At 75.7% G+C, this 56,234-nt stretch carries 52 protein-coding genes and 1 pseudogene (2 of these 53 cut by a window edge); 23 read left to right on the top strand and 30 right to left on the bottom strand.

Annotation, left to right across the window (positions count from 1 at the left end; translation table 11 throughout):
- The 3 genes in view from ABZ881_RS11905 to ABZ881_RS11895 are tightly spaced (each overlapping or abutting the next) and all read right to left on the bottom strand, a layout consistent with a single transcriptional unit that may run on beyond the window.
- Positions 1-485, bottom strand: partial view of an LUD domain-containing protein gene (locus ABZ881_RS11905; RefSeq protein WP_358483953.1) — the 5' portion only. It extends 163 nt beyond the left edge of the window; the window shows 485 of its 648 coding nt (coding positions 1-485); the start codon lies at positions 483-485; the stop codon falls past the left edge of the window.
- Positions 482-2,071, bottom strand: a complete 1,590-nt coding sequence (locus ABZ881_RS11900) for a lactate utilization protein B (protein ID WP_358483952.1) — start codon at positions 2,069-2,071, stop codon at positions 482-484. The genes ABZ881_RS11905 and ABZ881_RS11900 overlap by 4 nt, the downstream gene beginning before the upstream one ends.
- On the bottom strand, positions 2,068-2,862 hold the full coding sequence (locus ABZ881_RS11895; RefSeq protein ID WP_358483950.1) for a (Fe-S)-binding protein: 795 nt from the start codon (positions 2,860-2,862) through the stop codon (positions 2,068-2,070). Before ABZ881_RS11895 ends, ABZ881_RS11900 begins: the two co-directional genes overlap by 4 nt.
- A 97-nt stretch (positions 2,863-2,959) precedes the next feature.
- Between ABZ881_RS11895 and ABZ881_RS11890 the strand changes: the two genes are divergently transcribed.
- Together ABZ881_RS11890 and ABZ881_RS11885 are read left to right on the top strand one after the other, a co-directional pair.
- Positions 2,960-3,667, top strand: coding sequence for an FCD domain-containing protein (locus tag ABZ881_RS11890; protein WP_344025379.1), 708 nt, complete (start codon positions 2,960-2,962; stop codon positions 3,665-3,667).
- A gap of 256 nt (positions 3,668-3,923) precedes the next feature.
- On the top strand, positions 3,924-4,559 hold the full coding sequence (locus ABZ881_RS11885) for a maleylpyruvate isomerase family mycothiol-dependent enzyme (RefSeq protein ID WP_358483948.1): 636 nt from the start codon (positions 3,924-3,926) through the stop codon (positions 4,557-4,559).
- A gap of 109 nt (positions 4,560-4,668) precedes the next feature.
- Here ABZ881_RS11885 and ABZ881_RS11880 read toward each other — a convergent pair whose 3' ends face one another.
- Positions 4,669-5,697, bottom strand: a complete 1,029-nt coding sequence (locus ABZ881_RS11880) for a phosphotransferase family protein (protein WP_358483946.1) — start codon at positions 5,695-5,697, stop codon at positions 4,669-4,671.
- A 124-nt stretch (positions 5,698-5,821) separates the two neighbouring features.
- Here ABZ881_RS11880 and ABZ881_RS11875 point away from each other — a divergent pair, with 124 nt between their 5' ends.
- The 3 genes from ABZ881_RS11875 to ABZ881_RS11865 all read left to right on the top strand — a co-directional run bounded on the left by ABZ881_RS11875 (position 5,822) and on the right by ABZ881_RS11865 (position 8,488).
- On the top strand, positions 5,822-6,859 hold the full coding sequence (locus ABZ881_RS11875) for an LLM class flavin-dependent oxidoreductase (protein ID WP_358483945.1): 1,038 nt from the start codon (positions 5,822-5,824) through the stop codon (positions 6,857-6,859).
- 79 nt (positions 6,860-6,938) lie between these two features.
- A complete protein-coding gene (locus ABZ881_RS11870) occupies positions 6,939-7,748 on the top strand; it encodes an alpha/beta hydrolase (RefSeq protein WP_344025371.1) in 810 nt (269 codons plus the stop codon).
- A gap of 2 nt (positions 7,749-7,750) precedes the next feature.
- Complete coding sequence (locus ABZ881_RS11865; protein ID WP_358483943.1) at positions 7,751-8,488, top strand: SDR family NAD(P)-dependent oxidoreductase; 738 nt, start codon at positions 7,751-7,753, stop codon at positions 8,486-8,488.
- 77 nt (positions 8,489-8,565) lie between these two features.
- Here ABZ881_RS11865 and ABZ881_RS11860 read toward each other — a convergent pair whose 3' ends face one another.
- The 3 genes from ABZ881_RS11860 to ABZ881_RS11850 are packed head-to-tail and all read right to left on the bottom strand — an operon-like array spanning position 8,566 to position 10,760.
- Positions 8,566-8,967, bottom strand: a complete 402-nt coding sequence (locus ABZ881_RS11860; protein ID WP_358483942.1) for a nuclear transport factor 2 family protein — start codon at positions 8,965-8,967, stop codon at positions 8,566-8,568.
- A complete protein-coding gene (locus ABZ881_RS11855) occupies positions 8,964-9,617 on the bottom strand; it encodes a TetR/AcrR family transcriptional regulator (RefSeq protein WP_358483941.1) in 654 nt (217 codons plus the stop codon). Before ABZ881_RS11855 ends, ABZ881_RS11860 begins: the two co-directional genes overlap by 4 nt.
- A 51-nt stretch (positions 9,618-9,668) precedes the next feature.
- On the bottom strand, positions 9,669-10,760 hold the full coding sequence (locus ABZ881_RS11850) for an LLM class flavin-dependent oxidoreductase (protein WP_358483940.1): 1,092 nt from the start codon (positions 10,758-10,760) through the stop codon (positions 9,669-9,671).
- Between the two features lie 109 nt (positions 10,761-10,869).
- Here ABZ881_RS11850 and ABZ881_RS11845 point away from each other — a divergent pair, with 109 nt between their 5' ends.
- Together ABZ881_RS11845 and ABZ881_RS11840 are read left to right on the top strand one after the other, a co-directional pair.
- Entirely contained in the window at positions 10,870-12,225 is a 1,356-nt protein-coding gene (locus tag ABZ881_RS11845) for a helix-turn-helix domain-containing protein (protein WP_358483939.1), read from the top strand.
- A gap of 97 nt (positions 12,226-12,322) precedes the next feature.
- Positions 12,323-13,618, top strand: a complete 1,296-nt coding sequence (locus tag ABZ881_RS11840) for an acyl-CoA dehydrogenase family protein (RefSeq protein WP_358483938.1) — start codon at positions 12,323-12,325, stop codon at positions 13,616-13,618.
- A 7-nt stretch (positions 13,619-13,625) separates the two neighbouring features.
- Here ABZ881_RS11840 and ABZ881_RS11835 read toward each other — a convergent pair whose 3' ends face one another.
- From ABZ881_RS11835 to ABZ881_RS11805, 7 genes and pseudogenes are all read right to left on the bottom strand, one after another.
- Positions 13,626-14,141 carry a gamma carbonic anhydrase family protein gene (locus ABZ881_RS11835; RefSeq protein WP_358483936.1) on the bottom strand — a complete coding sequence of 172 codons (516 nt, stop codon included), beginning with the start codon at positions 14,139-14,141 and terminating at the stop codon, positions 13,626-13,628.
- 88 nt (positions 14,142-14,229) lie between these two features.
- Positions 14,230-15,105: pseudogene (locus ABZ881_RS11830) on the bottom strand (D-2-hydroxyacid dehydrogenase family protein); the annotation flags it as partial.
- Positions 15,106-15,115: 10 nt separating this feature from the next.
- Positions 15,116-15,643, bottom strand: coding sequence for an O-acetyl-ADP-ribose deacetylase (locus tag ABZ881_RS11825; RefSeq protein WP_358483935.1), 528 nt, complete (start codon positions 15,641-15,643; stop codon positions 15,116-15,118).
- Complete coding sequence (locus ABZ881_RS11820; protein WP_358483933.1) at positions 15,640-16,413, bottom strand: 5-formyltetrahydrofolate cyclo-ligase; 774 nt, start codon at positions 16,411-16,413, stop codon at positions 15,640-15,642. Before ABZ881_RS11820 ends, ABZ881_RS11825 begins: the two co-directional genes overlap by 4 nt.
- Positions 16,414-16,417: 4 nt before the next feature.
- The gene (locus ABZ881_RS11815) at positions 16,418-16,672 is read right to left on the bottom strand and encodes a Rho termination factor N-terminal domain-containing protein (RefSeq protein ID WP_358483932.1); all 255 of its coding nucleotides are present in this window, start codon (positions 16,670-16,672) and stop codon (positions 16,418-16,420) included.
- A 9-nt stretch (positions 16,673-16,681) separates the two neighbouring features.
- Positions 16,682-17,164 (bottom strand): NUDIX domain-containing protein, encoded by a 483-nt coding sequence (locus ABZ881_RS11810; protein WP_358483930.1) that lies wholly within the window; start codon positions 17,162-17,164, stop codon positions 16,682-16,684.
- Entirely contained in the window at positions 17,152-17,847 is a 696-nt protein-coding gene (locus ABZ881_RS11805) for a GNAT family N-acetyltransferase (RefSeq protein ID WP_358483928.1), read from the bottom strand. Before ABZ881_RS11805 ends, ABZ881_RS11810 begins: the two co-directional genes overlap by 13 nt.
- 234 nt (positions 17,848-18,081) lie before the next feature.
- Between ABZ881_RS11805 and ABZ881_RS11800 the strand changes: the two genes are divergently transcribed.
- Complete coding sequence (locus ABZ881_RS11800) at positions 18,082-18,900, top strand: DedA family protein (RefSeq protein WP_358483927.1); 819 nt, start codon at positions 18,082-18,084, stop codon at positions 18,898-18,900.
- Positions 18,901-18,951: 51 nt separating this feature from the next.
- Here ABZ881_RS11800 and ABZ881_RS11795 read toward each other — a convergent pair whose 3' ends face one another.
- The 11 genes from ABZ881_RS11795 to ABZ881_RS11745 form a co-directional block, all read right to left on the bottom strand.
- A complete protein-coding gene (locus tag ABZ881_RS11795) occupies positions 18,952-21,054 on the bottom strand; it encodes an AAA family ATPase (RefSeq protein WP_358483925.1) in 2,103 nt (700 codons plus the stop codon).
- Entirely contained in the window at positions 21,051-24,611 is a 3,561-nt protein-coding gene (locus ABZ881_RS11790) for a UvrD-helicase domain-containing protein (protein ID WP_358483923.1), read from the bottom strand. Before ABZ881_RS11790 ends, ABZ881_RS11795 begins: the two co-directional genes overlap by 4 nt.
- A complete protein-coding gene (gene recC / locus ABZ881_RS11785) occupies positions 24,608-27,979 on the bottom strand; it encodes an exodeoxyribonuclease V subunit gamma (protein WP_358483921.1) in 3,372 nt (1,123 codons plus the stop codon). The genes ABZ881_RS11790 and recC overlap by 4 nt, the downstream gene beginning before the upstream one ends.
- 47 nt (positions 27,980-28,026) lie before the next feature.
- The gene (locus tag ABZ881_RS11780) at positions 28,027-29,442 is read right to left on the bottom strand and encodes an SDR family NAD(P)-dependent oxidoreductase (protein ID WP_344025334.1); all 1,416 of its coding nucleotides are present in this window, start codon (positions 29,440-29,442) and stop codon (positions 28,027-28,029) included.
- 16 nt (positions 29,443-29,458) lie between these two features.
- Positions 29,459-30,133: a biliverdin-producing heme oxygenase gene (locus tag ABZ881_RS11775; RefSeq protein WP_344025332.1), complete on the bottom strand. Its 675-nt coding sequence runs from the start codon at positions 30,131-30,133 to the stop codon at positions 29,459-29,461.
- A gap of 90 nt (positions 30,134-30,223) precedes the next feature.
- Complete coding sequence (locus tag ABZ881_RS11770; protein ID WP_358483919.1) at positions 30,224-30,832, bottom strand: TetR/AcrR family transcriptional regulator; 609 nt, start codon at positions 30,830-30,832, stop codon at positions 30,224-30,226.
- Between the two features lie 51 nt (positions 30,833-30,883).
- A complete protein-coding gene (locus ABZ881_RS11765; RefSeq protein ID WP_344025328.1) occupies positions 30,884-31,369 on the bottom strand; it encodes a peroxiredoxin in 486 nt (161 codons plus the stop codon).
- Positions 31,324-31,740, bottom strand: a complete 417-nt coding sequence (locus ABZ881_RS11760) for a hypothetical protein (RefSeq protein WP_358483918.1) — start codon at positions 31,738-31,740, stop codon at positions 31,324-31,326. Before ABZ881_RS11760 ends, ABZ881_RS11765 begins: the two co-directional genes overlap by 46 nt.
- Positions 31,730-32,953: a helix-turn-helix domain-containing protein gene (locus ABZ881_RS11755; RefSeq protein ID WP_358483916.1), complete on the bottom strand. Its 1,224-nt coding sequence runs from the start codon at positions 32,951-32,953 to the stop codon at positions 31,730-31,732. Before ABZ881_RS11755 ends, ABZ881_RS11760 begins: the two co-directional genes overlap by 11 nt.
- A 12-nt stretch (positions 32,954-32,965) precedes the next feature.
- A complete protein-coding gene (locus tag ABZ881_RS11750; RefSeq protein WP_358483915.1) occupies positions 32,966-33,427 on the bottom strand; it encodes a GreA/GreB family elongation factor in 462 nt (153 codons plus the stop codon).
- A 202-nt stretch (positions 33,428-33,629) separates the two neighbouring features.
- On the bottom strand, positions 33,630-35,522 hold the full coding sequence (locus ABZ881_RS11745) for a primary-amine oxidase (RefSeq protein ID WP_358483914.1): 1,893 nt from the start codon (positions 35,520-35,522) through the stop codon (positions 33,630-33,632).
- A gap of 297 nt (positions 35,523-35,819) precedes the next feature.
- On the opposite strand from ABZ881_RS11745, the gene ABZ881_RS11740 reads away from it, so the two are divergent.
- Entirely contained in the window at positions 35,820-37,229 is a 1,410-nt protein-coding gene (locus tag ABZ881_RS11740) for an APC family permease (RefSeq protein ID WP_358483912.1), read from the top strand.
- Positions 37,226-37,972, top strand: a complete 747-nt coding sequence (locus ABZ881_RS11735; RefSeq protein ID WP_358483910.1) for an IclR family transcriptional regulator C-terminal domain-containing protein — start codon at positions 37,226-37,228, stop codon at positions 37,970-37,972. Before ABZ881_RS11740 ends, ABZ881_RS11735 begins: the two co-directional genes overlap by 4 nt.
- 5 nt (positions 37,973-37,977) lie before the next feature.
- Here the strand turns inward: ABZ881_RS11735 and ABZ881_RS11730 are convergent, their stop codons facing one another.
- A complete protein-coding gene (locus ABZ881_RS11730; protein WP_344025312.1) occupies positions 37,978-38,355 on the bottom strand; it encodes a DUF6319 family protein in 378 nt (125 codons plus the stop codon).
- 181 nt (positions 38,356-38,536) lie between these two features.
- Here ABZ881_RS11730 and ABZ881_RS11725 point away from each other — a divergent pair, with 181 nt between their 5' ends.
- From ABZ881_RS11725 to ABZ881_RS11680, 10 genes are all read left to right on the top strand, one after another.
- On the top strand, positions 38,537-39,580 hold the full coding sequence (locus ABZ881_RS11725; protein ID WP_358483908.1) for an Ldh family oxidoreductase: 1,044 nt from the start codon (positions 38,537-38,539) through the stop codon (positions 39,578-39,580).
- A gap of 41 nt (positions 39,581-39,621) precedes the next feature.
- Complete coding sequence (dctP, locus tag ABZ881_RS11720; RefSeq protein ID WP_358483906.1) at positions 39,622-40,650, top strand: TRAP transporter substrate-binding protein DctP; 1,029 nt, start codon at positions 39,622-39,624, stop codon at positions 40,648-40,650.
- Positions 40,647-41,234 (top strand): TRAP transporter small permease, encoded by a 588-nt coding sequence (locus ABZ881_RS11715; RefSeq protein ID WP_358483904.1) that lies wholly within the window; start codon positions 40,647-40,649, stop codon positions 41,232-41,234. Before dctP ends, ABZ881_RS11715 begins: the two co-directional genes overlap by 4 nt.
- A complete protein-coding gene (locus tag ABZ881_RS11710; RefSeq protein WP_358483902.1) occupies positions 41,231-42,511 on the top strand; it encodes a TRAP transporter large permease in 1,281 nt (426 codons plus the stop codon). Before ABZ881_RS11715 ends, ABZ881_RS11710 begins: the two co-directional genes overlap by 4 nt.
- A 25-nt stretch (positions 42,512-42,536) precedes the next feature.
- A complete protein-coding gene (locus tag ABZ881_RS11705) occupies positions 42,537-43,844 on the top strand; it encodes an enolase C-terminal domain-like protein (RefSeq protein WP_358483901.1) in 1,308 nt (435 codons plus the stop codon).
- On the top strand, positions 43,841-45,001 hold the full coding sequence (locus ABZ881_RS11700; RefSeq protein WP_358483899.1) for a fumarylacetoacetate hydrolase family protein: 1,161 nt from the start codon (positions 43,841-43,843) through the stop codon (positions 44,999-45,001). The genes ABZ881_RS11705 and ABZ881_RS11700 overlap by 4 nt, the downstream gene beginning before the upstream one ends.
- Positions 45,002-45,057: 56 nt before the next feature.
- The gene (locus ABZ881_RS11695; protein WP_358483897.1) at positions 45,058-45,768 is read left to right on the top strand and encodes a GntR family transcriptional regulator; all 711 of its coding nucleotides are present in this window, start codon (positions 45,058-45,060) and stop codon (positions 45,766-45,768) included.
- A gap of 42 nt (positions 45,769-45,810) precedes the next feature.
- Positions 45,811-47,250, top strand: a complete 1,440-nt coding sequence (locus ABZ881_RS11690) for an aldehyde dehydrogenase family protein (protein WP_358483895.1) — start codon at positions 45,811-45,813, stop codon at positions 47,248-47,250.
- A complete protein-coding gene (locus tag ABZ881_RS11685) occupies positions 47,247-48,239 on the top strand; it encodes a zinc-dependent alcohol dehydrogenase family protein (protein WP_358483894.1) in 993 nt (330 codons plus the stop codon). The genes ABZ881_RS11690 and ABZ881_RS11685 overlap by 4 nt, the downstream gene beginning before the upstream one ends.
- 98 nt (positions 48,240-48,337) lie before the next feature.
- Positions 48,338-49,180, top strand: a complete 843-nt coding sequence (locus tag ABZ881_RS11680) for a lysostaphin resistance A-like protein (protein WP_358483892.1) — start codon at positions 48,338-48,340, stop codon at positions 49,178-49,180.
- Between the two features lie 68 nt (positions 49,181-49,248).
- On the opposite strand, the gene ABZ881_RS11675 is transcribed toward ABZ881_RS11680, so the two are convergent.
- The gene (locus tag ABZ881_RS11675) at positions 49,249-50,244 is read right to left on the bottom strand and encodes a threo-3-hydroxy-L-aspartate ammonia-lyase (protein ID WP_358483890.1); all 996 of its coding nucleotides are present in this window, start codon (positions 50,242-50,244) and stop codon (positions 49,249-49,251) included.
- Positions 50,245-50,378: 134 nt separating this feature from the next.
- Between ABZ881_RS11675 and ABZ881_RS11670 the strand changes: the two genes are divergently transcribed.
- Together ABZ881_RS11670 and ABZ881_RS11665 are read left to right on the top strand one after the other, a co-directional pair.
- Entirely contained in the window at positions 50,379-50,771 is a 393-nt protein-coding gene (locus ABZ881_RS11670; protein ID WP_358483888.1) for an excalibur calcium-binding domain-containing protein, read from the top strand.
- An 11-nt stretch (positions 50,772-50,782) separates the two neighbouring features.
- Complete coding sequence (locus tag ABZ881_RS11665; RefSeq protein ID WP_358483887.1) at positions 50,783-51,496, top strand: class F sortase; 714 nt, start codon at positions 50,783-50,785, stop codon at positions 51,494-51,496.
- Positions 51,497-51,500: 4 nt separating this feature from the next.
- On the opposite strand, the gene hrpB is transcribed toward ABZ881_RS11665, so the two are convergent.
- The 3 genes from hrpB to ABZ881_RS11650 all read right to left on the bottom strand — a co-directional run bounded on the left by hrpB (position 51,501) and on the right by ABZ881_RS11650 (position 55,781).
- Entirely contained in the window at positions 51,501-54,023 is a 2,523-nt protein-coding gene (gene hrpB, locus ABZ881_RS11660; RefSeq protein WP_358483885.1) for an ATP-dependent helicase HrpB, read from the bottom strand.
- Positions 54,024-54,067: 44 nt separating this feature from the next.
- The gene (locus tag ABZ881_RS11655; protein ID WP_358483884.1) at positions 54,068-54,205 is read right to left on the bottom strand and encodes a hypothetical protein; all 138 of its coding nucleotides are present in this window, start codon (positions 54,203-54,205) and stop codon (positions 54,068-54,070) included.
- 133 nt (positions 54,206-54,338) lie between these two features.
- Positions 54,339-55,781 carry an alkaline phosphatase D family protein gene (locus ABZ881_RS11650; RefSeq protein ID WP_358483882.1) on the bottom strand — a complete coding sequence of 481 codons (1,443 nt, stop codon included), beginning with the start codon at positions 55,779-55,781 and terminating at the stop codon, positions 54,339-54,341.
- A 349-nt stretch (positions 55,782-56,130) separates the two neighbouring features.
- Between ABZ881_RS11650 and ABZ881_RS11645 the strand changes: the two genes are divergently transcribed.
- Positions 56,131-56,234, top strand: partial view of a hypothetical protein gene (locus ABZ881_RS11645; RefSeq protein ID WP_358483881.1) — the 5' end (the start) only. Its footprint extends 166 nt past the window's final position; the window shows 104 of its 270 coding nt (coding positions 1-104); it begins with the start codon at positions 56,131-56,133; its stop codon lies off the right edge, out of view.

Raw genomic sequence — 56,234 nt, 5'->3', positions numbered from 1 at the left:
CGGACCACGCAGACGTGCAGGTCCGGGACCAGGGTCGCGGCTCGCCTGCCCTGGCCGGGGCCGTGGTCCAGGATGATCGTGCCGGTCTCGGCGATGCCGACCGCGGCCGTCGACAGCACGCCGTCGCAGCGGTCCAGCTCGGGCACAGAGACGTCCGGGCCGTCCACGACCACCTCGATCCTGTCCGGCACCAGCTCCGGCGGGAAACCCGCCGGCACCAGGACCCGCAGCGGCCCGCTCCCGGCGAGCGGCTCCCGGCCGGCCAGCGCACCGGCGACCGCCCCGGCCGCCGACGCCGCCGACGCCCGCTCCACCACGGCCCGGTAGTCCGCGACCCGCTCGCCGAACAGGTCCACCACCTGCTCGTGCGTCAGGTCCCGGGCCGGGGCGGGCCGGACCACCGGGACGTCGAGCACCGGCTCGACGTCCGGCACGTCGGACAGGGCCCGGCGGGCCCTGCCCAGGATCGCCTCGCGCGCGCTCACGACCGGCCTCCCTCGGCGTCGCCGTCGGTGGGTGCGGTGGGGGTGTCGATGGTCCGGCTGCCGCCGTCGGTGTCGATGGTCCGGCTGCCGCCGTCCGTGTCGATGGTCCGGCTGCCGCCGTCCGTCCGCTCCCACCAGGTCCGGAACGACTCCCCGGCCGGCACCGGTACGTCCCGCGAGTCCGACCAGGCACCCGCCGGGCCGGGCACCGCGCCCAGCACCGTCCGCCCGCCCGGGTCGTGCCGCACCATCCGTGCCACGAGCCGGCCACCGAGCCCGGCGGCCTTCTCGGCCCGCTCGGTGCGCGCCGCCGACGACAGCGTCCAGGACGCCGCCTTCATCGCGACGTCCTGCACCGACGGCAGCCGGGACGTCCGCCGGTGCTCGGCGACCACCTCGCCGCGCAGGTGCACCAGCACCTCCGGGATGTCGATCCGCACCGGGCACACCTCGAAGCAGGCCCCGCACAGGCTGGACGCGTAGGGCAGCGAGTCGGTCTGCGGGTCCGAGCCCACCCCGCGCAGCTGCGGCGTCAGGATCGCGCCGATCGGGCCCGGGTACACCGAGCCGTAGGCGTGCCCGCCGGTGCGCTCGTAGACCGGGCAGACGTTCAGGCAGGCCGAGCAGCGGATGCAGCGCAGCGCCTGCCGCCCGGTCGGGTCGGCGAGTACGTCGGTGCGGCCGTTGTCCAGCAGCACCACGTGCACCTCCTGCGGGCCGTCGCCCGGGGTGACACCGGTCCACGTCGAGGTGTAGGGGTTCATCCGCTCGCCGGTGGAGCTGCGCGGCAGCAGCTGGAGCATCACGTCCAGATCGGCGAACGTCGGCAGCACCTTCTCGATGCCGACCACCGACACCAGCACCTCGGGCAGCGTCAGGCACATCCGGCCGTTGCCCTCGGACTCGACGACGGTCAGCGTCCCCGTCTCGGCGACCGCGAAGTTCGCCCCGGACACCGCGACCTTCGCCCGCAGGAACTTCTCCCGCAGGTGCGCCCGGGCCGCCGCGGCGAGCTGCTTCGGCTCGTCGGTCAGGTCGTCCGGCGCGGCCCGCCCGGCCCGGCCCATCTCGCGCAGGAAGATCTCCCGGATCTCCGCCCGGTTGCGGTGGATCGCGGGCACCAGGATATGGCTGGGCAGGTCGTCGCCGAGCTGCACGATCAGCTCGGCGAGATCGGTCTCCCAGGCGTGGATGCCGGCGGCCTCCAGCGTCTCGTTGAGCTCGATCTCCTGGGTCGCCATCGACTTGACCTTGACGACCTCGTCGGTGCCGTGCCGCTGCGCGATCCCGACGACGATCGCGTTCGCCTCCGCCGCGTCCCGCGCCCAGTGCACGGTGGCGCCGGCCGCGGTCAGCGACCGCTCCAGCTGCTCCAGGTAGTCGGGCAGGTGCCGCAGCACCCGCTCCTTGATCGCCGCGCCGGCCAGCCGCAGCTGCTCCCACTCGTCGACCTCGCCGACCACACCGGCCCGCTTCGTACGGATCGTGCCGGTGGCGTGCGCGAGATTGCGGCGCAGCTGCGAGTCGCCCAGCGCGGTGCGGGCCGCCGCCGGGAACGCCGGGGTGCCGAGGAAGGTGCCGCTCACGCCGTCACCCCCGCACTGCCCACCGAACGCCGGTCCGCCGCCCGGCCGGCGTCGGAGATCACCGGCTCGGTCTGCGCGAGCACCTCCGCGAGGTGCATCACCCGGAGCCCGGAGCGCTGCCGGGACAGCAGCCCGCCGATGTGCATCAGGCAGGAATTGTCCCCGGCCACCAGCACCTCGGCGCCGGTCTCCCGGACGTGCCGGGCCTTGTCGTTGCCCATCGCGATCGACGTCTCGGCGTTCTTCACCGCGAACGTCCCGCCGAAGCCGCAGCACTCGGCCGCGCCCGGCAGATCGAGCAGGGTGAGCCCGCGGACGGCGCTCAGCAACTGGGTCGGCCGGTCGCCGACGCCGAGCATCCGCAACGAGTGACACGTCGGGTGGTAGGTGACGCGGTGCGGGAAGTACGCGCCGACGTCGACCGTGCCGAGCACGTCGACCAGGTATTCGGACAGTTCGTGGACCGGCGGGGCGTCCCCGACGGCGCGGACCAGCCCGGGATCGCCGGACCGTTCGGCGACCAGCCCGTGCTGGTGGCGGACCGAACCGGCGCAGGAGCCGGACGGCGCGATCACCGCGTCGTACCCGGCGAACGCGTCGAGGTGGTTGCGCACCAGCGGGACGGCCTCGTCGAAGTAGCCGGTGTTCACCATCGGCTGGCCGCAGCAGGTCTGCGCGGCGGGGAAGCCGACGTCGACCCCCAGCCTGCGCAGCAGGGTGACGACGGCCTTGCCGGTGTCCGGGAACAGGGTGTCGTTCAGGCACGTGACCATCAGGCCGACGCGTGGCATGGCGCCTCCGTGGAAGTGGTGGGCGGAGGATGTCGGTACATGTGGTCGGACCAAGGTAGCGGTATGGTCGGACCACACACAAGTTCTGGGGGACGACGTGACCGACACCCGCAGGGCGCGCCCGGCCACCTACGAGATGGTGCTGGAGCACGTCGTGGGCCGCCTGACGACGGGGGAGTGGCGGCCCGGCGACCGGCTCCCGCCGGAGCGCGAGCTGGCGGCGCAGCTCGGTGCGAGCCGGCAGGCGGTGCGCGAGGCGCTGCGGGTGCTGCAGGCCCAGGGCGTGATCCGGTCCCAGGTGGGGACGGGCGCGGACTCGGGGACGGTGGTCGTCCCGGCCCCGGCGCGCGCGCTCGGGCGGGTGCTGGCGCTGCACCTGGCCGTCGATTCCTTCCCCGTGGACGACGTGACCGAGGCCCGGGTGATGCTGGAGCGGTTCTCCGCCGAGCTGGCCGCCCGCCGCCGCTCCGCCGCCGACCTGCTGACGATGGCCGCCGCGCTGGACGAGATGGACGCCGATCTCGGGCCCGAGGAGTTCAGCGACGCCGACATCGCCTTCCACGTCGCCATCGCGGGCGCCGCCGGGAACCGGCTGGTCAACGAGCTGACGGTGGCGATCCGGGAGTCGGTGCGCGGGTTCCTGCTCGGGGCGATGCGGGAGCAGGGGGACTGGCCGGCGCTGCGGGACCGGCTGCGTGCCGAGCACCGGGAGATCCACGCCGCACTGTCCGGTGCGGACGGGGTGGTCGCGGCGGACCTGATCGAGGCACACATCCGCGCGTTCCACGGGCGGCTGGGTGGGTGAGTCGGCGCTGCCGGCTGGGTGGGTGAGTCGGCGCTGCCGGCTGGGTGGGTGAGTCGGCGCTGCCGGCTGGGTGGGTGGGTCGGCGCTGCCGGCTGGGTGGGTGGGTCGGCGCTGCCGGCTGGGTGGGTGGGTCGGCACGGGCGTGCGGGCCGGGTGGGTGCGCCGCGACCGCGGTTGGTCGGGTCGGCGGGGCGGGTGACGGCCGGTCCGGGCCGCGCGCGCTAGGCTCCCGCCCCGCGGATCGAGGGGGAGCTCCATGTCGCAGGATGCGGTCGTCGCGGTGTCGGCCCGGAACCGGCGCGCGCTCGCCGACCTGGTCGAGTCGCTCGACGCGGACCAGCTCGCGGCCCCGAGCCTCTGCGCGGGCTGGGACGTGCGGACGGTCGCCGGGCACGTCGCCTCGGTGCTGACGATGTCGCTGCCCGGGCTGCTGCTCGCGATGGTGCGGGCCCGCGGTGACGTCGACCGGGCGATCGACCAGGTGGCCCGGCGGGTGGCGGAGCGCCCGGTGCCGGAGATCGTCGCGACCCTGCGGGACCGGGCCGACAGCCGGTTCTCCCCGCCCGGCACCGGCCCGCACGGCCCGATGACCGACTCGCTCGTGCACACCGCCGACATCGCGGTGCCGCTCGGGATCCCGTACGACCCGGATCCGGCGGACGTGCGGCTCGGGCTCGACCACGTCGTCGGGCGGGCGCCGACCGGTTTCACCACCCGGCGCAGGCTGGCGGGCCTGCGCTTCGTCGCCGACGACGCGGGGTTCGCGCACGGCGAGGGCGCCGAGATCCGTGGCCGCGGCATCGACCTGCTCGTCGCGGCCTGCGGCCGGCCCGCCGTGCTGGATCGCCTGGCCGGACCCGGTGTCGAGGTCCTGCGTGAGCGGATCGGCTGAACCGCCGGCCGGATCCGCACGGGTTCGCCGCGTTCGCACGGGATCCGCTCCCGTGCGAACACAGCGATCCCGTGCGAAGGGCGGGGCCGCGCCGGGGCCGGGCGGGTGGTCAGAGTCCGGCCAGCTGTGCCACGTGCTCCAGCCGGTCGACCGCGGCCCGGTGCAGATGCTCCCCGGTCGCCGGATCGGCCTGCCCGGCGTGCGCGCGGGCGTGCGTCCCCTCGATGACGATGGCCAGTTTGAACCCGGCGAGCACGGTGTACCAGTCGATCGCGGACAGGTCCCGGTCGGAGCCGCGGGCGTAGGTCTCGACCAGCTCGGCGGGCTCCGGGAGGCCGCCGCACTCGGCGAGCGCGGCGCCGGCGAGCGGGCCGGGGCGGTCCGGCCAGGTGACGAGCAGCCAGCCGAGGTCGAGCAGCGGATCGCCGACCGTGCACATCTCCCAGTCGACGATCGCGGCGACCCGCGGCTCGACCGGATCGAGCAGCACGTTGTTGAGGTGGTAGTCGCCGTGCACCAGGCCGGGCCGGGACTGTCCGGGGCGGTGCGCCCGCAGCCAGGCGGCGAGCTCGTCGATGTGCGGGAGCCGGTGCCCGGGGTAGCCGGGGACCCCGTCGTAGGACGCGAGATGGTCCAGCCAGCGCTGCACCTGCCGTTCCAGGAACCCGGCCGGCCGGCCGAGGTCGCCGAGCCCGATCGCCTCGTGGTCGACCGCGGCGAGCCGGGCCAGCGCGGTCGCGGTGTCCAGTGCGGCGGTCCGGCGGGCGCTCGGGCCGGTGCGGTAGAGCGAGCCGACGGACGCGCCGGGATTGTCGCCGTCGACGGCGTCCATCAGGTAGAACACGACGCCGAGGACGTCGGTGTCGGTGCAGCCGGCGACGAACGCCGGGTGCGGCACGCCGGTGCCGGCCAGCGCGGACAGCACCCGGATCTCCCGGGCCATGGTGGCGTTGCTGCCGGGCCGGGGATGCTCGGGCGGGCGGCGCAGCACCAGGTCCCGGTCGCCCCAGGTCAGCCGGAGCACGACGTTCTGGGTGCCGCCGCCGACCGGCCGGACGTCGGAGATCGGACCGGTCAGCCCGGTACGGGCGCCCCAGCGGGCCAGTGCGGTGAGATCGACGGTATCGGCGAGGGACACCGGGTGACGTTACGGCCGGTCCGCCCGGCTGTCGCGGGGGCGCGGCCGTCCGGTTTGGCGGAGTCGACAACGCGGCGGCCGGCCGGGGGGTGACAGCGCCCACCCCGGCGACCAGGGTGCCGCCATGACCAGCGTGCGCGAGACCTCCGCCGGTACCGGTCCGGCCTTCGGGCTCTGGTACGACTTCCGCAATCCGGTCCCGGACCGGCCCTTCGGCTCGTTCTACGCCGAGGTGCTCGACCAGATCTCCTGGGCCGAGCAGAAGGGCCTGGACTCGGTGTGGCTGACCGAGCACCACTTCTGCGACGACGGCTACAGCCCGTCGCCGTTCGTGCTCGCGTCGGCGATCGCGCAGCGCACGTCGCGGATGCGGATCGGGACGAATCTGATCGTCTCCCCGCTGCACGACCCGGTGCGGCTCGCCGAGGACTCGGCGACGCTGTCGCTGCTGTCCGGCGGCCGGTTCGATCTCGGCGTCGGGCAGGGCTACTGGGTCCGCGAGTTCGAGGCGTTCGGCCGGAAGGTCACCCAGCGGCCGAGCCTGCTCGAGGAGGGCGTGGAGGTGATTCGGCAGGCGTGGTCCGGCTCCGCGGCCGGTTACCAGGGCCGCCGCTACCGGTTGCCGCCGCTGCCGGTCACCCCGGTCCCGGAGACGCCGCCGCAGCTGCTGGTCGGGGCGATGGCCGACGTCGCGATCGAGCGGGCCGCCCGGATCGGCGACGGCTTCCTGTCCACCCAGAACGCGCACCACCGCAGCTACCTCGACGCCCTGGAGCGGCTCGGCCGCCCGGTCGCGGACGCCCGGATCTACGCCGGCCAGTGGGCGATCGTCGCCGAGGACCCGGAGCGGGTGTGGTCCCGGATCGGGCAGCACGCGCTCTACCAGCTCAACGAGTACATCTCCTGGGGCGCGTTCGGCCCGCCGGACGAGGTGCCGCGGTTCACCGACCCGGCGCAGATCGTCGAGGCGGGCGCCTACCAGCTGATGGACGCCGAGCTGGCGGTGACCCACTTCAGCGGGCTGCTCGCCGCGACACCGCAGATCCGGGACGTGCACTTCTGGGCGATGCTCCCCGGCGAGCCGGTGGACAGCGGCTCCGAGCGGATCGCCTACCTGGCCGACAAGGTCGTCCCGGCGGTGCGCGAACGGCTGCGGGCCTGATCCCTGGCCCGCACCGGACGACGGACGGCGGCGGCCGCACACGCAGCTCGACGCACACGACGAGAAGGAGTGATCGACGATGGCGTTCCTCGAGGTGGAGGACGGCAAGCGGGTGTTCTACGAGCACCACGCCGGGACCGGGCGGCCGGTGGTGCTGGTGCACGGCTGGGCCGCGAACGCGCGCTGCTGGGACACGACGCTGTCCGCGCTGCTCGCCGCCGGGCACTCGGTCACCACGATCGAGCACCGCGCCTGCGGCCGGTCGGACGCCGACTTCGCGGACGCCTCGATCGGCGCGATCGCCGGTGACGTGGTCGCGCTCGTCGAGCACCTCGGGCTGCGCGAACCGGTGCTGAACGGCTGGTCGCTCGGCGGCGCCGTGGTCGTCGAGGCGGCCCGCCGGCTCGGGTCGAACCTGGGCGGCCTGGTGCTGACCGGCGGGGCGACGCCGCGCTACACCTCCGCCGACGGCTGGCCGTACGGCGGCACCCCGGACGACGTCGAGGGCGTACTCGCCGGGCTCGCCGCGGACCGGCCCGGCACCTTCCGCGCCGTCGCCGAGGCGGTCTGCGCGAAGCCGGTCGGGGAGCCCGTCGTGCAGTCGATCTGGCTGGCTTTCCTGGAGTCCGGCCCGCGGTGCGGCGACACCCTGCGCGATCTCGCGCACATCGACCAGCGGGAGATCCTCCCGACGCTGGACGTCCCGGTCCTGCTGCTGGCCGGCCGGGAGGACGGCTTCGTGTCGTTCGACGCGGTCGCCGCCTCCCGCACGCTGTTCCCGGACGCCCGGCTGGTCGAGTTCGGCGGCGTCGGGCACGCGCCGTTCCTGGAGGACGGCGAGACCTACCGGACCGAGCTCCTGGGGTTCCTGGCCCGGTCGGGGAGCTGAGGGTGGGGCGGACCTGGGTGGTGACCGGCGGCTCCCGCGGGATCGGCCGCGCCGTCGTCGACCGGGCGCTCGCCGAGGGGGACACCGTGCACGTGCTGGCCCGGTCGGTGGACCGGGACGGCTGGCCGCCCGCGGTCCGGGACCGGGTGCTCCCGGTGCCGGCCGACATCGGCGACGCGGACTCGGTGCGGCGTGCGCTGGACGCCGTCGAGCGGGCCTCCGGCTCGGTCGACGTGTTGGTCCAGTCGGCCGGCGTGCACCGCGGCGGCCGGCTCGAACGGCTCGGCGACGACGCCTGGGACGAGGTGCTGACCACCAACCTGACCGGCGCGTTCCGGGTCGCGCGGGCGGCCCGGCCGCTGCTCGGCGAGGGCTCGTCGATCGTCAACATCGGGGCCGTCGTCGGGTTGCGGGGCTACCCGGGTGACGCCGCGTACGGCTCGGCGAAGGCCGGCCTGGCCGGCCTCACCCGGACCCTGGCGATGGAGCTCGCACCGGACGGCGTCCGGGTCAACCTGGTGGTGCCGGGCTTCGTCGACACCGAGATGACGGCCGGGCTCTCGGCGGGCTCGCGGGCCGCCGTGGTGGACGGAATCCCGCTGGGCCGCCCCGGCCGGGCCGGGGAGATCGCGGACGTGGTGTGGATGGTGGCCGGGGCGACCTACATGACCGGTTCGACGGTCGCGGTCGACGGCGGGCTGCTCGCGTCCTTCGGCGCCCCCCGGCCACGGCGCGGCTGAGTCAATGCTTTTGAGACACCCCCACCGTGCACGACGCCGCCGGCCCCGCAGCCGTCACGGCTGCGGGGCCGGTCGGCTCACGGCGTCACGAACACCGCGGTGGTGTGCTCGGTGTCCAGGTACTCCTTCACCGACGAGATGCGGCCGTCCCGCACGGTGAACAAGAAATGGTACAGGTTGTTGTAGACGCGGCCGTTCTTCAGCTCGGTGTAGGACTCGGTCTCCACCGCGACCCGGTCGCCCTCGGCGGTGAAGGCCAGCGGGGTCAGCCGGACCGCGCCGCTCGTGGTCGACGAGGCGATCCCGGAGACCATCTCCCGGAAGCCGGCCTTGTCCTTGGTGCCGGAGATCCCGGGGATGGTGCCGGCCACCCACCAGGTCGCGTCGTCGGTCAGCCGGTCCATGATCCCGTCGACGTCGCCGGCCGAGAACACCTCCATGAACTCGGTGACGATCTTCTTGTTCTGCTCGCTGCTCACGTGTCGCCGTCCCTCGTGGTCGGCCCGCCCCCGGCGGTGGGGGCTGGCGGGGCCAGCTGGCGGACGACCATCTCGGCGTAGCGGTCGGCGATCTGCTCGATCGTCAGCCGCCCGCCCGGGTCGAACCACTCGTTGGGCCCGTTGATCAGGTCCAGGATCGCCAGGGTGGCCAGCCGGGGGTCGGGGCAGTCGAACTCGCCCGCGTCGACCCCCTCGGCGAGATGCCGTGCGATCCTGCGCTGGTAGTCGCGCCGGTAGCCCTGCACGGCCTCCAGCCGGTCCGGGGACAGTGCGCGCAGCTCCCGTCCCGCGACGAGCCACGCGTCCCGGTTGGCGCCGATGTGCGTGATGTGCGCGCGCACCAGGCGGGCCAGCCGTTCGGCGTGGCTCTCCGGACCGTCCAGGAGCGGCATCTGCTCGACGACCATGTCGCGGTCCACGACGTAGATCGTGTGCAGGAGCAGCTCCTCCTTGCTGCGGAAGTGGTGGTAGAGCGACGCGGCCTGCATGCCGGCGGCGTCGGCGAGGGCACGCATGCCGACGCCGTGGTAGCCGTGTTCGCGGAACATGCGGCTCGCCAGCGCGACGAGCTCGGCCTTGCGGGTGCCTCCGCGGGAGGGCCGATGCCCGTCGCTCGGATCGACGTTCATGACCCGAGACCCTGTCACTGTCCCCACCTCCGGTGGAGGCCGGGCGCCCGGTCAGGCGGGCACCGGCGCCGTCACGCCCATCTTGTGCAGTTCGGGCACGACCTTCTCGCCGAACAGCTTCAGGCTGGCCCGGACCTTGTCGAACGGCAGGCCCGCGAACGACGGCGCCACGTTCGGCTGGTGGTCGCCGAACAGCTCCAGGCGGTGCCGGTACTTCTCGACGATCTGCTCCGGCGTACCCCAGATCTGGGTGTCCGCGTATCCGGCCGCGGCGGCCTCCATCCCGGCCTCGCGGATCATGTCCGCACCGGCCTGGTACGCCTCGTAGCCCTTCGTCTCGCGCCAGTGCTTCCCGGCGAAGTCGTAGTGCTTGACAACCGAGATGAAGTAGCGCGACAGGTACTCGCGGGCGGTCTGCTCGGCGACGTCGGGGTCCTCGTGGCAGTAGATGAAGTCCTGGGTGAGCACCGGGCCCGGTTCGGTGCCGTGGGTCTCCCGGTACACCTCGCGGTAGCGCTCGATCGCCGGGACGTGCTGCTCGGCCGGGTACTGCATGAAGGTCATCATCCGGGCGCCGATCTTCGCCACCGCGGGCACCGAGTCCGGGGACATCGCGACGCCGTAGAGCCTGCCGTCCCAGTCGTTCCCGGCCTCCGGGGCCGGACGGATGTCCACCCGGGGCTGGTCGTAGTAGGTGCCGTGGTGCTCGACGTAGCCCTTCCGCAGGCCCTCGATGATCAGCGGGGCGGCCTCGTCGAACCGGCCGCGGGACTCGTTCATGTCCTGGCGGAAGCCCTCGTACTCCATCTTCGCCAGGCCGCGGCCCATCCCGAACACGACCCGTCCGCGGGACAGGATGTCGAGCATCGCGACCTTCTCGACCACCCGGAGCGGGTCGTTCCACGGCAGGATCACCGCGCCGGTGCCGAGCTTGATCCGGCTGGTCCGGCCGGCCAGGTAGGTCATCAGCTGCAGGTTGTCCGGGCACATCGAGTAGTCGTCGAAGTGGTGCTCGGCCGCCCAGGCGGAGTCGAAGCCGTACTCCTCGGCGAGCACGCCGAGCTCGGCCTCCTGGCGGAACATCTCCGCGTCGCTCAGATCCTCGTGCCAGTTCTGGAAGACAAGCAGGACACCGACATCCATGGCGGTTCGCCTTTCCTCGGATCAGGGGTTGCCTAACGATCGTTAGGGCTGCGAGGGTAGTGTGACTCGTCACAGCGGGTCAAGGCGCCGACGGAGGTGGCAGCGAGCGATGGCCAGACCCCTCATGGCCGAGCCGGACCCCGGTACGCGGCCCGGGCCGGTACTCGTCCCGGACCCGCCCGATCCGCTGGTCCGGCTGCTGGGCGGGCTGTCCGCCGCGGTGCTCGACGGCGCCGGGCCGGAACGCCTGGTGATCCGCGCCGCCGAGCTGCTCGGCCTGCCGGTGGCGCTGCGGTCGCCCGACCTGGGCCGGGTGCGCTGCTGGTCGGCACCCGCCGCCTTCCGGCTGGACGCACCGCCGCCGCTGCCCGCGACGGCGCTCGCCGTGCCCGGGGTGCGGCGCGCCGTCGCGCGGCTCGGCCCGGCCCGGCCCTCGGTCGTCCTGCCGCCGGACCCGGTGCACGGCCCGGCCCGCCGGCACCTGCTCGCCGTGCTGACGGGGGAGGACGGCGTCGCCGGCTACCTCGACGTCGCCGAGCTCGGGCGTCCGCTGCGCCCGGCGGACACCCCGGCCGCGGAACAGGCGGCGGCGATCCTGTCGGTCCAGCTGCTCGGCGAGACCGTCGCCGAACGGGCGGTCGCCCGGGACCGCGACGACGTCCTCACCGATCTGCTGCACGGCACCCGGGACGAGCCGGACCTACGCCGGCTCGCCGTCCGTGCGGGGCTCGATCCGGCCGCCGCCCACCTGCTGGTGCGGTTCCCGGTGCGCGACGGCCGCTCGGCGTCGGGCTGCCGGGACGCGGTCGCGGATGCGCTCGGCGGGGCGGCCGGTGATGCGGTCGGTGACCTGCCCGGCGCGGTCCCGGCGGTGCTGCCCGGGCCGGACGCCGTGCTGGCGCTGCTGGAGCTGCCCGCCGATCCGGCCCCCGGCGGGCTCCGCGCCGTGCACCGCGCGCTGCGCGGACGGCTGGACCGGATCGCGGCCGTCACCGGGGTGCGGCGCGCGGTCGTCTCCGGCGCGGTCCGCGAGATCAGCGGCCTGCCCGCGGCACTCGCCGAGACCGGCGACGTCGACCGGCTGGCCGCCGCGCTCGGCGGGACCGCCGACGTCGTCGGGGTGCCGGAGCTGCGGACGCTGCGGCTGGTGGTGGACGGCGGCCGGGCCGCGGCCGCCGCCCGGTTCGCCGAGCAGTGCCTCGGGCCGCTGCGCCGCAGCGACGCCGAGACCGGTGGCGACCTGGTCGAGACCCTGCGCCGCTACCTGGCCGCCGGCGCCCAGGTCCGGGCGGCGGCCGCCCGGCTCGGCGTGCACGAGAACACCGTCCGCTACCGGCTCGGCCGGATCGAACACCTGACCGGGCTGGACATGCGCCGGTTCGACGCGCTGCTCACCGCCCAGCTCGCGCTGCAGGTGGACGTCCTCGCCGCCGGCGCGGCACCACTCCAGGAGGGAACACCATGACCGTGCAGGACACCCTGCGGGCCCGGGTCGCGACCGTCGCCGGCGCCGAGGAGACCGCCGCGACGGCCGCCCACCCGGCCCGCGAGGGCGACTTCTGATGTGGGACTTCGAGACCGAGCCGGAGTACCAGGAGAAGCTGGACTGGGTGGACGCGTTCGTCCGGGACGAGATCGAGCCGCTCGACCTGGTGCTCGGCGACCCCTACGACAAGTCCGACGCGACCGCGCGCCGGCTGGTCCGGCCGCTGCAGCAGCAGGTCCGCGACCGCGGGCTGTGGGCCGCGCACCTGCGGCCCGAGCTGGGCGGCCAGGGCTACGGCCAGGTCCGGCTGGCGCTGCTCAACGAGCTGCTCGGCCGGTCCCGGTGGGCGCCGACGGTGTTCGGCTGCCAGGCCCCGGACTCGGGAAACGCCGAGATCCTGGCGCATTTCGGCACCGACACGCAGAAGCAGCGCTACCTGCAGCCGCTGCTCGACGGCGAGATCTCCTCCTGCTACTCGATGACCGAGCCGCAGGCCGGCGCCGATCCGACGCTGTTCAGCACCCGCGCGGTCCCGGACGGCGACGGCTGGGTGATCGACGGCGAGAAGTGGTTCTCGTCGAACGCCCGGCACGCGTCGTTCCTGATCGTGATGGCGGTGACCGATCCGGACGCCGCGCCGCACGACCGGATGTCGATGTTCATCGTGCCCCGGGAGACGCCCGGCCTGACGATCGTCCGCGACGCCGGTGTCGGCACCGAGTCACCCGAGCACTCCAGTCACGCCTACCTGCGCTACGACGGCGTGCGGGTGCCCGGCGACCACCTGCTGGGGGAGCGGGGGCGGGCGTTCGCGATCGCCCAGACCCGGCTCGGCGGCGGCCGGATCCACCACGGGATGCGCACCATCGCCCAGATGCGCCGCGCGTTCGACCTGATGCTGGAGCGGGCCGTGTCGCGCAGCACCCGGACCGGCCGGCTCGCCGACATGCAGTCCACCCAGGACAAGGTCGCGGAGAGCTGGATCGACCTGGAGCAGTTCCGGCTGCTGCTGCTGCGGACGGCCTGGCTGATCGACCGGCACCAGGACTACCGGGCGGTACGCAAGGACATCGCCGCGGTCAAGGTGGTGATGCCGCGGGTCTACCACGACGTGGTGCAGCGGGCGATGCAGCTGCACGGGGCGCTGGGCATCTCCAACGAGATGCCGTTCTCGGCGATGATGGTCGACGCCCAGGTGATGGCGATCGCGGACGGCCCGACCGAGGTGCACCGGCAGACCCTGGCCCGGCAGCTGCTGCGCGACGTCGAGCCGGGCGAGCCGCTGTTCGGGTCCGGGCACCTGCCGGCCCGCGCCGACGCGGCCCGCGCGCACGTCGCGGCCCGGCTGGAGCACCTGGTGGCGAACGCCTGACGCCGGATCAGCCGTCCGCGGTCGCGGCCCGATGCTGCCCGAGCAGGTGCACGTACGCCTCGGCGGAGAGCGGGATGGACTTCCGCTCGTCGTCGGTGAGCTCGCGGCGCACCTTCCCGGGCAGCCCGGCGACCAGCGACCCGGGCGGGACGACGGTGCCCTGGGTGAGCACGGCGCCGGCCGCGATCAGCGAGCCGGAGCCGACCCGGACCCCGTTCATCAGCACCGCACCCATCCCGACCAGCACGTCGTCGTCGATGGTGCAGCCGTGCACGACGGCCCGGTGCCCGATCGTCACCCGCTCGCCGATGGTCACCGGGAAGTCCGGGTCGGCGTGCACGACGGTGCCGTCCTGCACGTTCGACCGGGCGCCGACGGTGATCGACGCGAAGTCGGCGCGGAGCACGCAGGTGTACCAGACACCGGCGTCCGGGCCGATCCGCACGTCGCCGGCCAGCACGGCGCCGGGGGCGATCCAGGCGTCGGCGTGCACGTCGGGCCGGTGGCCGTTGATCTCGATCACGGGGTTCCTTCCGGGCGTCGATGACCCGGACCGGGGTGCCGGCCCGGAACGCGGCGACGTCGTCGGTGACGTCCGCGAAGTACTCGGCGTAGGACTGCCGGGAGGCGTAGCCGGTGTGCGGGGCGAGCACCGTGCGCGGGGCGGTCCGCAGCGGATGGTCGGCGGGCAGCGGCTCGGTGTCGTAGACGTCCAGTGCGGCGCCGCCGAGCCGGTCGGTGTGCAGCGCGTCGAGCAGCGCCTGCTCGTCGACGATCGGGCCGCGCGAGGTGTTCACCAGCAGCGCGGTCGGCTTCATCAGGGCCAGCTCGGCGGCGCCGACGGCGCCCGCCGACCGCGCGGACAGCACCAGGTGCACGCTGAGCACGTCCGCGGTGCGGAAGAACGTGGTGCGGTCCGGCGCATCGACGCCGATCTCGGCGGCCCGCGCCGCGGTCAGGTACGGGCCCCACGCCGTCACGTGCATGCCGAGCGCGCGGGCCACCGGCACCATCGCCGCGCCCAGGGTGCCCAGCCCGAGCAGCGCGAGGGTGGATCCGGCGAGCACCGTGCCCAGGCCGAGCTGCCAGCCGCCGGAGCGGATCGCGGCGTCCTGCGCGGGCAGGTTGCGGGCCAGCGCGAGCATCAGCGCCCAGGTGTGCTCGGTGGTGCTCGCCCGCGCGACGGGGCCGCGGGCACCGCAGACGGTGACGCCCCTGGCGTGCGCGGCGGCCACGTCGATCGCGGCGTTGCGCAGCCCGGTGGTGATCACCAGCCGCAGGTCCGGCAGCCCGTCCAGGACCTCGGCGGTGACCGGGGTGCGCTCGCGCATGCAGACGACGGCGTCGTACCCGCGCAGCCGGGCGACGAGCTGCGCCGGATCGGCGACGTGATCGGCGAAGGCGACCTCCTCGACGTCGCCGGGGAATCCGGTCAGCGACAGCGCGACCTGCTGGTGGTCGTCGAGCAGCGCGACGCGGAGCGGCATGCCGGCGATCCTACGTCCGCACCGCGGCCTCGAAGGCGGCCTGGACGTCGTCGTTGAACAGGACGAACCGGACGAGCGCGACGGACGTGTCCGCGGACCGGACGGTCTCCACGGCGATCCGCGCGGCGTCCGGGATCGGCCAGCCGTAGATGCCGGCGGAGACCGCGGGGAACGCGACGGTGCGCGCCCCCAGCTCGTCGGCCACCCGCAGCGACTGCCGGTAGGCGCTCGCCAGCAGGTGCGAGCGGTCCTCGCGCTTCGCGTACACCGGGCCGACGGTGTGGATCACCCAGCGGGCCGGGAGGTCGCCCGCGGTGGTGGCGACGGCCTGCCCGGTCGGGAGACCGTCCGGGTAGCGACCGGCGCGCAGCTCCCGGCACTCCGCGAGGATCGCCGGGCCGCCGCGGCGGTGGATGGCGCCGTCCACCCCGCCGCCGCCGAGCAGCGACGAGTTGGCGGCGTTCACCACGGCGTCGACCTCGGCCTCGGTGATGTCGCCGCGCTCGGTGCGGATCTCGGTGCGGATCTCGGGGCTCATCGGCGCGCCTCCTCGCGCAGCCGCCCCAGCAGCGGGATGGCCGCGATCTTCTCCTCGGTCAGCGACTCCCACACGATGCCGCCGTCGGGCCGGGTCCGCCGGTGCTCCCGGCAGTCGATCACCCGGTCCGGGGTGACGACGATGTCGACCGGCGCGTCGTGAGAGGCCCACGGGATCACCCCGGCGTCGCGCAGCTGCAGCTCGTGCACGGTGGTGACGACGAGGGTGTCGTCGGAGACCAGGCCGGCCTCGCGGGCCAGCGCGAACTCCAGGTCGGCGAATCCGCCGCCCTTGCCGAGCCGGGCGCCGTCCGCGCCGACCGCGACGCAGCCGGTGACGACAAGGTCGACCGGTTCCAGATCGGCGACGGCGATCCGGCGCGCGGAGCGGGTGGCGTGCGCGATCGAGACGGCTTTGCGCGGCGGATCGGACAGGTGGTCGGGGTCGAGCAGGAAGAACGGATCGTCCTCGGCGAGCCGGGGGACGGCCATGTAGACAGTCTTGCCGTCCTCCAGCGCGTACCGGCGGACCGGCAGCTGCGCGGAGTCCGGGTTCGACTTGACGGTCCGGGCGGACCGCCACGCGTCCAGCTCGCGCAGCCGCCGGGCGGCCCGCTCGGCGCCGACGAAGTTGGAGATCCGGTTGCGGGCCCCCGGGAACCGGGCCGCGTGCTGCTCGGTCAGCGCCGTCCACACCTCGTCGCGCAGCTCCGCCTTGCGGGCGAGGGTCTCCGGGTCGCCCCCGGCGTCGTGGTCGTGGCGGCGGCTCATCCGCTCAGTGTTCCCGCAGCGCCTCGATCAGCTGGTCGCGGGTCATGTCGGAGCGGCCCTCGATGCCGACCCGCTGGGCGCGCTGGTAGAGCTCGTCCCTCGTCATGTCCTCGTAGTCGCCGGACTCGCCGCCGCGGGCACCGACGGTGCCGCGGCCCTCCGCCGCCGCGGCGTTCGCGATCCGCGCGGACTTCTCCTTCGAGTTGCCCTCCTCGCGGAGCCGCTCGTACATCTCCTCGTCCTTGATGCTGCTCGCCATGGCCGGGGACTACCCGGCGACCAACGCCTCCAATCGGTCCAGGAACGGCTGCTGGGCGACGACGATGCGCTCCCGCGCCGTCGCCAGGTCGCACCACTGCGCGCGGTCCAGCTCCGGGAACCGGATCCGCCGCCCGGACCGGGGCGGCCACTCGATCTCGACCCAGCCGCCGTCGTCGGGCCGGTCGGCGACGGCATCGGCGCCGTCGAAGCCGGTGCCGTCGAGGGCGAACACGGTGATCGTCTTGCGGGACTGCCGGACGCTGCCGAGCGCGATCGGCTCGCCGTCCGGGGCGGGACGGCCGATCTCCTCGGCGAACTCGCGGCGGGCGGCGTCGAGCGGGGTCTCGTCCGGGCCGTGCTCGCCCTTCGGGACCGTCCAGGAGTGCTCCTTGCGGGCCCAGAACGGGCCGCCCATGTGCCCGAGCAGCACCTCGCTGCCGTCCGGTCCGGGGCGGTGCAGCAGCAGCCCGGCGCTGGTCACGGGTGGCATCGTGGTTCCTCACGGTCGATCCGGTGCACGTGGTGGCGCGGCGGGTCGACCGGGTTGTCCGGGGCGAGATCGCCGGAGGCGACCCGACGGAACCCGACCTTCTCCAGCGCCCGCCAGGACGCCCGGTTCGCTGCGCACACCGGCACGATGATCGCGGTCGCGTCCGGGTAGCGCTGCCACACCCCCGTGACGGCGGCGGCCAGGATCCGCGGGCCGAGACCGCGCCCGGTGAGCTCCGGCGGGCCGATCAGGTAGTCGATGGTGACGGCGCCGGCCGGGATCGCCATGATCGGGGCGATCTCCTCGACGTACTCGGGAAAGTCGTGCCAGCGGGCCCGCTGCAGCAGTCCGGCCGGGGTGCCGCCGACCGACACGACGAGGTCCTCGCCCGGTTCCTCGCCGCGCATCGTCGGGCCGAAGTCGCGCTGCACCGCCTCGGGGGAGGTCTCGTGGTTCCACCAGCGGCGCACGTGCGGCTCGGCCAGCCAGCCGGCCAGCATCGGGAGGTCGGCGGGGGTGAGCGGGCGGAAGGCGATCGCGCCGTGGGGTGTCGCCCTGCCAGGTGTCGTGGACTCGCCGGGTGTGGTCGCGCCCGGTGTGGCGTCGCCGGATGTCCCGGCGTCGGCGGCTGCCGTGGCGTCGACCGCTGCCGGCGCGTCGGCGGGTGCCGGATGCTCGGCCATGCCCGGACGGTAGCGGCGTGCGGGGAACCGGGCAGCCGGTTATCCGCCGGGGGGGAGTTCTGCCGCTCGCCCCGCCCGCTCGCCCCGCCGAGTGTCAGCGCCCGGCCGCTCGTCCGCGGGGACGAGACCGCCGCGGCGCCGAACTCGTCCCCGCCGACGACGTGCCGGGGCGGCGCACCGTTTAGCGTCGTCACGGACGCGGCGTGCGGGGGTGCGCCGCAGGAGGGGGAGACGGTGACCGACGAGGAGCAGCAGCCGGCCGCGGCGGCCGGGACGACCCGGGCCCGGCGGGGCCGGTGGTCACGGCGCGAGTACACCCCGGAGGAGATCGAGGCCGGCAAGCAGGCGTGGCGGGACGCGGTCCCCTGGGAGACCCCGATGAACCGCGGCGACAAGATCCTGGTCTTCTCGACGCTCGGGATCATGGCCGTGATGTTGCTGTCGCTGCCGCTGCGACCGTTCCTGCTCGCCACCCACCCGGTCGCGCTGAGCGTCGTCACCGGCAGCCTCTCGGCGATCGGCGCCGGGGCGGCGTTCGCCCGGATCGGCGAGATCGAGCTGTGGCTGGTGATCGTCGCCGGGATCTTCGGGATGATCAAGTTCGACTGGCTGTTCTGGCTCGCCGGACGCCGCTGGGGACCCAAGGTCGTGACCTTCTTCGCGCCCGGTGACGTCGCCCAGCGGTTCGTCGCCCGGGTCCGGGCCTGGCCGCGCTGGGCGATGCCGCTGGTCGTCGTCGCAGCCGCGCTGCCGGGCATCCCGGCGGTCGCGGTGTTCGCGCTGGCCGGGCTCGGCCGGATGCGGCTCGGCACGTTCCTGCTGTTCGACGCGATCGGCGCGGCCATGATCACCGGCCTGGTCGCCGGGCTGGGCTACGGCCTGGGCCAGCAGGCGGTCGACGTGGTGCTGGCGATCGACCGGTACGCGCTGTGGATCAGCCTCGCGCTGGTCGTGTTCGTCGCCTGGAGTTCCGGTCGCAGGCAGAAGGCTGCGCCCCCGGCGACCTCCGCGCCCCCGGCCGGCCCGGCCACCCCCACCGACGGTCCCGGCTGACCGGCCCACTGACCACCGGCGCCCGGCCGCACAGCCCTCCGCCACGGTGCGTCAGCTGCCGGCGAGGCGCAGCCGCAGGCCGCTGGCCCGGCCGGCGGGACGGGCGATCGCGGCCCGGACAGCGGCCTCGGTGCCGATGATCCGCACCTGCTCCTTGGCGCGGGTGACCGCTGTGTAGAGCAGCTCGCGGGTCATCAGCGGGGAGTCGGCCGGCGGCAGGACCACGGTCACCCGCCGGAACTGGCTGCCCTGGCTGCGGTGCACGGTCATCGCGTAGACGGTGCCGACGCCACCGAGGCGGGCCGGTTCGAACGCGGCCGGTGAGCCCTCGCGCACGAACACCGTCCGGCGCCCCTCACCGGTCCGGACGACGACGCCGGTGTCACCGTTGAACAGGCCCAGGTCGTAGTCGTTCGCGGTGACCAGCAGCGGCCGGCCGGGGAACCACGGTGCCTCCGCGTCGTACCCGGGGCGGGCGGCCGACAGCCACCGTTCGACCTCCGCGGTCCAGCGCGCGACTCCGTACGGGCCGCGGCGGTGCCCGCAGAGCAACCGGTGGTCGTCGAGCACCCGCAGCGCCGACGTGACGTCGCCCGACTCGGCGGCGCCGATCAGGTCGACGGCCGCCTGGACGACCTGCGAGCGCAGCGGGGCCAGCCGCTCGGGGGCGATCTCGGCCGGGTCCGCCGCGACGAACGACAGCTCCGCCGGTGTCCCGGCGAGCAGTGCCATCGCCCGGTCGCCGTCGCCGGCCTGGACGGCGGCCGCGAACGCGGCGATCGCGCCGCTGAACCGCCAGTTCCGCTGCAGCCGGACGACGCCGTTGCGCACCACGACGGGCTCGCCGGCCACACCGGAATCGGGCCCACCGGTGCCGGCGGGCGCGCGGGTGCCGGGCTCGCCGGGTGCGCCAGCGGCCGGCCGGCCGGGGGCATCGGGCTCGCCGGAGCCGGGCCTGCTCGCGGCGCCCGCGCCGGTGCCGGCTGTGGTGTCGGCGTCCGTGCGGCGGACCGGGCGCTCGGCCCGGAACGCGCCGCAGCGTTCCAGCGCCTCCTGCAGCTCCGGCTCGACCCGGCCGGGTGCCTCGGCGAGATCCCCGAGCACGGCGCCGGCCTCCACCGACGCGAGCTGCTCGGGATCGCCCACCAGCACCAGCCGGGCGTCCGGGCGGACCGCCTCCAGCAGCCGCGCCATCATCGTCAGCGACACCATCGACGTCTCGTCGACGACCACCACGTCGTGCGGGAGCCGGTTGCCGCGATGGTGCCGGAACCGGCCGGACGCGCCCCGCGAGCCGAGCAGCCGGTGCAGCGTGGAGGCCGTCGTGCCCTCGACCGCGATCCGGTCGCCGGGCGGCATCCGGACGACCGCGTCGGCGACCGACTGGGTGAGCCGGGCCGCGGCCTTCCCGGTGGGGGCGGCCAGCGCGACCCGCAGCGGCGGCCGGCCGGGCCGGTCGGCGTGCAGGTCGTGCAGGACGGCGAGCAGCCGGGCGACGGTCGTCGTCTTGCCGGTGCCCGGACCACCGGCGATGACGCTGACCGGGCGCAGTGCGGCGACGGCGGCGGCGAGCCGCTGGCGTTCGGCGCCGGGATCGTCGAGCAGCCGCTCCAGCGCGACGCGCAGCCGCTGCGGGGGCACGTCGGCGACCGGGCCGGAGCGGGCGGCGAACTCGCGGCGCACCAGCTCCTCCTCCTGCCAGTACCGCTCCAGGTAGAGCAGGTCGCCGAGCAGCCGCAGCGGCCGCCCGGCCGGGCCGGCCTCGCCGTCGGCGACCAGCGGGCTGGCCGCGCAGGCCGCCCGCCACGCGCCCGGCTCGGGCCACGGCAGCCCGGACACGTCGACCGCGATCTCGCCCTCGCCGGCGGTGGTCGTCGCGACCTTCCCGAGATCGACGCAGACCGAACCGTTGCGGATCGCGCGCACCGCCAGCGCGGCGGCGAGCACCACCGGCTCGGGTTCCGCGGTCGCCGGGTCGGGGGCGCCGACCGGGTCGCCGCGGCCGCCGAGCCGGGCCAGCCGGCGTGCGACGTGCACGTCGCCGGGGGCGAGCACGTCGGCCTCGTTGAACGTGGCGAGCACCCCGGCCGCGGTCCGCGCGGCCCGCGGGCCGTACGGGTCGCGCTCGGGGGCCGCGGTCGCCCCGGTCGTCATGCGCCGCCTCCGTCCAGCAGCTCGGACAGGTCCTCGACCAGCGCGGCCGGTGGCCGCCAGGCGAACACCCCGCACGGCGCGGCCAGCGGGCCGTCGCCGCTGACCGGGGTCGCCGGCCCGCACATGCCGCGCAGGAACAGGTAGCCGACGCCGCCCAGGTGGGTCTCCGGGGCGTAGCCGGGCAGCCGCCAGCGCAGGAACCGGTGCAGCGCGACCGCGTAGAGCAGCGCCTGCAGCGGGTAGTGCGCGTCGCTCATCGCCTCGGCCAGCCGGCCCGCGGTGTAGTGCGCCGCGGTGAGCGGCTCCCGGCCGGCCGCGCCGATCGGGCCGAGCCAGTTCGTCTTGTAGTCGACGACCAGGTAGCGGCCGTCGACCCGCAGCACCGAGTCGATGCTGCCGGTCAGGTAGCCGCGCAGCGCCTGCCCGGCCAGGTCGGGGCCGTCCAGCCGGTCGGCGTAGCCGTGCAACGGGTCGCCCGCCCCGATCCGGCGCCGGATCGCCGACGCCAGTCCGGCCAGGGTCAGCCGGCCGGTCGGGGTGTCGCCACCGCACAGCGGAAGCTCGAAGTCGAGCTCGGAGAGCCGGTCGGCCGGCGCGACGTCGGCGAGTGCCCGGCCGGGCGCGAGCGGGCCGAGCGGGGTGCGCAGCACCGGGACCAGGGCGTCGGCCAGCGCCTCGGGATCGACGTCGGCGGGCTGGCGGGCCAGCTCGGCGGTGACGTGCGCGACCAGCTCGGCGCGCAGTGCCTCGTCGCCGTCCGCGGCGACGGTCGTGTCCAGGTGCTCCAGGACGGCGTGCACCAGGGTGCCGAAGCCGGCACCCATCGGGAGGTCCGCCATCGGCGACGGCACGCCGGCCGGATCGGGCCCGGACGACGGCGTCGCGACGGCCGCGCCGGCCGCCGGCGCAGCGGCATCGGGCCCGGCGGCGCCCCCCGGCACCGTGGCATCGGGCACGGCGCCGATCCCCGGTGCGGCGGCGTCGGGCACGGCTGCCGGGCGGCCCACCGGCGACCCGGTCGGGTCCGGCTCGTCGCGGATCCCCTCGGTCTCGGGCTCGCTGAGCACCCCGGGCGTGACCGCGGACTCCTCGTCCGGCTCGTCGTCGAGCGGGATCCGGTGCGCGGCGTGCGCGGCCGCGGTGAGCGCGGTGTAGGAGGTGCGCCGCCACGCGGTGTCCAGGCCGCGGCGGAACTCGGCGGCCGCGGGCCGCTCGTCGTCCGGATCGGCGGGCCGGCGCACCGGCTCGCGGTCGTGCAGGGTCTCCACGGCCGCGCCGCCGCCGTCGAGCCGCTCCCGCAGGTACTGCAGCGCCACCGCGTCGCCGGGGACCTTCGCGGTGCCGGCCGGTTCGGCGCCGGGCCCGCCGTGCCCGAACAGGATCCGGTGCAGCGACGATGCGGCGGTGGTGGTCGCGGGCACCCACCAGGCGACGACCTGGCTGCACGCCCGGGTCAGCGCGACGTAGAGCAGCCGCAGGTCCTCGCCGGCCTCCTCGGCCTGGTGCAGCGCGGTGCGGCCGGGCCGGTCCGGGCCGGTCGATCCGCCGACGTCGAGCAGCCGGCGCGGCCTGCCGCCGGGGCCGGTGTCGTGATAGAGCAGCGGATCGGGGCTGTCGTTGACCCACCGGTCCCAGGCGAACGGCAGGTAGACGACCGGGAACTCGAGCCCCTTCGACCGGTGCACGGTGACGATCTGGACGGCGTCGGCGTCGGACTCGAGGCGCCGGCTGCGCTCGGCGGAGGTGTCCCGGGCGGCCTCGCCGATCCGGTGCCGGAGCCACTCGGTGAGCGCGGTCGGGCCGAGATGGCGCTCCAGCGCGGCCGAGTGCAGCACCTGGCCGACGTGCCGCAGGTCGGTGAGGTCGCGCTCGCCGTCCGGCCGGGACAGCAGCCTGCGGGCCGGGGCGTACCGGGCGAACACCGCCTCGGCCAGCGCGGCGACCCCGCGCTCGGCGAGCACCGCGTGCCAGCTGCGCAGGTCGGCGCCGAGCGCGTCGACCAGCCGATCGGCGTCGGCCCCGCACAGGTCGGCGACGGTGTGCCCGACGAACCGGGTGAGGGCAGCCGCCCGCAGCCGCAGCGTGCGCTGCGGCTGCTCGACGGCCTCCAGCAGGGTCAGCCAGTCGGCGGCCGCCGGGGTGGTGAACACGCTGGTGCTGCCGGTGAGCACGGCGGGGACGCCGGCCTCGGCGCAGGCGTCGCGGACCAGGACGCCCTGCGCGTTCGTCCGGACCAGGACGGCGACCTGGCCGGGCCGCAACGGCGCGCCGTCGTAGGCCGCGGGGCCGGCCAGCAGCTCCGACAGGTCGACGGCGACGTCCCGGGCGACGACCTTCCGGGCGCCCGGCGCCCGGCCCAGTTGCCGCCCGGTCAGGTCGAGCCGGTCCCGGTCGACCAGCCGCAGCCGCAGCGGCGCGTCCCGCGGCGCGCTCAGCCTGCCTGCGGTGTGGTGCGCGTCGACCGGGTGCACGACGATCTCCGGGTTGCCCAGCGTCGCCTCCCCGAACACCTTCTCCAGCGCGCCGAGCAGGGCGCGGTCGCTGCGCCGGTTCGTGGCCAGCGTGCGCCGGTCGGTGGCGGCGGCCGCGGCCTGCAGGTAGCTGTGCACGTCGGCCCCGCGGAACGCGTAGATCGCCTGCTTGGGGTCGCCGATCAGGACCAGCGTGGTGCCGGGTGCGGAGTGGAAGGCCAGCGACAGGATCTCCCACTGCAGCGGGTCGGTGTCCTGGAACTCGTCGACCAGCACCACCGAGAACCGGGACCGCAGCCGCTCCCGGGCGGCCGGGCCGCGCAGCGGGTCGCGCAGCGCCTGGGCCAGCCGGGTCAGCATGTCGTCGTAGCTGTAGATCCGCAGCCGCCGCTTGCGGGCGTCGACCTCGCGCCGGACGGCGGTGGCGAACCCGTGCCGGACGGCCGCGTCCGAGCGCGGATCGGCGTCCCGCGGTTCCAGCTCGGCCTGCGGGTCGGCGACGGCGCGGCGGGCCAGGGTGAGCGCCTCGGCGCGGGTGAAGGCGGGCCGCCCGGCGTCGGGGTTCGCGTACTTGCGGACGTAGAAGTCGTCGACGACCTCGGTGACGACGTCGTCGACGTGCTCGACGAACTCGGCCTCCGGGTCGTTGTCGCCGGCCACCCCGAGCCCGGCCAGCATCTGCATGCAGAACTGGTGGGTGGTGGCGATGGTGGCCGCGTCGAACGACGCCGACGCCTCCGCCAGCCGGGCCCGCCGCCGCTCGACGACGGCCGGGTCGCCCGCGGCGAGCAGCGCGACCACCGGGTCCCCGGCGGGTGCGGCCCCGCCGTCGAGCACCGCGGCCAGTGCCCGCTCGGTGCCGACCAGCCGCTCCCGGACCCGCTCGCGCAGCTCCTGGGTGGCGTCCCGGCCGAAGGTGACGAGCATCAGCCGGTCCAGCCCGGCGATGCCCTCGGCCACGTAGCGGGTGGCGAGCGCGGCGATCGTGTACGTCTTGCCGGTGCCGGCGCTGGCCTCCAGCACGACGGTGCCCTCGGGCAGCGGCCCGTCGACGGCGAAGGTCTGGTGGGAGAGAACCGCGGTCACGGCGCGTCCTGCCTCTCGTGGTCGAGCAGCGGGGCCCACACCCGGGTCGCGAGCGCGCCGAACCGGGTGGGCTCGGCACCGGCACCGGGCTCGTCGCGCAGCAGCAGCGGGGCGGCCGGTCCGCGGACGAAGGTGTGTGCGGCCTCGTCGCGCTCGAACCGGGACCACTCGGCGTCCGCCGCGGCCAGCGCGTTCGCCGGGGTGACCCCGCGGGACCGGTTGCGGGCGTAGACGGCGGCCGCGTCGGTCGGCAGCGGCAGCGGTTCGCGCAGCCCCTCCCGGCGCAGCGCCACCAGATCGGCCAGCACCCGGCGGGCCAGCTCCGGATCGACCGGCCCGAGCGTGGACCGGGCCGGGCCGCCGCCACCCCGGCCGATGGTCACGGCCGTCCAGCGGCGGTCCGGGTGCGCGGCGGTCAGCGCCAGCAGCTGCACCCAGGCGCGGAGCCGCTGCCTGGCCTTGAGCCGCGAGTACCCGACCCGCACGACGACGTCGCCGTGCAGCCCGGGGACGGTGCCGGTCACCGTGAACCCCTCCAGCACGGCCACCAGGTCCTGGGAGGTCGCCTCCCCGGTGCGGACCGCGGCGGCCAGCGCGACCAGCGGCTCCACCCGGCCGCCGACGTCGGTCAGCACCCGCCGCCCGATGCCGCCCGGCGGCAGGTCGCCGCGCAGCGTCTCGGCCCGGGCGACGGCCTGCGGCGGCGCCCCGGCGAGCCGGTCGGCGAGCAGCCGGTCCCCGATCCGCCAGCTGCCGAGACCGTCGAGCTCGACCGGCAGCGCGTCGTCGGGCTCGGCGTTCTCCTGCGGTGGCAGCACCCGCACCCGCTGCCGCAGGAACGCCCGCACCGGGTGCTCGACGAACGCGACCAGGTCGTCGAGCTCCACCGGGTCCCCGGCGTCCTCCGGGGCGGGCAGCGGTCCGGGCGGGAACAGCGGCACCGCGGCCCGCGGACCGGCGGCCATCTCGGCGCCACCCAGCGCGGCCCGGTCGAAGCTGAACGGCCCGTCGGCGAGCAGCGCGCCGGGCCGGAAGTTCCGCCGGTCGAACGGCTGCAGCGGATGCCGGGCACGCAGCGCGTCGGACGCGGCCACCGGCCGGTCGCCGGGGACCTGCACGCAGGCGTCGATCGCGTCGCACAGCTCGCCGACCGGCACCGACGGCGGCCGCTCCGCGCCGGTCCGCTCGTCGGCCCCGGAGCTCACCACGACCAGGGCGGAGGTGGCCGAGCAGATCGCGTCGAGCAGCAGCTGGCGGTCCTCGCCACGCGGGTCCCGCTCGCCGACGATCGGATCGCGGGCGAGCACGTCGTCGCCGTCCGGAGCGCCGGCCCGGGGGAACACGCCGTCGTCGCAGCCGAGCAGGCAGACCACCTTGTGCGGGACGGCGCGCATCGGGACCAGGGTGGCGACGGTGAGCGTGCCGGTGCGGAAGTTCGCCCGGCTCGGCCTGCCGCGCAACCGCTCCGCGAGCAGACCGCGCACGTCGGGCAGGTCGAGGTCGACGGTGTCGGCCTGCGGCCCGGCCGAGTGCAGCACGTCGGCCAGCTCCGCGCGGGCCTGGCCTGCCTGCCAGGCGTCGGCCGGTGCGGTGTCGGTGAGCGCGTACAGGGCCTCGGTGAGTGCGGCGACCCAGGCCGACAGCGGCTGCGGCCCGCGCAGCGCGGCGAGCGCGGTCGCCAACCGGTCCACGATCTCGGCCAGCCTGCCGACCAGGTCGACGTCGGAGGAGTCGACCTCGTCGAGCGGGAGCGCGCTGCCCAGCCAGGCCGGCGCGCCCGGCGTCTCGGCCATCGCGACGCCGACCAGCAGCCGGTCCAGCCCGGCCCGCCAGGTGTTCTGCTCGATCCCGTCGAGCCGGTAGGGGGCGCGGTGCGCGGCGTCCAGGCCCCAGCGCACCCCGGCGGCGGTGACCAGCTCGGAGATCCGCTCCAGCGCGTCGTCGTCGAGCCGGAACCGGCGGCGGACCGGGCCGGACGCGATCAGGTCGAGCACCTGGGACGCGGTCAGCCGGGACCCGGCGAGCTCCAGCAGGGTGGACACCGTGCCCAGCAGCGGATTGGCCTGGCGCAGCGCCCGGTCGGCCAGCCGGACCCGCAGCAGGTGCCCGGGATGCAGCTCGTCGTGCGACGGCCCGGCCCCTTCGCCCGCGGTGCCGGGCTCCGGGGCCAGCCCGAACGACGCCGTGATCAGCGGCGCGAACGCCTCGATGTCCGGGCACATCACGATGATGTCGCGCGGTTCCAGCCCCGGATCGGCGGCCAGCAGCCCCAGCAGCACCTCGCGCAGCACCTCGACCTGCCGGTCCGGGCCGTGGCAGGAGTGCAGCACGATGCTGCGGTCAGCGGGATCGAGCGGCGGGCGGTCGGCGGGCCGCGGCGGCGGCGTGTCGTCGCGCAGCGCGCGCTGCACCCGCTGCAGCAGGGTCGGCGGCCCGGCCGGTCCGGCCGCCGGATGGTGGGTGTCGGTGACGCCCGGCCCGGCCGCGGGCAGCCGCAGCGCCAGCTCCCGGACGTCGCGGCCCAGCGAGCGCAGCAGCGGGTTACGGACCAGCGCGGCGCTGCCGTCGGCGGCGCGGGCGGGCGGATCGGCCGGGCGGGCGGCGCGGACCGCCTCCCACATCGCCGGGGACGGGTGCGGCAGCCACAGGTGCACGTCGCGGTGCGCGGACAGCGCCTCCAGCACGGCGAGGTGCTCGGCGGCGAGCCGGGTCGGCCCGAACAGCGAGATCCGCCCCGGCAGCTCGCCGGGATCGGCCCCGGCGCGCAGCGCGGCGACCGCGTCGGCGAGCCGCTCGGCCGGGCCGGGCGCATCGAGGCCGGCCCGCAGCCGCCGCCACAGCTCGGGCTGCCAGGCCAGGTCGGGCGGCACCGCGTCCTCGCCGAGGGCCCACGAGCGCAGCAGCGCGGGCCGGTGCGTGGCGTAGGAGCCGAACAGCCCGGCGAGCGCGCGGGCCAGCGCGTAGCGGCGGCCGTGCCCGCCCCGCTCCAGGTGTGCGGCCAGCCCGGCGAACCGCCCGTCGCCGGAGGTGACGGCATCGTCGATCAGTTCGAGCAGCGGCCACACCGCACGCCCCGGGGCCCACGGGCCGGTCTCCGGATCGGTGCCGGTGACCCGGGAGACGACATCGCCGAGCAGGGCGGCCGGGGACGGGAACCGCACGTTGGCGCACACCCCGTCACCGCCACCGCCGCGGGCGCCGAGCCGGTGCGAGAGCCGCTGCGCCAGCCACCGCTCCACCCCGCGCTCGGGGACCGCGACGATCTCCGGTGCGAACGGGTCGGCGCCGCCCGGTGCCGGGTCCGCGAGCAGCCCGGCGAGCGCCTCGACGAGGGTGTCCGCGCGTTCGGACCGATGCAGCTCCAGCACGCCCGGCACGGTATCGGCGAGCACCGACAGCGAACGCGCGGCCTACCTCACCAGCGGGACACGCCGTAGTCCTTCAGGAACACGCCGTAGAGGTCCTCGCCGCGCTCACCGGCGACGATCGGGTGGTACACCCGGGCGGCGCCGTCGGACAGGTCCAGCGGCGCGTGGAAGCCCTCCTCGGCCAGCCGCATCCGCATCGGGTGCGGGCGCTCGTCGGTGATCCAGCCGGTGTCCACCGAGGTCATCAGGATCCGGTCGGTCGTGAACATCTCCCCGGCGCTGGTCCGGGTGAGCATGTTCAGCGCGGCCTTCGCCATGTTCGTGTGCGGATGGCCGGGCCCCTTGTAGCCGCGCCCGAACACGCCCTCCATCGCGGACACGTTCACCACGTACTTGCGGTGCGGGCCGGCTGCGGCCATCGCCGGCCGCAGCCGGGACACCAGCACGAACGGCGCGGTCTGGTTGCACAGCTGCACCTCGAGCAGCTCGACCGGGTCGACGTGCTGGACGTGGTCGACCCAGCTGTTGACGGCGGCGGTGTCGGGCAGCAGCCCGCCCGCGTCCACCGCGGTGCCGGCCGCGATCCGTTCCGGCGACGCCGACCGGGCGGTGACGGCCAGCGCCGCCAGGTCCGCGCCGGGCACCGCCCCGGCGAGCAGCGCCGGGTGCTCGCGCGCCGCGCTGGTGAACGACAGGATCTCCGGCAGCTCGCCGGCCGGCAGCGGCTCGGACTCGGCGGCCTCGATCGCGGCGTAGGAGCCGGGGGAGCGGCGCACCGTCTGCGCCGCGTTGTTGATCAGGATGTCCAGCGGCCCGGCCGCGGCGACCTCGTCGGCCAGTGCGACGACCTGCCCGGGATCGCGCAGGTCCACGCCGACCACGCGGAGCCGGTGCAGCCACTCCGGGCTGTCGGCGAGCGCGGCGAACCGGCGGGCCGCGTCCCGCGGGAACCGGGTGGTGATCGTGAGGTGCGCGCCGTCGCGGAGCAGCCGCAGCGCGATGTACATGCCGATCTTGGCGCGGCCGCCGGTGAGCAGCGCCCGGCGGCCGGTCAGGTCGGTGCGGGCGTCCCGGTGCGCGTGGTGCGCGGCCGCGCAGTCCGGGCAGAGCTGGTGGTAGAACGCATCGACCACGGTGAACCGGGTCTTGCAGGCGTAGCAGCCGCGGGCCCGGTGCAGCACGCCCGCGGTCGCGCCGCGGGCGGTGGAGACCAGCGGGATGCCCGCCGTCTCGTCGTCGGTCCGGCCGTCGGCACCGGTCGCGGTCGCCGCGGTGACCGCGGCGTCGGACGCCCGCTCGCGCTCCCGCTTCTCGGCCCGCCGGCGCATCCGCACCGACTTCCAGATCCCGGCGGTCGCCCGGCGGACCCGGACCGCGTCCGGGTGCTCGGGCGGCAGCTCGTCGACCTGGGCGAGGACCTTCAACGCCGTCGCGAGTTCGCCGGGGTCGATGCCGCTGCTCACGACCCCAGTCTAGGAGTCACGACGCGAGCGGCTGTTCCAGCCCGACCTCCTCGGCCATCTCGGACAGCACCGCGATGTTCAGCTCGAACCCGAGCACCGCCTCGGCGGCCACCCGGGAGCGGGCCGCGGCGTCCCAGCCGGTCGCGTCGAGCAGCTCGCGGTAGCGGGCCCGGAACCGCGGCGGCGCGCCGAGCGCGGTGAAGTCGTAGAAGCGCACGCCGTCGCCGGACAGCCCGTAGGTCCGCTGCAGCAGCTTCCCGATCACCTGGCCGCCGGACAGGTCGCCCAGGTAGCGGATGTAGTGGTGGGCGACGAACCGCTCCGGATCGGTCGCCGCGGTACGCAGCCGGTCCACGTAGCGGGTGGTGGCGGGCAGGATCCGCGGGACGCCGCTGCCCAGCGCGTCCAGGTCGTCGTGCAGGGCGGGCAGCCGGCGCAGGTCGTCGATCACGAACGGGCCGGCGACCGGATGCCCGGCCATCGCGTCGGACGCCGCCTCCAGGGCGGTGTAGATCGCGCCGTACTGCTCGGCGAGCAGGGTGTAGGCGTCGAGCGGGAGCGCGCCGTCGAGCAGCGCGGCCATGTAGGTGGAGCGGTGGGCCTGCTCGTGGACCTCGGACGTGGCCTGCCGCAGCTCGGCGGACAGCGTCCCGCCCACCGGCGTACCGGAGATCGGTGTCGTGGCGCTCATCGGCCCTCCCGGACAGCGGGGCGTCACGGCGCCGGATCTGACACCGTGTCAGATCATGATGCTAGGGGCTCGGCGGCGGTAAGGCTAGCCTCAGTCGGATGCCGTCGTCGAGGGGGTGACCATCCGCAGCACCGCGCGCACCGCCGTCTCGACGGTGTCGTCCAGCTCGGCGGCGGGCACCTCGACGATCTTCCGGCTGGACAGGGCGGCCGAGACCAGCCCGGCCAGCACGACCGGGTCGTCGCCGGACATCGAGCCGTCGAGCGCGCCGTCGGTGAGGATCGCGGTCAGCCGGTCGCCGATCGGGTCGGCGTGCGCGGCGATCCGGCGGTACGCCTGCGGGTCCAGCGCGCCGGCCAGCGCCTGGCCGGGCGGCAGGTGGAACTCGGCGAGCCGGCGCAGCTGCATCCGGGCGAAGACGGTGAGCCGGTCCGCGGGGGAGCGGGCGCCGGCCAGCGCGGCGTCCAGGTCGGCGACGTAGCGGGCGGCCTCGGCCTCGACGAACGCGACGAGCAGGGCCTGCCGGTCCGGGAAGTGGTTGTACATCGCCGACCGGCCGACGCCGGCCGCGGCGGCAACTCCGGACAGCGTCACCGACTCGAAGCCGCGACCGTAGAGCTGCTCGCGCAGCGCGCCGAACACGCGCTCGCGGACCTGCTCGCGATGCGTCGCGAGCGAACCCCCGATCACCTTCGGCACGCGGGCCAGTCTAGGCCCGCGTGCCGGGGACCGGGTGCGGCCGGAGGAGATTCAGAGCTGCTTGAGCACCGACTCGACGCCGGACACGTCGACCGAGGACGGGACGTCCTCGACGCCGATCCACTGCACCACGCCGTCCTTGAGGATCGCGGCGTAGCGCTTCGAGCGGGTGCCGAGGCCGAACTTCGAGCCGTCCATGTCCAGGCCGGCGGCGGCGGCGAACTCGGCGTTGCCGTCGGCGAGCATGAGCACGGCGTCGCCGACGTTGCGGGACTCGGCCCACGCGCCGAGCACGAACGCGTCGTTGGCCGCGGTACAGGCGACGGTGTCGACGCCCTTCTGCTTCAGCTCGTCGGCGCGCAGCACGAAGCCGGGCAGGTGGGTGTCGGAGCAGGCCGGGGTGAATGCCCCGGGTACGCCGAACAGCACGACGGTGCCGCTGCCCAGGACGCTGGCGCTCTGCACCGGCTTCGGGCCGTCGGCGGTCGGGGTCATGAGCTGGACGTCGGGGACGGTGTCCCCTGCGGCGAGTGCCACGGATCCTCCTGTGGATCGGCGATCGGATCGGTACCGACACTAGTGCCCGGCCCGCACCAGAGCAGTGCCCCGGCCAGGCCGCAGGCCCCGGCCTCGGCGTGGGTGAGCGGGCGGGCGGGGTCCGGGTGCAGCGCCTGCGCGACGACGACCGCGGCCAGCCCGCGCGGGTCCGGGTCCGGCACCCGGTGCCGGGCGCCGTCCGGGCCGACCCAGCCGGTGCGCCCGGTCCAGCCGGCGGAGACCCCGGCGCCCCGCCCGCCCGGCCGCCGGGCCCGCAGCCGGCGCTGCGGGCCGGTGCCCTCGACGACACAGTCCAGCCCGGCGCGCCGGACGATCGAGGCCACCAGCTCCAGATCGGGCTCAGCCCGCATCGCCGGGCCGCAGGTCACGGTCCGGCCAGCCGAGCAGCCGGGCCCCGAGCACGGCGGCGTGCAGGGTGAACCGGTGTCCGGGATCGGTCGGGTCGTGGCCGGTCAGCTCCGCGATCCGCTCCAGCCGGTAGGAGACGGCGCGCACCGACAGGTGCAGCCGGCGAGCCGTCTCGGCGACCACACAGCCGGTGCCGAACCAGGTCTCCAGGGTGTCCAGCAGCGGGGCGGCGCCGCCGCGGGCCCGCGCCAGCGGCACGGCGACGGTCTGCACGAGGTCGGTGATGGCCGGCTGGTCACGCAGCAGCACCCGGTAGACCAGCATGTCCTCGGCCCGTAGCACCGGCGCCGGCAGCCGCAGCCGGCCCGCCGTGGTCAGTGCCTCCCTGGCCTCCTCGTAGGAACGGGCGATCCCGTAGGACCCGGGGTGCGCGCGGCCCACCGCCACCCGCCAGCCGGCACCGCGCCCGGTGCGGGTGAGCTCGCCGTGCAGCAGGCCGCCGAGCTCACCGGCGCCGGTGCCGGCCGGGGCGATGACGACGATCCGTCCGTCCTTGGTGGCGACCAGCACGTCCCGGTCGCCGACCCCGCGCACGACGGTGCGTTCCAGGGCGGCCGGTACGGAGTCCACCCGGGCCGGGCGGCCGTCCGGCGCGGCCAGCGCGACCTGGTGCGGCCGGCCCAGGTCCATCCCGAACGGCTCGGCCCGTCCGACCAGCCCGCCGGCGTCGCCGTCGCCACGCAGCAGGTCCTCGATCAGCTCCCGGCGCAGCGTCTCCTCGTGCCGCACCAGGTCCCGGCGGGCCGCGGTGTAGCCGTCGGCGAGCCCGGCCACCGCCAGGTCCACCGCCCGCATGACCGCCTCCGCGGCGTTCGCCGTGGTCCCGGCGTCCCGGAAGTGCGCGGTCGGCGGGAGCTCCCGCCACAACCGCCAGGCGGCCGACAGGTACAGCTGCACCGCGTTCCCTGCGCTGACCCCCAGTTCGGCGGCCCGGCCCCCGTTGCGTCGCACCGCGTCGAGCTCGGGGTCCGAGGGGAGCCTGCCGGACGCCGCGGCGTCGGCCAGCACCCGCAGGAAGTCGCCGAGCAGCTCGGGCGGGACTCCGCCCGCCCCGCGCCCGGCCTCGTCGGCGACCCGGCGCAGCCACCCGTCCGACACCGGTGCGCCCGGATGCCGGACACCGTTGCGGCTCTCGGCCCGTTCGGTCCCGTACACGGTTGCGTCGGTTCAGTGCTCGAACGGCACGGCGCGGAGCAGCGTGCACCCGGCCCGCCCGCCGTCGGGGAGCTGGTACCGAACGGCGTCGCCCTGGTGCGCGCCGTGCAGCGCGCGACCGAGTGGGGAGTCCGGCGAGCAGATCATGGTCCCGTCGGGACGGATCCGGTTCTCGTCGTGCGAGAGCAGGAAGGTCTCGGTCTCGCCGTCGTCGTAGCGCACGGTGACCGCCATGCCGGGCTCGGCGACGCCGTCGTCGGGCGGCCGGTCGCCGACCACCGGATCGCGCAGCAGCTCCTGCAGCCGCCGGATCCGCTGCTCGCGGTCGCGCTCCCCGGCACCCGGTCCGTCCGGGCCGTCGTGCTCGCGGCCCTCGGCCGGGGCCACCGCCTCCCGCTGCTGCAGCAACGACTGCAGCTCGGCACGCAGCTCCTGGTGGCTCCGCTCGGTCAGCCAGACCCGGGTCACGCTCATCGTCCACTCCTCGTACGCCGGGGTGCGGCGATGTGCCGGACCCCCCGCAGGGAGACCTACCACGAGCGGCGCCGGACGCCGATCTCGTTGCCGGGGCCCGGCAGGCCGGGACGCCAGGACGTTGCCCGGGACGACCGTGCAGGGAGCGATGCCGGGGACCCGCCGGGACGCCCGCGGGCGGGCGTCCCGGCGGGCGCACCGGTCAGTGGCAGCCCTTGGTCCCCGCCGCGGGCACGTCCAGCGCCGGATTGCGGTCGAAGAACCCGGCCGGCTTGAGGGTGAACCCGGTGTAGTCGACCGGCATCACCGGCCAGTCCTCCGGCCGCGGGAAGTGGGTCAGCCCGAAGGTGTGCCACAGCACGACGTCCTGCCCGTCGATCTCGCGATCGGCCGCCACGTAGGCGGGCAGCCCGGCCCCGCCCGGGTTCTGGTTGACGAAGTCGCCCGCCGAGTAGCGCTCCGCCGGGTCGTAGCGGGTCACCCACAGCGCCTTGGACGCGAACGTCGCCCGCGCGTGGATCGACGACGCCTCGTCGGCCAGCAGGGTCGGCTGCCCGAGCGGGTGCAGCACGTACCCGACCGGCCGGCCGAGGCCGTTCGTCTTCTCGGTGTTGACGACGTGCCAGACCCGCCCGGTGTCCGGCGAGGCGTCCCGGGCGGCCGCCGACTCCCGGGTCAGCCGGGTCGCCGAGCGGCCGAACGCGTTGCCGTGGGGATTGCCCTCGCCCATCGGGACCCGCACCGCCTCCACCTCCTCGACCGCGTTCGCGAGCCCGTCGACGGTCATGTCGAGGCGGGCCGAGAACAGGTGCTGGTGGTAGGGGGCGCCGAGGCCGGGCGCGACCTCGGTGGCGTACTCGCCGGGCGTGCCGGAGGTGAACACGATGCCGGTCGCCTTGCACTCCAGCTCGATCGTGCCGTCGAGGTAGAGGTACCAGTAGAAGCCGTAGTCGTAGTTGCCGATCGGGGTGAAGAACGAGATGACCAGCCGGCGCTGGCGGCGCACCTCGCGGGAGCCGGTGAAGATGTCGGTGTGCTTCCAGAGGACGCCGTAGTCCTCCTCGTGCATGCAGATCGCGTTCCGGATGGTCTTCGGGTTGCCCAGGTCGTCGGCGATGGTGGCGTCGACGTAGTGGATGTCGCCGAGGCAGTCGCAGCCCAGCTGCAGCGAGTCGGCGTAGCGGGCGAACATGTACTCGCCGCAGTCGAAGTAGTTCTGCCAGAACCGGACCGGCGCCGGATCGGCGTAGGGCACCACCATCTCGGCGACCGACGCGCGGTAGCAGATGGGGCGGTCGCCGAAGGCGATCTGGTGCAGGGTCAGGCCCTCGCGCTCGTTGAACCCGATCCGCAGGTCCCAGTTGCCCCAGCGCACCCGGCCGTCGTCGACGGTGAACGACCGGCCCTCCGGCTGGGTGATCTCGATCGGCCGCAGCGAGTCCAGCGGCGGGCCCTGGACGGCCGGGTCGTCGAAGTTCCCGCTGGTCGCGGGCACCGGCACCACGCCGGTGTCGATCACCCGGTCGACCGTGCGGGCGGTGAGGTCGATGTAGGCGACGAGCCCGTCGACCGGGTGTGCCCAGGCGTGGTCGGCCTCGTGGTCCTGCCGGAACCCGAACGCCCTGGCCATCCGGCGGCCGGTCTCCTCCGGGTAGTCGTAGACGCCGGCGGACAGCGGCACCGCGCGCACCGTGGCCGGCTCGATCCCGCGCTTCTCCAGCGCGGCGAGCCAGTCCGGGGAGGCGTTGAGGACGTCCTCGATGAACTCGAACTCCGAGTCGATGATCGGCGGCTGGCCGTCCCGCGCGGGCTCCAGCTCGCGCGAGGAGACCAGCTCGCCCGCGGTCACCGACACCACGGTGTCCCAGGACCGGCCGGTGGACAGGTCCAGCAGCACCGCGCGGAACCGGCGGTCGGCCGGACCGCCGGCGAGCACCTCGTCCTTCGGGGGCTCCTCGGGCGCGAAGAACGCGTACCGGACGTGCTCGGTGAGCAGTCCGGCCGCGTCGAGCACCTCCCGGACGACGGACACCTCGGTCTCGGTGGTCATCCCCAGCGGGTGCCCGGTCGCGGTCCGTGGCTGGACGGCGGTCATCGGATCTCCTCGTGTCGGGCGGTGCCGGGGCCGCGACGTCATCGGCCGGCCGTCGGCGTGGGTACGAACGGGACCGGAGGGTCACGTGCCCGACCGACCGGCACAACTGCCCGTCCCGAGTGGTGCGAATCACTCTGCCATCCGTTCCCGCCGCGTGGGAACCGCTGTGTCGATTTTCTCGTTCGAGTCATCGCTGCTGGTCACGGCACTGTGACCGGAGGTTAGGGTCCGCAGCGGACAATCGTGCGACCGGGCGGCCCGGCGACCGCCGATGATCCGGAGGGGAGAGGTGCCGAGGTGGCGACGCTGCGCGACCGCTCGCCCGTGCACGGGCTGGAACGCCGCAGGCTCGGCCCGGCCGACGTCGTGGCGCAGTCCATCGCGGGTTCGGCCCCGTCGGCGGCGATGGCGGCGACCCCGGTGATCGTCGCCGGGCTGGCCGGACCGTGGACGGTGTGGTCGTTCGTCGCCGCGGCCGTGATCGCGCTGCTGGTCGCCGCGTCGATCGGCCGGTTCACCACCAGGATGGCCGCGCCGGGCGGGCTGTACCCGCTGACCGCGCAGGGCCTCGGGTCCGGGCCCGCCTTCGCCGGGGGCGTCGCGGCGGTGCTCGGCTACCTGCTGCTCTGCGCAGCGGCACTGGGCGGGGCGGTGCTGTACCTGCCGCCGCTGCTGGGGGCGGGCCCGGCGCAGACCCGGTGGGGCGCGACGGCGGCGGCGGTGCTGTGCGGGCTGATCGTGACGGCGCTGGTGGCCCGCGGGGTGCGGCCGGCCGCGCGGGTGGTGCTGCTCGTGGAGGCGATCGCGGTGGGGGCACTGGTCGGGGTGTTCGCGCTGCTGCTCGCCGGGGGTCCGCTGCCCGGGCCGGGCGCCGGGCCGCAGCCGGCGATCGGGGCGGCGGGCCTGGTCGCGGGGGTGGTGCCCGCGCTGGCCGCGTTCATCGGGTTCGAGGTGGCGACCTCGCTGGGCGCGGAGACCCGGCGCCCGTTCCGGACGGTGCCGCGGGCGGTGTTCGCGACGGCGGCGGTGACCGGCGTCCTCTACGTCTTCGCGGCCGCGGTGCAGACGAGCGGATTCGCGGCGGTGCCCGGTGGGCTGGGCGGCCAGGTCCAGCCGGTCCAGGTGCTGGCGACCACCCGCGGCTGGTGGTGGATCCCGCCGGTACTGCACGCCGCGCTGGTGCTCTCCTTCCTGGCCTGTGCGGTCGCCACCGCGACGGCACTGTCGCGGGTGCTGTTCTCGCTGGCCCGCGACGGCGCCGTGCCCGGCGTGCTCGGCCGTACCCACCGCCGGTTCCGCACGCCGCACGTGGCGGTGCTGGCGGCCGTCCCGGCGGCCGCGGCGGCGGTGGCCGTGCCGCTGGCCGCCGGTGTCCCGCCGGAGGTGCTGCTGGTCGGGCTGCTCGGGGCGGCGACCGTCGGGTTCCTGGTCACCTATCTGCTGGTCTGCCTGGCCGCGCCGCTGTTCCTGCGCCGGATCGGGGAGCTCACCCCGGCGGCGGTGGCGACGGCCGCGCTCGCGGTGCCGGCGTTGTTCGCGGCGCTGGTGGCGTTCGTGGTGGCGGCCCCGCTGTCCGGGCTGGTGCTGGCGGTCGCGCTGCCGGCCGGCGCCGGCTGGGCGGTGCTGCAGCGTCGCCGGGGCGATCTACCCGCGCTCGGCGTGTACGACGAGACCGTCGCCTCCGACGTCTGGCACCGCGTCCGGTGAGCGACCCGCCCCCGATCAGCGGCCGCCAGCCACGCGCCGTGCGGACCGCGCTGGCCGTGCTGGAGGAGGTCGTCGCCGCCGGGCCGGGGGTGACCGCGAAGGAGATCTCCGCGGCGCTGCGGCTCCCGCCGGCGACCACCTACCGGGTGCTGAACCTGCTGGTCGGCGAGGAGTACCTGGTGCGGCTGCCGGACCTGCGCGGGTTCGCGCTCGGCCGGCGCGCGGCACGGCTTGCACCGGTCGGCGTCCCGCGGCTGCCGACCGCGGCCCGCGGGGTGGTCGACCACCTGCGCAGCCGGGTCCGCTGGGGCGTGCACCTGGCCGTGTTCGACGGCGGACGGCTGCACCTGCTCGATCCCGATCCGGATCACCCGCCCAGCGATCCGGACCTGCTGGCCCGGCTGCCGCAGGCCTCGGCGCTGGGCAGGCTGCTGCTGGCCGACCAACCGGACTGGCGGGCACTGGTGCGCGAGCTGCGCCCGGTCACCGAGCACACGGTGACCGACCCGGACCGGCTGTCCAGGCTGCTCGACGAGGTCACCGAGCAGGGCCTGGCCAGCCAGACCGGCGAGCTGCGCCCGGACCGGGGGTGCCTGGCGGCGGCCGTCCGCTCGCCGGCGGACGGCCGCCTGGTGGCCGGGCTGGCGCTGTCCGGCCCGGCCGCCCGGGTCGCCGATCCGGATCCCGAGCTGGTCGCGCTGCTGCGCGAGCACGCCGGGTCACTCGGCCCGCTGCTGGGCTGATCCGATCACTCCTCCAGCGCGGCGAGCGCCTTGCGGGCCTGCTCCAGCTCGGCCTCCAGCTCGGCGACCCGGGCCGCCTTGGCCGACTTCGCGCTCTCGATGACCTCGTCGACCGGCCCGGCCAGGTCGGCGTGCAGGGTGGCGGCGGCCGCGGACACCGCCGACGCGCTCACCGGCAGGCCGCGGGCGACCCAGCTGGAGCCCTGCTTCAGCTCGGCCTGCCACTCGCCGTCGGCGGAGCCGCTGACGGTCAGCGTCATCGTCACCACCCGGGTGGTGCGGGCGGTCGAGGAGCCCTTCGGGCGTCCGCGCCTGCGCTTGGGTGCCTCGTCGCCGGTCACCTGTGTGTCGTCGCCGGTGTCGGCGTCCTGGGTCTCGTCCACGTGCGTCCCCGCTTCCCCTCGACAGTTCCACTGTGGCAGGCCCAAGGGTGAAGTCAGAACAGATGTTCGATGAATGCACCCCCGGAGGTCGGACGACCGCGGGATGTGCCTACGCGAGGGTTGTCCCACGACGCCTGGTACCTATACCTTCGAGACAATTCCTATAGGACGAGGTGCAACGGTGCGTCGATTCCCGGTGCCGGAACTGGTCGCGTTCGCGGGGCGGGCGCTGACCGCGGTCGATGTCCCGGCCGACGACGCCGAGCTCGTCGGCGACTCGCTGGTGGCGGCCGACCGCCGCGGCATCGGCTCGCACGGCCTGCTGCGCCTCCCGCTGTACGTGCGCACCATCCGGGCCGGCGGGGTCACCGCGCGGGCCCGGCCGCGCTGGCTGCGCGAGCACGGCGCGACCGCCCTGCTCGACGCCGACGGCGGATTGGGGCAGGTCGCGATGGCGGTCGCGGTCGACCGGGCCGCCGCGCTGGCCGGCACGCACGGCGCCGCGGTCGTCGCCGTGCAGGGAAGCTCGCACTACGGGGCGGGCGGCTACTGGACCGACCGGCTCACCGACCGGGGCATGGCCGGTCTGCTGACCTCCACCACCGGCGCCTCGGTGACCCCGTTCGGCGGCGCCCGGCCGGTGCTCGGGACCAACCCGCTGACCGTCGCGGTGCCGAGCTCGGGGGACGGTCCGCTCGCCGTGGACATGGCGACCAGCACCGGCGCCTACGGCAAGGTGGTCGCCGCCCGCGACGAGGGCCGGGAGATCCCGCAGGGCTGGGCGGTCGCCGCCGACGGCAGCCCGACCACCGACCCGGCCGCCGCACTCGGCGGTGCGCTGCTGCCCTTCGGCGGGCCGAAGGGCTCCGGCCTGTCGGTGCTGCTGGAGGTGCTCGCCGCCGGCCTGACCGGGGCGAACTACGCCGACCAGACCATCGACATGTGGATCGACCCGGGCTCCCGGATGAATGCCGGGCACCTCCTGCTCGCCGTCGACACCGCCGCCTTCACCGGCCGCGCGCACACCGAGGCGCGGGCGGCCGACATGCAGGAGCGGGTGCGCGCCGCCGGCCCGCCCGGCGGGACCGTGCACGCCCCGGGCGACCCGGAACGGGCGCAGCAGCGGCGGACCGGCGACCGGGTCCCGCTCGCCGCACCGACCGTCGACCAGCTCGACCGGATGGCCGCCGAGCTGAGGATCGAGGGCCTCGGCAGCGGCCGATAGCAGCGGGAGCATCGGACGACGACGTTCGAGGGAGCGTGACCATGACCAACCGACGAGGGCGCCTACGCCGGGCCGGGGCGGGAGCGGCCGTCGCGGCCCTGCTGCTGTCCGGCTGCGGCCTGGGCGGACCGATCGACGCGAGTGACATCCCGGTGGCGCCGGGCGAACCGGACGACACCGTGCTGCGGCTGGCGCACGCCTACGACCTCAGCCACCCGGTCGAGCAGTGCGGCACGCCGCTGATCCAGCAGGAGCTGCTCGGCAGCGGGATCACCGTGGAGAGCTATCCCTCGGCGCAGCTCGGCACCGAGGCCGAGTCGCTGGAGCAGGTCGCCGCCGGCGGGCTCGACCTGACCGTGGCCGGGCCGTCGTTCCTGGGTGTCTGGTACGAGCCCGCCGCGGTGCTCGACGGCGCCTACCTGTTCGACGACGTCGGCGAGTTCGTCGCCGCCGTCGAGGGGCCGGTGGTCGCCCGGGTGCACGAGGAGTTCCGCGAGCGCAGCGGGATGCGGGTGCTGTCGAGCTGGTACTACGGCACCCGGCACATCACCGCCGACCGGCCGGTCGAGCGGCCCGAGGACCTGGCCGGGGTCAAGATCCGCACCCCGGACGCGCCGCTGTACCTCACCAATCTCGGGATCATGGGCGGCGCGGCGACACCGATGGCGCTCGGCGAGGTCTACCTCGCGTTGCAGCAGGGCACCCTGGACGCCCAGGAGAACCCGGTCCCGACCATCTCGTCGTCCGGGTTCCATGAGGTGCAGGATCACCTGAACCTGACCGGGCACATCGTGCAGGGCGTCCACCTGGTCACCAACGACGAGCTGAACTCGGCCCTGGAACCGGAACAGCGGGACCGGCTGGACGCGGCCGCCGCGGCGGCCGGCGAGGCGATCCGGGAGTGCATCGTCGCCGAGGAGACCGAGATCGTCGAGCAGTGGCGGGCCGAGGGCACGCTCACAGTCCACGATATTGACACCGCCCCGTTCGCCGACCGGGTCCGGGCTGAGCTGCCCGGCCGGGTGTCCTGGGGCGCGGTCTACGAGGAGATCCGGGAGTCGGTCCGATGAGCTCCCCGGCCGGTACGGACCTGCCCGAGGAGGCCCCGGAGGCCCCCGACCTGCTGGAGCGCCGCAGTCGCGGCTACCGGTTCCTGGTCGACGTCGAACGCGTCCTGTCCTGCCTGCTGCTCGCCGGGGTGCTGGTGGCGGTGCTGCTGCAGGTGCTCACCCGCTACGTCTTCGACAGCCCGCTCAGCTGGACCGAGGAGATCGCCCGGTTCCTGCTGGTGTGGCTGACCTTCGTCGCCGCGGGCTATGTGATGTCCCGGCGGCTGCACATCGTCGTCGACCTGCTGGTCGACCGGCTGGGGCGGCGCGCGTCCCGGCTGGTCGACGTGTTCGCCGGGATCGTGGTGCTGACCGCGTCGGCGACCCTCTCCGTCGCCGGGGCGGTGTTCGCGGCCGGCAGCTCCTCGCTGCTGGCGCCGGCCACCGGACTTCCGCTGACCGTCGTCTACGCCGCGGCCGTCGTCGGGTTCGCGCTGGTCGCGCTGCACGGCGCGCTGAACCTCTACATCGCGCTGCGGCATCCCGAGGAGATGCCCGGCGCCGTCGAAGCGCTCACCGCCGGAACCCCGAGGAGCATCCCGTGACGCTCGCACTGATGGTGGGCGCGCTGATCGCCCTGCTGCTGCTGCGGGTACCGGTGGCGATCGCGCTGCTGGTCCCGTCGCTGGTCTACGTGGTCGTCGATCCCACGGCGTCGCTGGGCATCGCGGCCCAGCAGACCGTGTCCGGGGTGAACAGCTTCCCGATCCTCGCCGTCCCGATGTTCATCCTGCTGGGCAACCTGGCGAACGTCTCCGGGATCACCGACAAGCTCTTCGACGCGGCCACCGCGGTCGTCGGGCGGGTCCGCGGCGGCCTGGGCTACGTCAACGTCGGCACCAGCTTCGGCTTCTCCTGGATGAGCGGCGCCGCCATCGCCGACGCGGCCGCGATGGGCCGGGTGCAGGTCCCGGCGATGGTCAAGCGCGGCTACCCGCTGACCTTCAGCGTCGGGATCACCGGCGCGTCCTCGCTGATCGCGCCGCTGGTCCCGCCGAGCATCCCGGCGATCATCTACGCGGTCACCGCCGGGCTGTCGGTCGGCGCACTGTTCATGACCGGCATCGTGCCAGCTCTGCTGCTGGTGCTCACCCTGTGCGCGACGTCGTGGTGGCTGATGCGCAAGCGCGCGGACCTGCGGGAGGAGAGCCTGCCCGCGGCACAGCGGTTCCGCGCGGTGCTCGGCTCGCTGCCGGCGCTCGGTGCCGCGGTGATCATCCTCGGCGGGATCCTGTCCGGCGTCTTCACCCCGACCGAGGCCTCCGCGATCGGCGTGGTCTACCTGCTGCTGCTCGCGCTGGCCTACCGGGCGCTGGACCTGCGCCGGCTCTACCGGACCCTGCTGCAGACCGTCGAGACCTCCGGCTCGGTGCTGTTCATCGTCGCCTCCGCGGCGCTGTTCGGCTGGGTGCTGGCCCGCGAGCGGGCCCCGCAGCTGGCCGCCGAGCTGATCTTCGGCCTCACCGTGTACCCGATCGTCTTCCTGATCCTGGTCAACCTGCTGCTGTTCGTGGTTGGCGCCGTCCTGGAGCCCACCGCGGCGATCCTGATCCTGGTCCCGGTGCTCGCCCCGGTGGCCGAGGTGTTCGGGATCGATCCGCTGCACTTCGCTGTGATCGTGATCTTCAACCTGATGGTCGGGCTGCTCACCCCGCCGGTCGGCCTGGTCGTGTTCGTGCTGTCCAGCGTCACCCGCACGCCGGTGCCGACGGTGATCCGCGGACTGCTGCCGTTCTACGTCGCGCTGGTCGCGGTGCTGATCGTCATCACCTTCTTCCCGCTGCTGGCGACGTGGCTGCCCACGGCGCTCGGCTTCGCCTGACAGGTCCCCGCACCGAAGGAGTCCCATGCCGGTCATCACGTCTGTGCACACCCGCGACGTCCGCTTCCCGACGTCGCTGGAGCTCGACGGGTCCGATGCCGTCAACGTCGATCCCGACTACTCGGCCGCCCACGTCACCGTCACCACCGCCGCCGGGGAGACCGGGTACGGACTGGTCTTCACCGCCGGCCGCGGCAACGAGCTGGTGGTGCACGCGATGGAGTCCTACGGGGCGCTGCTCGTCGGCCGGGACGCCGACGAGCTGCTGGCCGATCTCGGCTCGGCGTCGCGGCGGCTGGTGCACGACTCGCAGCTGCGCTGGCTCGGGCCGGAGAAGGGCGTCGCGCACATGGCCTGCGGCGGCCTGGTGAACGCGCTCTGGGACATGCGGGCCCGCCGCGAAGGGGTGCCGCTGTGGCGGCTGCTGGCCGGGATGCCGCCCGCCGAGCTGGTCGGCGTCGTCGACTTCACGCACATCCGCAACGCGCTCACCCCGGACGACGCGCTCGGCCTGCTGCGCGACGCCGAACCCGGCCGCGCCGAGCGGATCGCCGAGCTGGAGCGGTCCGGCTACCCCGCCTACACGACGACGCCCGGCTGGCTCGGCTACAGCGACGAGAAGCTGGTCCGGCTGTGCCGGGAGGCCGTGCGGGACGGCTTCGACATGATCAAGCTGAAGGTCGGCGGCGACCCGGCCGACGACGACCGCAGGCTGGCGCTGGCCCGCTCGGCGGTCGGCGACGGCGTGCGGATCGCGATCGACGCCAACCAGCGCTGGGAGGTCGGCGAGGCGATCGAGCGGGTGAGGGCGCTCGCCGCGCACGAGCCGTACTGGATCGAGGAGCCGACCAGCACCGACGACGTCCTCGGGCACGCCGACATCCGGGCCGGCGTGCACCCGGTGCGGGTCGCGACCGGGGAGGCCGTCGCGAACCGGATCGTGTTCAAGCAGCTGCTGCAGGCCGGCGCGATCGACGTCATGCAGATCGACGCCACCCGGGTCGCCGGGGTGAACGAGAACGTCGCGAACCTGCTGCTCGCCGCCCGGTTCGGCGTCCCGGTCTGCCCGCACGCCGGCGGTGTCGGGCTGTGCGAGCTCGTCGTGCACCTGTCGTTCTTCGACCACGCCGCGGTCAGCGGGCGGATCGGCGAGCGGGTCGTCGAGTTCGTGGACCACCTGCACGAGCACTTCGTCGATCCGGTCGTGGTCCGCGACGGCCGCTACGCCGCACCGTCGGCCCCCGGCACCGGGGCAGCGATGCACGAGACATCGCTGCGGCACTGGGAGTTCCCGGACGGGGCGGGCTGGCGCGACCTCGGGTCGGCCCGGTGAGCGCGCCGGCCGGTCTGCTCCCCGCCGACGCCGCCGACGCGCTGCTGATCGGCCGGCTGTGGGATCCGGGCACCGGCGGGCCGCGCCCGGTCGCGGTGCGCGGCGACGGCCTCGCCGACCTGTTCGGCACCGCCGCGACCGTGTCCGGGCTGTTGGAGATGCCGGCCGCCGACGTCGCGCGGGCCGCCGCCACCGCGCCCGTCCGGTGGAGCCTGGACGCGGTCACCGGCGGCGCCGGGCCGCGGCTGCTCGCGCCGGTAGACCTGCAGGTGGTGAAGGCGTGCGGGGTGACGTTCGCCGGCAGCCTGCTGGAGCGGGTGATCGAGGAGCGCTGTGCGGGCGACCCGGCACTGGCCGTCGGCGTGCGGGCGGAGGTCACCGCCGCGCTCGGCGGCAGCCCGGCGGCCGACCTGTCCGCGATCGTCCCCGGATCGGCGCAGGCCGCCCGGGTCCGCACCGTGCTCCGCGAACGCGGGCTGTGGTCGCCGTACCTGGAGGTCGGGATCGGGCCGGATCCGGAGGTGTTCACCAAGGCCCCGGTGCTGTCCTCCGTCGGCCCCGGTGCCCGGGTCGGCATCCCGGCGTTCTCCGACTGGAACAACCCGGAGCCCGAACTGGTGCTGGTGGTCGACGCGCGGGGCGTCCCGCGCGGGGCGACGCTGGGCAACGACGTCAACCTGCGCGACGTCGAGGGCCGCAGCGCGCTGCTGCTGGGCATGGCGAAGGACAACAACGCCTCCAGCGCGCTCGGCCCGTTCGTCCGGCTCTTCCACGACGGCTTCACCCTCGACGCGGTCCGCACCGAGCGGATCGCGCTGCGGATCGATGGCCCGGACGGATTCGTGCTCGACGACCACAACGACGTCGGCCGGCTCAGCCGCAGTCTCGAACAGCTCGTCGCCGCCGCGTACGGCGCCCACCACCAGTACCCGGACGGTTTCGTCCTCTACACCGGGACGCTGTTCGCGCCGACCCGCGACCGCGGCGCCGCGGGGCACGGCTTCACCCACGTCGTCGGCGACCGGGTGACGATCTCCAGCCCGCGGCTGGGCGCACTGGTCAACGAGGTCGGCCGGACCGAGGAGCTGCCGCCGTGGGAGTTCGGCATCGGGGCGCTGCTCGGGTACCTGCACCGACAGGCGGCGGGATCGGGATGAGATCGCGGTGACCCGCTACCGTCCGTCCCGGGTGGACGTGTCGAGAGGAGGCGCCGGTGACCGGGGAGCTGCCGGTTGCGGGCCGCAGGAGCACCGCCGAGGTCTACGAGGAGATCCGGACGATGATCCTGGAGAGCCGGATCGAGCCGGGGGAGCGGATCAACCTCGACGCGCTCGCCCGCGACCTGGGCGTGTCCCAGACCCCGGTCCGGGAGGCGGTCCGGCACCTGGAGGGTGACCATCTCGTCGTCCGCACCGGGGAGGGCCGGGGCTACCGGACGACCACGCTGCTCGACCGCGCCGGCCTGCGCGAGCTGTTCGAGTTCCGGCTGCTCGTCGACCTGTGGGCGGTGCGCGCGGTCGCGGTGAACCGGCTGTCCAACCCGGCGGGCCGGCTCGCCCGCGAGGTCGACCGGTTCGAGCGCGCCGCGGTCGGCGTCGCCGACGTGCGCCGGCTGCTCGTCACCCACGACACCACCTTCCACGGCGAGATCCTGGCCGCCTGCGGCAACGACGTCGCGCGCCGCGCCTACACCGGGACGCACGGGCACCTGCACGCGTTCCGCCTCTACTCGCCCGACATCGACGGCACCGCGACCGTGCGCGAGCACCGCGCGGTGCTGGACGCGATCGCCGGCTGTGACCCGGACGCCGCCGAGGAGGCGATGCGCAGGCACCTCGTCAACGCCTACCACCGGTTCGACACGGCGTTCGCGGCCGGTGACCGGGCCCGGTTGCGGGTACCGGGTCGGCAGAGCCTGTTCTGACCCACCAGCCGACGACACGATCCCGACGACCGGAGGAGGACTATGCACGACGAGCTGGAGACGGTGCTCGCCGGGGCCGCGGCCGCCGCGGCCCCGGTGGCCGCGGCCGGGACCACCGGGCGGCGGGCCTGGCTGTGCGCCGTCGCCGACGCCCTGGAGGACGCGTCCGGCGAGCTGCTGCCGCTCGCGCACGCCGAGACCCACCTGCCGGAGCACCCCCGGCTGGCCGGCGAGCTGGTGCGCACCGCGTTCCAGCTGCGCTTCCTCGGCGACGTGATCGCCGAGGGCTCGGTGCACGACGCGGTCGTCGACACCGCCGACCCGGACTGGCCGATGGGGCCCCGCCCGGACCTGCGCCGCCATCAGGTGCCGCTCGGTCCGGTGCTGGTCTTCGCCGCCGGGAACTTCCCGTTCGCGTTCTCGGTGGCCGGCGGGGACACCGCCGCCGCGCTCGCCGCCGGCTGCCCGGTGGTGGTGAAGGCCCATCCGGGGCATCCGGAGCTGTCCCGCCGCACCGCGGCGATCGTCCGCGACGCGCTGCGCGCGGCCGGCGCGCCGGACGGGGCGTTCGCGCTCGTCGAGGGGATCGAGACCGGCGTCGACGCGCTGCGCGACCCGCGGATCGGCGCGGCCGCCTTCACCGGGTCGGTGCACGGCGGCCGCGCCCTGCACGACATCGCCGCCGCCCGCCCGGTGCCGATCCCGTTCTTCGGCGAGCTGGGCAGCGTGAATCCGGTCGTCGTCACCCCGTCGGCGGCCGCCGGCCGGCCGGCCGAGATCGTGTCCGGGCTGGTCGGCTCGGCGACGCTGGGTGCGGGGCAGTTCTGCACCCAGCCCGGTGTCGTGTTCGTGCCGGCCGGGTCCGGGCTGGAGGGCCGGGTGCAGGAGGCGATCGCCGCAGTCGAGCCGCAGCCGATGCTCACCGCGGCCGGCGCGCAGGCGTTCGCGCAGCGGCGTGCCGCACTGGCCGCGCACCCCGGCGTCCACTCGTCGATCGAGGCGCGTGACACCGGGGACGGGCTCGCCCCGCGGCCGTCCGCGCACGTGACCACGGCCGCTGCGCTCGCCGCCGATCCGGACGCACTCGGCGCCGAGTGCTTCGGCCCGAGCACCCTGCTGGTCACCTGGTCCGGCACCGGGGAGCTGCACGCGGCGCTGCGCGCCCTCGGCGGTGCGCTCACCGCGACCGTGCACGGCAACCCGGGCGACCCGGAGCTCCCCGAGCTCCTCCCGCTGCTCGCCGGGCTGGCCGGGCGGCTGGTCTGGAACGGCTGGCCGACCGGGGTGACGGTGGGCTGGGCGCAGCAGCACGGCGGCCCCTACCCGGCGACGACGGCGCCGTCGACCACCTCCGTCGGGGCCGGCGCGGTGTCCCGTTTCCTGCGCCCGGTCGCCTGGCAGGGTTTCCCGCAGGAGCTGCTGCCACCGGAGCTGCGCGACGACGATCCCGGGGTGCCGCAGCGCCGGGACGGTGTCCGGTGACCGGCTCCACGGTGCGCGCGGTCCGCTTCCACGAGACGGGTGGCCCGGAGGTGCTGCGGATCGAGGACGTCGAGCTGCGCGACCCGGGCCCCGGCGAGGTCCGGATCCGGGTGCGCGCGGTCGGGCTCAACCGGTCCGAGGTGAACTTCCGGCGCGGCACGTACCTGGAGGCCCCGGTGCTGCCGGCCGGTCTGGGCAGCGAGGGCACCGGGACGGTGCTCGCCACCGGGCCTGACGCCGGGCCGTGGCGCCCCGGCGACGAGGTGTGCGTGCTGCCGGCGTCGTCGCAGAACACGCACCCGGTGTACGCCGAGGAGGCGATCGTCCCGGCCGGTGCGCTGCTGGCCCGCCCGTCCGGTCTCGACGACGCCGGCGCGGCCGCGCTCTGGATGCCGCTGCTGACGGTGTGGGGGATGACCCGGCACGCTGTCCGGCTGCGCGAGGGGGACCGGCTGCTGGTCACCGCGGCGTCGAACAGCATCGGCGCCGCGGCGCTGCAGATCGCCCGGCACGTCGGCGCCCGGGCGGTGGCGGTGGTGCCGGACGGCCGGCACGGCGACGCGCTGCGTGCGGCCGGTGCGGACGAGGTCCTCACCGGCACCCCGGACGCCGAGCGGCTGCGCGAGGCCCTCGGCGGCGGTGCCGATCTGGTGCTCGACGCCGAGGGCGGGCCCGGCGTGGAACGGCTGGTCCGGGCCTGCGCGCCGGGCGGTGCGGTGATCGTGCACGGCGGCCTGTCCGGTGAGCCGACGCCGCTGCCCGCCGCCGGGTACGCACCGGTGTGGCTGCGCCGGTTCCACGTCCGCGAGGTGGTGGGCGATCCGGCGGTGCTGGCCCGGGCGGTGGCGTTCGCGCGGGCCGGGCTGGCGGCGGGGACCCTCACCCCGCTGGTCGACCGGATCTTCGATCTCGCCGACGTCGCCGCCGCGCACGACTACCTGGAGTCGCCGGACCGGGCGCCGGGGAAACCGGTGCTGCGGATCGGATGAGGTCACCCGCCCGCTGCTGGGGGGCCGTCGGCCACCCGGTCGGGTGTGAATGCGTTGTGGGGAATGGGGATCGGGGGAGTCCGGCCTAGATTCGGTGGATGGCGTCCTCCACCGCGAGCAGTACGGCCGGCACCCGGATCCGCCGGGTGCTGCTGCCCACCGCCGGGGTCGTCGCGCTGGTCCTCGCCGGCGGCTACCTGCTACTCGCGATCAGCCGGCTCACCGGGCTACCGGCGGACGGCTGGCGGGGGTTGGCGATCGGCGACCTGATCGCCTTCCTACCGCCGCTGATCGTGCTCGTGCTGTGGCTGCGGTTCCGCGAGGGACGCGGCATCGCCGATCTCGGCTTCCGGGTGCCGCGCCCGGCGGTCGGCGTGCTCGTCGGGGCGCTGACCGCGATCGTCCTGTTCGCCGCGCTGCAGGTGCTGGTCGCGGTGCTCGCCCCACCGGCGGGCGGCGGCCCCGATGCCGGGCCCGATCCGGTGTCGCCCGGTCTGCTCGTCGTGCTGGTGCTGCTGGTGACCGTCGCGGTGCAGGCGTCGACCGAGGAGATCCTGTTCCGCGGCTACCTGATGCAGGCCGTCCGGCGCGACCTGGGCAGCTACGGCGCCGTCCTGTTCAGTGCGGTCGTCTTCGGCCTGTGCCACAGCCTGAACCCCGGGGTCACGGTCGCCTACGTGGTGAGCACCGGTGCGCTCGGGCTGCTGCTCGGCTTCCTCGCGCTGGGCCGGGGCGGGCTGTGGGTGTCCTGCGCCTTCCACACCGTCTGGAACCTGATCCCGGCGGTCGTCGCCGCCGGTTCCGAGCCGGACGCCGGGGACGGCGGTTCCGGCTCGGCCGCGGCCCGGGTCACCGCCGGGGTGCTGCTCGCCTTCGCCGTCGGCGCCGGGGTGCTGCACCACCGGCGCAGCCGCCGCGCCGCGGCCGCCGGCGCCGCCTGACCGGGCTCACGCCGTACCGACCGGGCTCACCGCCGGGCCGTCCGGGCTCACGCCGCGCCTGACCGGGCTCACGCCGGGCCGACCAGGGCCGCGAACCGGTCCAGGTCGACGTTCCCGCCGGACACCGTCACCCCGATCCGCCGCCCGGCGAACCGCTCCGGATCGGCGGCGACGGCCGCCCGCATACCGCAGAACGCCAGCGCCCCGGTCGGCTCGACGACCACCTTGTACCGGGACGCGAACAGCGCCATGGCCCCGACCAGCGCGTCGTCCGGCACGGTCAGCACGTCCTCGGCGTGCCCGGCGATGATCGGGAAGGTCAGCTCGCCCAGGTGCGTGGTCGCGGCGCCGTCGGCGAGCGTGCGCGGCTGCGCGATGGTGACGATCCGGCCCGCCCGCAGTGACTGCCGGCCGTCGTCGCCGGCCTCGGGCTCGACGCCGAACACGGCGCAGCCGGGGGAGAGCGCCTGCACCGCCAGCAGCGAGCCGGACAGCAGCCCGCCGCCACCCAGGCAGACGAACAGCGCGTCCAGCGGGCCGTGGTCCTCCAGCAACTCCAGCACCGCGGTGCCCTGCCCGGCGATCACGTGCGGATGGTCGTAGGGCGGCACCAGGGTGAGCCCGTCGCGGGCGGCGAGATCGGCGGCGATCGCGGCCCGGTCCTCGGTGTAGCGGTCGTAGTGCACGATCCGGGCGCCGTAGCCGCGGGTGGCGGCGACCTTCGACGCGGGCGCGTCCTGCGGCATGACGATCGTCGCCGGGATCGCCAGCAGCCGTGCGGCCAGCGCGAGCGCCTGGGCGTGGTTGCCGGAGGAGAAGGTGACCACCCCGGCGCGGCGCCGGGCGTCGTCGAGCCGGGACAGCGTGTGGAACGCACCGCGGAACTTGAAGCTCCCGGTGCGCTGCAGGTTCTCCGCCTTGACCAGCACGGTGACGCCGAGTTCGGCGTCGGTCAGCCGGGAGGTCAGCACCGGGGTGCGGTGGGCGGTGCCGCGCAGGATCCGCGCGGCGGCGCGGACGTCGTCGGGGGTCGGGAGGTCGGCGGTGGCCGGGGTGGGCGTCACGGGGCCAGCCTCCGTCGCCGGTCACGTCCGGTTCAAGGTCGTCCACGATCGGGTGTAACGCAAGCCACAGGTGAATCGTTAAGGAGATGGGCTCCCCAAGCCGTTCGAACCGTTCCCCCGGAAGGACCACCCCGATGCGTCTGCGTACCCTCCCCGCCGCTGCGCTGCTCGCCGTAGCGGCCACCGTGCCGCTCGCCGGAGCCGCGTTCGCGCAGGACCGCGACTGTGCCGACTTCTCCTCGCAGGAGGAGGCGCAGGCCGCGCTGCTCCCCGGCGACCCGGAGCGGCTCGACGCCGACGGCGACGGCGTGGCCTGCGAGAACCATGCCTACGCCGGCACCGCCCCGACCGGCACCGGGTCGAGCGACTCCGGCGACGGCGCCACCCAGGTCAGCGCGACCCCGGTCGGTGGCGTCGAGGCCGGCGGCGGACCGGCCGAGATGCTCCCGGTCGCGCTGGGTGCGCTGGCCGCCGGCGGGGTCGGAGCGTTCGCGGCCCGCCGGATGGCCGGCGCCCGGCGCGGCTGAGTCCGGCGACCGTGACCGTCCCGCCGTTCCCCACCCGGCCGGTGCGCGACCGGGCCGGGCGGGGAACGGCGGATCGCGGCGCGCGGCGGCGGGCCGGCCGGGCGCGGTGGGTGCTGCGGGTCGCCGTTCCGGTGCTGGCGATGTCGGCACCGGTCGCACTCGCCGCCCCGGCCGGCGCCCCGCCCGCCGGGCCGGCGACCACCCCGGTCGCCGGGACCGGGGTGCACGACGGCGCCCTGGCCGGCTCGACGCTGCTGCCGGACGGCCCGGGCACCCTGCTGCGCTCCGAGCCCGTCCGACTGCGGGTGGACCGGCTCGGCCTGGACACCGAACCGGTGCCGCTCGGCCTGCACCCGGACGGCACGATGGAGGTCCCCGGCTCGGCGGGAACCGTCGGCTGGTTCACCGGCGCGCCCACCCCGGGCGAGCTGGGGCCCGCGGTGCTCGCCGCGCACGTCGACTGGAAGGGCCGCCCGGGCGCCTTCGCCGCGCTGGCGACGCTCGTTCCCGGCGACCGGATCGTCGTCGACCGCGCCGACGGCGGCACCGTGGCGTTCGTGGTGACCCGGACCGGCCAGTACCCGAAGGCGGAGTTCCCGACCGCCCAGGTGTACGGGGACCTCGACCACGCCGGACTGCGGCTGATCACCTGCGGCGGCGCCTTCGACCGGTCCGCGGACAGCTACACCGACAACGTCGTGGTGTTCGCCGAGCGGATCGGCTGACCGGTCACCGGCGGCGCCCGGTGCCCCGCGCCGGGACGGCGGTCCGCGGGTCCTCCGGCCACGCGTGCTTCGGGTAGCGGCCGCGCAGCTCCGCCCGGACCTGCGGGTACCCGGTCTTCCAGAACGACGGCAGGTCCGCGGTCACCGCCGCCGGCCGCCCGGCCGGGGACAGCAGGTGCAGCACCACCGGCACCCGCCCGCCCGCGACGGCCGGTGAGCCGGTCCAGCCGAACACCTCCTGCACCCGCACCGGCAGCGCCGGCGCGTCCCCCGAGTAGTCGAGCGCGATCCGCGACCCGGACGGCACGGCGAGCCGTTCCGGGGCGAGCTCGTCGATCCGCCCGGCGAGCCCGCCGACGTGCGCGGCCAGGTGGGCCCGCAGCGCCTGCCCGGCGTCCACCCGGGCGAGATCGGCGCGCCGCCGGGCGGTGGCCAGCGGCCCGGCGAGCCAGCCGGCCGGGTCCTCCGCCGAGGCCAGTAGCGCCTCCTCGCCGACGTCCGGCCACGGCTCGCCGAGCACCCGGTGCAGGAACCCGAGCCGCTCCCGCAGCGACGACGCGGCCGCCGTCCAGCGCAGCAGCCCGGTGCCCTCCGCGCGCAGCCCGGCGACCAGCGCCGAGCGCACGGCGTCCCGTGCGGGACGCGGATCGGGCCGCTCGGCGAGCACGATCGCGCCGAGCCGGTGCACGGTGCGCGCGCGCACGTCGCCGTCCGCCCAGACCACCTCGGCGCCGCTGACGAGCAGCGCCGCACCGGCCCGCTCCGCGGTCTCCCGGTCGGTGGCGGCGGCCAGCCGGACCCGGCCGTGCACCTCGCCGGGGCGCCGGTCGGCGACGGCGACGGCGAGCCACTCGGCGTCGCGCAGCGGTCCCGGCGGCACCTCGACGGCGGTCCCGCCCGCCATCAGGTACACCCCGGATCCGGTGTCCCGGCGCCGGGCGAGCCGTTCCGGGTGCGCGAGCCCGGTGACCAGCGCGGCGAGCTCGGGCCCGGGCGTCCGGCTGTGCTGCCCGGCGCCGCCGGGGCCGGTGCGCCGCAGCGTCCCGGCCAGCCGGTCCCGCTCACCCCGCCAGCGCCGCGCCCCCGGCGCCTCCCCGGAGCGCAGCCGGACGAGCGCCGCGACCAGGTCGTCGGCCGGGCCGGCGAGGGTGTCGTCGTCGAGCACGGCCACGATCCCGGCGACGTCGGCCGGGGGGCCGGCGTCGGCGCCGTCGAGCAGCGCCCTGGCCAGCCGCGGATGCAGCCCGAGCGCGGCGATCCGGCGGCCGCGGGCGGTGACCGCCCCCGCGGCGTCCAGCGCGCCGAGCGCGGTGAGCACCGCGCGCCCGGCGGCCAGCGGGCCCGCCGGCGGCTCGTCCCACCAGCGCAGGCCGGCACCGTCCGGGGTGCCCCAGACGGCGAGGTCCAGCGCCAGCCCGGTCAGGTCGGCGGTGCGGATCTCGGGTTCCGGCGCGTCGGCGAGGCCCTCGCCCTCCGGCCAGCACCGGTAGGCGACGCCCGGTGCCTCGCGCCCGGCGCGCCCGGCCCGCTGCGTCGCGACCGCCCGGGACACCCGCCGGGTGACCAGCCCGGACAGCCCGCGCCGGTGGTCGATGTGCGGCACCCGGGCCAGTCCGGAGTCGACGACCGCCCGCACCCCGGGCACGGTCAGGCTGGACTCGGCGACCGCCGTCGACAGCACGATCCGCGGTCGCGGGCCCTCCCGCAGCGCGGCGTCCTGCTCGGCCGCGGGCAGCCTGCCGTGCAGCGGCAGCACGTCGGCGTCGAGTTCACGCCCGCGCAGCGCGGCGGCGACCCGGCCGATCTCGGCGACGCCGGGCAGGAACGCGAGCACGCTGCCGTGCTCCAGCGCGCGCACCGCGGTCCGCGCGACGACGGCCTCGATCCGCTCGCCGCGGGCCGGCGGCACGTGCGTGACGGCGACGTCGTGGGTCCGGGCGGCGACCTCCAGCACCGGGGCGGGCCCGCCGGTGCCGCCGAGCAGCGCGGCCGGGCGGGCCGCGTCGAGGGTCGCGGAGGTGGCGAGCAGCCGCAGATCGGGCCGCAGCCCGTCGCGGGCGTCGAGGAGCAGGGTGAGCAGCAGGTCGGCGTCCAGATGCCGCTCGTGCACCTCGTCGAGCACCACCGTGGACACCCCGGCCAGCTCCGGATCGGCGGCCAGCCTGCGCAGCAGCAGCCCGGAGGTCACCACCTCGACCCGGGTGTCCGGCCCGGTGCGGGCGTCGCCGCGGACCCGGTAGCCGACCGTCCCGCCGACCGGGGTGCCCAGCAGCGACGACATCCGGGCGGCCGCGGCCCGGGCGGCGACCCGGCGCGGCTCGGCGACCAGCACCCGGCCTGCCGGGGCAGCCCGGACGTCGTCGCCGGCGGGCAGCCCGGCCAGGGCGAGCGGCACCAGGGTGGTCTTGCCGGTGCCGGGCGGCGCGACGAGCACGCCGGAGCCGTGCCGGTCGAGCGCGCGTCGCAGGTCGTCGAGGACGGCGGTGACCGGGAGATCGGGCAGCGGGCGGACCGGCGGGGGAACCATCGCCCCCAGTATCTCCTCCCCGGGATCTCCTCCCCGGGACCTGCTCAGCCGATCCCGACGAACGGCAGCACCAGCAGCGCCCCGACGGCGAGCGCCAGCAGCGCGGTGATGAGCAGGACCACCCAGGTCGGGACGCCGCGGTCGTCGAGGAGCGCGGGATGCGGGCGGTGCAGCAGGGTCATGGCGGGTCTCCGTCGACCGTGGTGGGAGGCGGCGGAACTCCACCGCTCGGACGAACGGGATGTCGCGGACGGAGCAGCCGGTGTGAGCGTCGGTCATCCGAATCGACGACGCCCGGGCCCGCGACCGGCGGCCTCAGCCGCGGTGCAGGCCCGGCTCGCGGTCGGGCACGGTGAACGTCGCCGCGGTGCGGACCGGCGCGCCGGGGCGGCTGACCCGCTCGACCACCCGGAAGTCGGCGCGCAGCTGCGCCGGCTCGAACCGGGTCAGCAGGTAGCCGCGCCGGTCCTCCCGGTAGCGGATGTGCGGGTTCTCGGAGCCACCGTCGCCGTCGCCGTCACCGCCGTCGCCGCCGGAGGTGACCGAGGTGGTGACCAGCTCGGTGCCGACCGGGCGCGCGTCCCGGTCGCCGCTGGGGAGGATCTCGTTGGCGTGGTGGACGTGCTCGTCGCCGGTCAGGACGACCGCGTTCCGGACGCCGGCGTCCGTCCAGCCGCGGACGATCCGGTCCCGGGACTCCGGGAACGCCTCCCAGGTGTCCCGGGACTTGCGCCCGCCGCTGCGCCGGGCGAAGAAGACCTGCTGGCCCAGCACGTCCCAGCCGGCGGTGGAGCTGCGGAACCCGTCGAGCAGCCAGCGCTCCTGCCCGGCACCGGTGATCGAGCCGTCGCCGCGGTACTGGCGGGTGTCGAGCATGTGGAACGTCGCCAGCGAGCCCCAGCCGATCCGGCGGTAGAGCTGCAGGTCCAAGCCGCGCGGCAGCGACGCCCGGCGCAGCGGCATGTGCTCGTAGTACGCCTGGAACGCGGCGCGCCGCCGGTCCGGTGCGCGCCCGCGGTCGCCGCCCGCCCAGTTGTTGACCAGCTCGTGGTCGTCCCAGACCACCAGCCAGGGGGCGACGGCGTGCGCGGCCTGCAGGTCGGCGTCGGTCTTCTGGTGGGCGTGCGTGCGCCGGTAGCCGGCGAGGTCGGTCGGCTCGGGCCCGCCGGGATCGCGGACCTCGCCCTCGTCGGTCTCGTAGATGTAGTCGCCCAGGTGCAGCACGAGTTCGGGTTCGTCGGCAGCCAGCGCCCGGTAGGCGGTGAAGTGCCCGGCGCCGAACTTCGCGCAGGACGCGGTGGCCACCGTCAGCGCGGGCACCGCGGCCCCGGCGGCCGGGGTGGTGCGGGTGCGGGCCGCGGGGGACAGGTGCCCGTCGGAGCGGAACCGGTAGAAGTAGTCGCGGCCCGGCAGCAGCCCGGCCGGCTCGGCGTGCACGCTGTAGGCGAGCTCGGGCACCGCGGTCTCGCTGCCGCGGCCGACGATCCGGGTGAACCGCTCGTCCTCGGCGATCTCCCATTCGACGACGGCCGGCCGCCCGGCCATCCCGCCGAGGCCGTCCCCGGCCTCCGGGCGCGGTGCGAGCCGGGTCCAGAGCACCATCCCGTCCGGTGCGGGATCGCCGGACGCGACGCCGAGGGTGAACGGGTCCCCGGTCCGTCGCGACGGGACCGGGGCCGCCGGGAGCTCCGGGAGGAGGCCGCCCAGCGCGGTCCCGACGATGCCGGTGAGCACGGTGCGGCGGGTCGGGCCGGGCACGTCATCTCCTCGGGATCGGTGGGGCCCGCCCATCATGTGCGGCGGGTTCGCCGCCGTCCCGGTGCACGCGCCGGTGGGCGCCGCCCGTGCGGGTGAACCCGGCGCGACATGTGAGCTGTATCACAAGCGGACTCACGGTGAACCGCCGCGCAACGACCCCCGAAGGTAGTGATGCGGGACACGGACACCGTGTCCTCGTCGACCGCGCCGGGCGTGGTGATGCTGTCCCGGACCCTGCCCGCCTGCCCCGACCTGCTGACCGTCGGGGCCCGGACGGTGCTCCGCAAGGACTCGCTGCTGGCCTGCTACCGGGCCGAGCCGGGCCGGCTACGGACTCGGGCAGCTGCTGGTGCTGCTGCTGGTGTGGCTGCCGCTGGGCACCGGTGTCGCCGACGCGGTGCTGCTGCGGGTGCCGCAGTCGGAGACGATGCTCGGCACCGCCACCGCCGATCC

The organism is Pseudonocardia sp. NPDC046786 (genome assembly GCF_040645415.1).
Lineage (GTDB): Bacteria > Actinomycetota > Actinomycetes > Mycobacteriales > Pseudonocardiaceae > Pseudonocardia > Pseudonocardia kongjuensis.
The sequence above is the reverse complement of the archived record's forward strand: the minus strand, read 5'-3'. Positions and strand labels throughout refer to the sequence as shown.

Coding starts and splice junctions, on each gene's coding strand:
- ABZ881_RS11795 (WP_358483925.1), bottom strand. CDS start 21,054: ATGACGACCGGGGCGACCGCGGCCCCCGAGCGCGACCCGTACGGCCCG.
- hrpB (WP_358483885.1), bottom strand. CDS start 54,023: ATGGTTCCCCCGCCGGTCCGCCCGCTGCCCGATCTCCCGGTCACCGCC.
- ABZ881_RS11775 (WP_344025332.1), bottom strand. CDS start 30,133: ATGAGCGCCACGACACCGATCTCCGGTACGCCGGTGGGCGGGACGCTG.
- ABZ881_RS11750 (WP_358483915.1), bottom strand. CDS start 33,427: ATGAGCGTGACCCGGGTCTGGCTGACCGAGCGGAGCCACCAGGAGCTG.
- ABZ881_RS11840 (WP_358483938.1), top strand. CDS start 12,323: ATGTGGGACTTCGAGACCGAGCCGGAGTACCAGGAGAAGCTGGACTGG.
- ABZ881_RS11815 (WP_358483932.1), bottom strand. CDS start 16,672: ATGGCGAGCAGCATCAAGGACGAGGAGATGTACGAGCGGCTCCGCGAG.
- ABZ881_RS11715 (WP_358483904.1), top strand. CDS start 40,647: ATGAGCTCCCCGGCCGGTACGGACCTGCCCGAGGAGGCCCCGGAGGCC.
- ABZ881_RS11845 (WP_358483939.1), top strand. CDS start 10,870: ATGGCCAGACCCCTCATGGCCGAGCCGGACCCCGGTACGCGGCCCGGG.
- ABZ881_RS11670 (WP_358483888.1), top strand. CDS start 50,379: ATGCGTCTGCGTACCCTCCCCGCCGCTGCGCTGCTCGCCGTAGCGGCC.
- ABZ881_RS11895 (WP_358483950.1), bottom strand. CDS start 2,862: ATGCCACGCGTCGGCCTGATGGTCACGTGCCTGAACGACACCCTGTTC.
- ABZ881_RS11820 (WP_358483933.1), bottom strand. CDS start 16,413: ATGAGCCGCCGCCACGACCACGACGCCGGGGGCGACCCGGAGACCCTC.
- ABZ881_RS11850 (WP_358483940.1), bottom strand. CDS start 10,760: ATGGATGTCGGTGTCCTGCTTGTCTTCCAGAACTGGCACGAGGATCTG.
- ABZ881_RS11655 (WP_358483884.1), bottom strand. CDS start 54,205: ATGACCCTGCTGCACCGCCCGCATCCCGCGCTCCTCGACGACCGCGGC.
- ABZ881_RS11805 (WP_358483928.1), bottom strand. CDS start 17,847: ATGGCCGAGCATCCGGCACCCGCCGACGCGCCGGCAGCGGTCGACGCC.
- dctP (WP_358483906.1), top strand. CDS start 39,622: ATGACCAACCGACGAGGGCGCCTACGCCGGGCCGGGGCGGGAGCGGCC.
- ABZ881_RS11870 (WP_344025371.1), top strand. CDS start 6,939: ATGGCGTTCCTCGAGGTGGAGGACGGCAAGCGGGTGTTCTACGAGCAC.
- ABZ881_RS11885 (WP_358483948.1), top strand. CDS start 3,924: ATGTCGCAGGATGCGGTCGTCGCGGTGTCGGCCCGGAACCGGCGCGCG.
- ABZ881_RS11745 (WP_358483914.1), bottom strand. CDS start 35,522: ATGACCGCCGTCCAGCCACGGACCGCGACCGGGCACCCGCTGGGGATG.
- ABZ881_RS11690 (WP_358483895.1), top strand. CDS start 45,811: ATGCACGACGAGCTGGAGACGGTGCTCGCCGGGGCCGCGGCCGCCGCG.
- ABZ881_RS11810 (WP_358483930.1), bottom strand. CDS start 17,164: ATGCCACCCGTGACCAGCGCCGGGCTGCTGCTGCACCGCCCCGGACCG.
- ABZ881_RS11875 (WP_358483945.1), top strand. CDS start 5,822: ATGACCAGCGTGCGCGAGACCTCCGCCGGTACCGGTCCGGCCTTCGGG.
- ABZ881_RS11760 (WP_358483918.1), bottom strand. CDS start 31,740: ATGCGGGCTGAGCCCGATCTGGAGCTGGTGGCCTCGATCGTCCGGCGC.
- ABZ881_RS11855 (WP_358483941.1), bottom strand. CDS start 9,617: ATGAACGTCGATCCGAGCGACGGGCATCGGCCCTCCCGCGGAGGCACC.
- ABZ881_RS11825 (WP_358483935.1), bottom strand. CDS start 15,643: ATGAGCCCCGAGATCCGCACCGAGATCCGCACCGAGCGCGGCGACATC.
- ABZ881_RS11680 (WP_358483892.1), top strand. CDS start 48,338: ATGGCGTCCTCCACCGCGAGCAGTACGGCCGGCACCCGGATCCGCCGG.
- ABZ881_RS11705 (WP_358483901.1), top strand. CDS start 42,537: ATGCCGGTCATCACGTCTGTGCACACCCGCGACGTCCGCTTCCCGACG.